Genomic DNA, 57,671 nt, shown 5'->3' on the forward strand with positions numbered 1-57,671 from the left:
AAGAAAAACCCCCCAGGCACCACCCCCCCCCCCCCCCCCCCCCCCCCCCCCCCCTCCTCCCCCCCCCGCCCCGGACTTCGACCTCTCCCGGTCGAGCTGATGAAGAGGTCAACTCCGTGGACACACACATCGAAGACACCAGCACCTCGGTCGCGGTGCTCTCGCTGACCGGCATCTCGAAGTCGTACTCCGGCGTCGCGGCGCTCGCCGACGTCTCGCTCGACGTGCGCGCCGGCGAGGTGCACGCCCTCCTGGGCGAGAACGGCGCGGGCAAGTCGACGCTCATGAACGTCGCCACCGGCACCGTGCAGCCCGACCGCGGCTCGATCACGGTGGGCGGCGAGTCGATCGACTCGCTGAGCCCCGCGCTCGCGGCCCGCCTCGGCATCGCCATCGTGCACCAGCACCCGGCGGTGCTCCCCGACATGACCATCCTCGAGAACCTGCGTCTCGCGCTCCCCGCCTCCGTGTTCGAGGGCAAGGGATCGACCGAGGAGTACGCGACCTCGCTCATCCGCCAGTCCGGCCTGACCGCGCACGTCGGCGACCGCGTCGAGACGCTCACCGTGGCGCAGAAGCACCTGCTCGAGATCACCAAGGCGCTCGCGCTCGAGCCCAAGGTGCTCGTGCTCGACGAGCCCACAGCACCCCTCGGCCAGGACTCCGTCGACCTGCTCTTCGCCCGCGTGCGCGAGGCCGTGGCCCAGGGCACCGCCGTGGTGTACATCACCCACCGCATGGCCGAGGTGCGCCAGCTCGCCGACCGGGTCACCGTGCTGCGCGACGGCCGCCTCCGCGGTGTGGCGCGCGTCGACGAGGTCACCGACGACGAGCTGCTGACCATGATCATCGGCCGTCAGATGGAGTCGACCTTCCCGCCCAAGCACGTGGCGAGCGACTCCGACGAGGTCAACCTCGTGCTCGACGGCCTCTCCGGCGAGGACTTCGTGGATGTCTCCGCCGCCGTCAAGCGCGGCGAGATCCTCGGCATCGCCGGTGTCGTGGGCAACGGCCAGAGCGAGCTCCTGCGCGCCATCGCCGGCCTCGACTCGTTCACCGGCCGGGTGGTCGTGGCCGACCGCAGCCTGAGCTCGTCGCAGCTGCTCGAGAAGGCCGCCTACATGCCGGCCGACCGGCACACCGAGGGCCTCATGATGTCGCTCTCGGTGCGCGAGAACGCGGCCGTCTCCGCCCTCAAGCGCTTCAAGAAGGGGTTCCTGCTCAGCTCGAAGCAGGAGGTCGACACCGTCGGCACCACCCTCGACTCCCTCGCGGTCAAGGCCGCGTCGCTCGACTCCGTGGTCTCCTCCCTCTCCGGCGGCAACCAGCAGAAGGTCGTCATGGCGAGGGCGCTGCTCTCCGAGCCCTCGATCGTGATCGCCGATGAGCCCACGCAGGGTGTCGACGTGGGCGCCCGGCTCGAGATCTACAAGATCCTGCGCGATGTCTCGGCCGCCGGCATCCCGGTGATCGTGGCCTCCTCCGACGCCAAGGAGCTCGAGGGCCTGTGCGACCAGGTGGTCGTGATGAGCCGCGGAAACGCCGTCGGCACCCTCGTGGGCGAGGACATCACCGAGACGAGGATCGTGCAGTCGGCGGTCACCTCGACCGCGCACACCGCCAACGTGCAGCTCGCCTCCGACCGGGTCGTGCGCTCCACGCCGCTCCGCCGGTTCATCCAGGGCGACTACGCACCCTCGGTGCTGCTCGTCGCTGTGATCGCCCTGCTCGGCGCGTTCATCTTCGCGCAGAACGCGCGGTACCTCTCGGACTTCAACATCTTCTCCGTGCTCATGCTCGTGAGCGCGCTCGGCTTCATCGCCCTCGGGCAGACCATCTCGCTGCTGATCGGAGGGATCGACCTCTCCGTGGGCCCCTTGGCGGGATTCCTGGTGGTGATCGCCTCGTTCTTCGTGAACGACGACAAGCCGTTCGGGGTGATGGGCCTCGGCATCCTGCTGATGTTCGCGGCCGCGATAGCCACGGGGCTCGTGAACGGATCGCTCATCCGCTTCGGCAAGTTCACCGCGATCGCCGCGACACTCACGCTGTACATCGCGCTGCAGGGGCTCAGCTTCCTGCTGCGCGACTCGCCCGACGGCTACATCGCCGGATCGTTCACGGCGCTCGTGACGACCAGGGTGGGGCCGGTGCCGCTCATCTTCGTGGTGCTCGTGGTGTTCACGGTGCTGCTCGAGCTGCTGCTGCGCAAGCGCAAGTGGGGCTGGCGCCTGCGGGCCACGGGCTCAGACGAGGAGGCGGCGCGTCGCGTGGGCGTGAACATCGACCGCACGGTCGTGTTCGCCTACATGGCCACTTCGGCGCTCGCCTTCTGCGGAGCCATCGTGCTCATGACGCAGATCGGTGTGGGCGACCCCGCCCAGGGCGTGAGCTACACGCTCTCGAGCATCACCGCCGTGGTGCTCGGCGGCACCTCGCTGCTCGGCGGTCGGGGCACCTTCGTGGGCAGCCTGCTCGGCTCGGTGCTCATCATCCAGGTGCTCAACGCCACCACGTTCCTCGGGCTGTCGCAGATGTGGCAGTACATCTTCCAGGGCGTGCTCATCCTCGCCGCCGCGGTCTTCTACTCGATGGCCCGCCGGCGCCGGAGGGTGCTCGTCTGACCCCGCCGCGATCCGGGCCCGCGAGGCGCTAGGGTCGGTGGTCGACGCCCATGGGGGCGTCGGGGTCGTGGGTCGGCGCCCGGTGGGTGACGCCGGGCCGCGGTGGAGAGGAGCGCGGTGAGCGAGATCCTCGACGACATGGACTCCCGGCCGGGGAGCGCCACGTCGCTCCTCCGCACGGTGGTGGGTGTCTCGCTGCGCGAGATCGGCGGCTGGATCGCGGTCGCCGACCTGCTCGTGCTCATGGAGGCGCTCGGGGTGCCCGCCCCCCGTGCCCGCACGGCACTCGCCCGGGTCAAGAAGAAGTCGCTGCTCGTGGCCGAGACCCGGGGCAGGGTGGCCGGATACGCGCTCGTGCCCGAGGCGGTCGCCATGCTGCAGCGGGGCGACCGGCGCATCCAGCACCCGCGCACCATGGGCCCCGACAGTCGCTGGTGCCTCATCTCGTTCTCGATCCCCGAGGAGAGTCGGCACCTGAGGCACCAGCTGCGCCGTCGGCTGCACTGGATCGGCTGCGGCACGGTGTCGCCCGCGCTGTGGATCTGCCCGGCGTACCTCGAGGGCGAGGTCGAGGAAATCCTCGACGACCTCGGGCTGCGCGAGCACTCGACCGTCTTCATCGCGGAACGACCGAGGGTGGCCGGCGACCTGCGCGAGGCGGTCGCATCGTGGTGGGACCTCGACGCGCTGCGGGCCGAGCACGAGGAGTTCCTCAGCCGGCACGCCGCCGACGGAGCGGTGCCGGAGACGGCGGAGGTGTCGCCGCGCGAGGCCTTCGCGACGTACATCCGGAGCGTGGACACGTGGCGCATCATCCCGTACATCGATCCCGGCCTGCCCGCGTCGCTGCTTCCCGACGACTGGCCGGGCGAGCGGAGCAACGCGCTCCTGCTCCGCATCCGCACGCGGTTCGGCGGCCAGGCCGCGGAATTCGTGCGGGAGGTCACGGGAGCCTCAGACCTGGGATCTATGTCGAAAGACTGACGCTCGTTGCGTTCGCGAGATAGGGTGGGCGCGTGGACAACGACACGACAGCGGAGACCAACACCCGCCCCCTCGAAGACGGCATCGTCACCGACCTGCGGGAGAAGATGAGCTACGGCTCGTACCTCGGGCTCGACACCCTGCTGAGCGCCCAGAACCCGCTGAGCACGCCCGAGCACCACGACGAGCTGCTGTTCATCATCCAGCACCAGACCACCGAGCTCTGGCTCAAGCTCGTGCTCCACGAGCTCAGCGCGGCCCGCAGGCTCATCGCGGCGGACGACCTGGCCTCGGCGCTCAAGAAGATCGCCAGGGTCAAGCACATCCAGAAGACCATGACGGAGCAGTGGTCGGTGCTCGCCACCCTCACGCCCAGCGAGTACGCGCAGTTCCGCGACGCGCTCGCGAACAGCTCGGGCTTCCAGTCGTACCAGTACCGCGCGGTCGAGTTCGCACTCGGCAACAAGAACGCGAAGATGCTGCAGGTGTTCGACGGCGAACCGCAGGCCCGCGCCCTGCTCGAGGAGCTGCTGCACACGCCGAGCGTCTACGACGAGTTCCTGCGCTACCTCGCGAGGCACGGGTTCGCTGTGCCCGCCTCGCTGCTCGAGCGCGACGTGACCGTGGCGCACACCATGACCCCCGAGCTGCTGCCCGTGTTCATCGAGATCTACGACAACGCCCAGGAGCACTGGGCCGTCTACGAGGCGTGCGAGGAGTTCGTGGACCTCGAGGAGAACTTCCAGCTCTGGCGCTTCCGGCACCTCCGCACGGTGCAGCGCACCATCGGCATGAAGGTCGGCACCGGCGGGTCGAGCGGCGTGGACTTCCTGCGGCGCGCGCTCGACCTCACCTTCTTCCCCGAACTGTTCGCCGTGCGCACCGAGATCGGACGCTGAGATGACCACCATTCCCGACACCGTCCCGTCTGCCTCGGTGCCCAGCGCCGCGGAGCTCGACGCGCGCGATCCGCTCCGCGGGTACCGCGATCGTTTCCTGGGCGCCGATGACCCCGCGGTCTCGGCCTACCTCGACGGCAACTCGCTCGGCCGCCCCACCAAGAACCTGCCGCAGAAGTTCACGGAGTTCGTGACGGAGCAGTGGGGTGCCCGTCTCATCCGGGGCTGGGACGAGACGTGGCTGCAGCTGCCCCTGCAGCTCGGCGACAGGATCGGCCGCGAGACCCTCGGGGCCGCCCCCGGTCAGACCGTGGTCGCCGACTCCACGACCGTGTCGCTCTACAAGCTCATCCGCACGGCGCTGCACGCCCGGCCGGGGCGCAGCGAGATCGTGATCGATCGGGGCAACTTCCCCACCGATCGCTTCGTGGTGGAGGGGATCGCGGAGGAGACGGGGGCCGTCATCCGCTGGATCGAGACGGATGCTGGCGCGGGAGTGACCGTGCAGGATGCGGCCGCCGTGGTGGGGGAGGACACGGCCGTGGTGGTGCTGAGCCACATCGCCTACCGGTCGGGGTACATCGCCGACATCGAAGGGCTGACCGCCCTGGCCCACGAGCGTGGGGCGCTCGTGCTGTGGGACCTCTGCCACTCGGTGGGCTCGGTGCCCATCGAGCTCGACGCGTGGGGGGTCGACCTCGCGACCGGGTGCACCTACAAGTACCTCAACGGCGGCCCGGGGTCTCCCGCGTTCGTGTACGCAAACGCGGCGCTGCTCGAGGATGCTCGGCAGCCGATCTGGGGCTGGATGGGGGACCACGACCCCTTCGCCATGGCGGGGGGGTATCGGCCCGCCACAGGCATCCGCCGGTTCATGAGCGGCACACCTCCGATCATGGGCATGATCGCGATGCAGGAGATGCTCGACCTCATCGCCGAGGTGGGCATCGAGGCCATCCGGGAGAAGTCGCTCGCGCTCACCGACTTCGCGATCGCGCTGCACGACGAGCGGCTCGCGCCTCTCGGGGTCACGCTGTCGTCGCCGCGACGGCGGGAGGTGCGGGGCAGTCACGTCACGCTCGACCATCCTCGTTTCGCGGGGATCATGGATGAGCTGTGGGCGAACGGCGTGCTGCCCGACTTCCGGGCGCCGTCGGGCATCCGGCTGGGGCTCTCGCCGCTCTCGACGAGCTTCGCGGAGGTGGAGGTCGTGATCGAGGCCGTCCGCGGGATCCTCGAGCGTGACGGCGACTGAGACGGGTCCCTCCGCAGCCGGCGGGCCGTCACCCGACCACACGGAGCGGTACGGACCCGACGCCCTCCACCTGGTCGACCTCTTCGCCGCTCGCGGAGACGATGATCGCGATGGAGCGGCCCGGGGCGGTGCGGCGACTGGTGGAGCGGACGGCGGTGAGGCCGGGCGCGGGCTCGTCATCCTGCTGCATGGGGGGTTCTGGCGGCGGCGGTGGGATCGCACGCATCTGTACCCGATGGCGGCGGCGCTCGCCGCTGAGGGGTGGACGGTGGCCCTGCCCGAGTACCGGCGTGTGGGGGATCCCGGTGGCGGGTGGCCCGGTACCGGTGACGATGTGCTGCGGCTGCTCGAGGCCGTGCCGCCGCTCGTGCGGGCTCGCTGGGGTGCGGCGGTGGCCGAGCGGATCGTGCTCGTCGGGCACTCCGCGGGCGGGCACCTCGCGCTGTGGAGCCAGACGCAGGAGGCGACGGTGCACGGGGTGGTCTCGCTCGCGGGAGTGCTCGACCTCGACGCCGCCCACCGCGCCCGCCTGAGCGACGGCGCCGTGGCGGAGCTGCTCGGCGGGGCGGGGGCGCCCGGCGGATCGGCGTCGGACCGTGATGCGGAGTCGTCAGGCGGGGCGGGGGCGGCCGGGTTCGCCGCGTCGCTCGAGGCGGTGGATACGATGCGGCTACCTGTGCCCGAGGGGCCCGCGATCACGCTCGTGCATGGCGCCCTCGACGACGAGGTGCCCGTGTCGTACAGCCGCGCCTACGCGGCGCGCGATGAGCGCATCCGACTAGCCGAGATCGCGGATGCCGGGCACTACGAGGTCATAGACCCCACCAGCCGCGCGTGGCCGACCGTGCTCGCAGCGCTCGACCACCACCGCTGAGGCTCGGCGTCAGAAGCGGAGGAGGATCTTGCCTGCGCGGCCGGGCTCGGCGCTCGCGGCCGCCGCCTCGCGGGCGTTCTCGGCGTCGAAGATCGCCTCCACGGGCAGCGCGACCTCACCGGAGCCGATGCGCTGCAGGAGCTCGCCGAACAGGGCGCGGCGCTTCTCCGGCTCCATGTCCCGGCTCACGCGGCTGCCCCAGAAGCCCTTCACGGTGGCCTGCTTGAAGATCAGGTCGCCCGACGAGAGCTCGAGGCCGCCCGACCCCATCGCCCCGAACGACACGAGCGTTCCACCCTCACCGAGCAGCGAGAGCAGATCGCCCGCGGCCGATCCGCCCACCGAGTCCACCGCGGCCTTCGGGCTCGCCCCGGCCAGCACGGTCGCCGCCTGCTCGCGCCACTCCGGGCTCTCGGTCGACACCACGTCGCCGATGCCCTGCGCCGAGAGCTCCTGCACGGCGGCGTCGCGCCGCACGAGACCGAGCACACGCACCCCTCGGGTGGCCGCGAACTGCGCCACGAGCCGGCCGACCGCTCCGTTCGCGGTGTTCTGCACGATCCAGTCGCCCGACTGCACGTCGAGGTAGTCGAGCAGGCTCAGGGCGCTGAACGGCATCGAGATGAGCTGGGCCGCGGTCTCGTCGCTCACGCCATCGGGCACCGGCACGAGCCCGGCGGCCTTGGCCACCACGAACTCGCTCCACGCGCCGAATGTGCCGCCCGTCGTGACCCGCTGGCCGAGCTGCAGCACCTCCACACCCTCGCCGAGCGCGTCGACGACACCCACGGCCTCGGTGCCCGTGGCGGCCGGCAGCTCGGGCTTGAAGCCGTAGGTGCCGCGGATGGTCCACAGGTCGTGGTTGTGGATCGTGGCGAGGGTCACGCGGAGACGCACCTCGCCGACGCCGGGCTCGGGCAGCGGGCGATCGACGAGCTCGAGCACGTCGGTGGCCTCGCCGAAGGTGGAGTGGATGAGTGCGCGCATGGGGAGCTCCTTCAGCTGGATGCGGTGGATGGGGAGGGGAGAAGACTGAGGGGTCAGGGGCGGTTCAGTTCGCGCTCTTCGCGAGCGACGCGAGTTCGGAGCGTGACGCTGCGCCCGCCTTGCGCAGCAGGTTGGAGACGTGGAACTTGACCGTGTTCTCGCTGATGGCGAGCTGCTCGGCGATCGCCCGGTTGCGGGCGCCGGTGGCCACGAGCCGCAGCACGTCGCGTTCGCGGGCACTCAGCGGCACGCTGTCCTCGAGCAGCTCGGGGGCGGCGGGAGGATCGAGCGGCAGGCGGATGGCGAGATCCGTTCCCCAGCCGACGGTCGAGGAGACCCTGAGCTCGCCGTCGAGAGCGGCGACCCGCTCGGCGATCGGCCGCAGCGAGTCGTCGTGCGCCGTGAGCTCACCCTTGCCGTCGTCGCGGATGTCGATGAGCAGGTTGAGGCCGTCGCAGTCCCACTGGATGCGCACCCTGCTGGTGTCGCCGTGATCCACGAACGCCAGCACGGCGCTCCGCACGATGGCGCGCGCCGCGTGCGCGACGTCGCCGGGCAGCGCACGGCCCGTGGTGGGGGGCTCCACGAACTGCACGTCGAGGTCGCCGTGCCGCACGAGCGGCCTCAAGTCGGTGCGCAGCCGCGCGAACGCACCCACGACGGGCTCGAGCATGCTGGCCCGCTGCTCGTCGCTCGCCATCCGCAGCCCCACGAGGGCGCTCGCCGCGATGTCGATGGCCATCGTGCGGGCGGCCTTGTCGTCGATGCGCTTCGACCGCAGCACGGCGAGCACGGACTCGAGGGTCACGGCGTGCCGATCCGTCTGCTCCGCCAGCACCGCGGCGGCCTGCGCCGCGAGCCGCCGGGAGGCGGGGGAGGGCAGCTCGGCCAGGGCCGCCGCAGCGGGCGTGGACGCGACGGGAGAGGGCATGAGGACACTATACGCCCCACCCAGCCCATCCTTTCGAGTAGGTGCAACGCCCCGAAGGGAGGGCGGCACGAGGCGGCGACCGCGCGCAGGCTGGGGACATGACCGACGAATCCACGACCACCGACCGCATGAGCCCTGCTCACATGAGCCCTGGGCACGCCCTCGTGCTGGTGCGCCGCGAACTCGACGAGCTCATCGATGGGGTGCTCGCCGCCGACCTCGATCCGGCAGGCGAGCAGCGAGGTGCCCTCGAGGCCGTCACCGAGCTCATCGCCGGAGCCGACCGCGTGTTCGTGCTCGGCGCGGGCCGCTCGGGCCTCGCCCTCGGCATGACCGCGATGCGCCTCATGCACCTCGGGCTCGACGTGCACGTGGTGGGCGAGGTGACCGCGCCGGCCATCCGCCAGGGCGACGTGCTGCTCACGGCGAGCGGATCGGGCACCACGGCCGGCATCGTGCGCGCCGCCGAGACCGCCGCGAAGGCCGGTGCCGGCATCGCGGCCTTCACCACCGCGCAGGGGTCGCCGCTCGCCGAGCTCGCCACCGCGCTCGTGGTGGTGCCCGCCGCCGACAAGCTCGATCGCTCGGGCACCGCCTCCGACCAGTACGCGGGCAGTCTCTTCGAACAGCTCGTGGTGGTGCTCGGCGACGCGATCTTCCACGCCCTGTGGCAGCGCTCCGGCCAGACCGCCGACGAGCTCTGGCCCCACCACGCGAATCTCGAATGACCCTCCCCGACCCGCTCCACACCATCCCCACCACCCCAGTAAGGAATCCCTCATGAAGCTGCAGTTCGCCATGGACACCCTCACCACCGAAGCCGCCCTCGAGCTGGCCGCCGCCGCGGCTCCGCACGTCGACATCCTCGAGCTCGGCACCCCGCTCATCAAGAGCGCAGGCCTCTCGGCCGTGACGGCCATCAAGGAGGCCCACCCCGACAAGATCGTCTTCGCCGACCTCAAGACGATGGATGCAGGTGAGCTCGAGGCCGACATGACCTTCGCCGCCGGTGCCGACCTCGTGACCGTGCTCGGTTCGGCCGGCGACAGCACCATCGTGGGCGCCGTCAAGGCCGCGAAGAAGCACGGCAAGGGTGTGGTGGTCGACCTCATCGGCGTGGCAGACAAGGCCGCACGGGCCAAGGAGGTCGTGGCCCTCGGCGCGGAGTTCGTGGAGATGCACGCCGGTCTCGACGAGCAGGCCGAGGACGGCTTCACCTTCTCCACCCTGCTCGACGACGGCAAGGCCTCCGGCGTGCCGTTCTCCGTGGCGGGCGGCATCAACGCCTCCACGATCGCCTCGGTGCAGCAGGCCGGCGCCCAGGTCGCCGTGGCCGGCAGCGCCATCTACAGCGCTCCCGATGTCGGAGCCGCCGCCGCCGAGCTGCGCGCCGCGATCGTCTGACCCGCTCCCTCCCGGCGAGCGTAGGCTGACGGCATGGCACAGGAATTCAGTCACGACGAAGGCCAGCACCGCTACTCGCTGCGCATCGACGGTGCGCTCGCGAGCGCGGTGGGCTACGTGGTGAACGAGAACCACATCTCGTTCACGCACACGTTCACCGATCCGAAGCAGCGGGGCAAGGGCCTCGCCGGCGAGATCGTGCAGTTCGCGGTCGACGACGTGGAGGCCAACACGCCCTACCGTGTGGTGCCGATGTGCTGGTACGTCGGCAAGTGGTTCGACGAGCATCCCGAGCGCTCCGGGCTGCTCTCGCGCTGAGTGGCGGCGGTCGCAGTGCGACGGCTATGCTTCTGCGTGGGGAGGGCTTCGGCCCTCTCCACCACTTTTTAACGGGCGGGTTCGCCGGATAGCGTTGAGCCATGAGCTCCGCACCCGAGTACGACCTCCGCACCTTCCCCGCCGCTCTCGCCGAGGGGAGCGCGGATGCGGCCACGCGCGAGTGGCTCCAGGCGGAGTCGCGCGGGTTCCACGAGCCGCGGATGACCGCCGAGCTCGTGGACAGGGCCGCCGCCGAGATCGCCGCGGATGGGCGCAGGCTCACGGGTGCCTACCCTCGAGGGGCCGCCGACGAGCTGCCCGTCGCCACCTTCGCGGCCTACGAGAAGACCCTCAACGTCGGGGGAGCGGAACCGCTGCCCGCGCATCTCATCGCGGGCGTGACCGTGCGCCCGACCCACCGCCGCCGGGGCCTCCTGCGCCGCATGATGACCGCAGACCTGCAGGCCGCTCGTGACGCCGGTCTCGCGATCGCCGCTCTCACGGTCTCCGAGGCCACCATCTACCGCCGCTTCGGGTTCGGTGCCGCGTACTGGGTGCACGAGGTCTCGGTGACGACGGGGCCGCGGTTCCAGCTCACCGTGCGACCGGCCGGGCGAGGCGAGCTCATCGAGGCGGCGGAGCTCGTGCACCTCGCACCTGGCGTGTTCGCCGCCTTCCACGCCCGCACGCCGGGGTCGGTCGACCGCCAGCAGCAGTACGTGAACCGCAGCGCCGGTCTCTCGGGGCCGACAGGGGGAGACGACGCCACGGTGCGCGCCGCGGTGCACCTCGACGAAGGCGGTGCGGTCGACGGCTACGTCTCGTACCGCGTGCACGAGGGGAAGACCTCCACCGAGCTCGAGCTGATCGACCTCGTGGCGGCGGGCGACGACGCCTACCTCGGGCTGTGGGAGCTGCTCGGATCCATGGACCTCGTCGACAGCGTGCGGTTCCACTCGGCCCCGGCAGACGACCCCCTGCGCTGGGCGCTCGCCGACTGGCGAGCACTCCGCACGACCGCGCAGAGCGACCAGCTGTGGATCCGCATCCTCGACGTGCCCCGCGCCTTCGAAGCGCGCGGCTATCGCCAGGAGGCCTCAGGCGAGATCGTGCTCGAGGTCGCGGACGAGCTCGGCCACGCGGCCGGCCGCTACCGGCTGCAGGTGTCGGATGGTGGGGCGACGGTCACTCCCGCGGGCGATGCGCCTGCCGACCTCGAGCTCGAGGCGTGGGCTCTCGGCTCCGTCTACCTCGGAGCGGTGCAGCCCACCGTGCTCGCGGCGGCCGGCCAGCTCCGGGAGCGCAGCGACGGGGCGGCCTCGCGGCTCGGTGCGCTCCTCGCGCCGGTGCGCCCGGTCTACGGCATCACGCACTTCTGATCGCAGGCCCGCCCTCAGGGGGCTGGGCCGTCCGCGATGGCGCGCGCCGAGCGGAGGAAGGCGTCGCGCACCGACGCCGGGCCGTCGAGGTAGCCGCCGATGAGGGCGCCGTCCCGCAGCAGGTACAGCCCTTTCGCGATCTCGGCCGCCTGCGCGTCGGTGAGCTCGGGCCGCCGGGCGAGCAGCGCCTCCTGCAGAACGGAGCGGAACCACGAGCGGTGGCGGTCCACGATCCGCCGCACCTCGCTCGAGGCATCCGGATACTCGACGGCGGCATTGATGAACGGGCAGCCGCGCGTGTGCCGGGAGGCGAGGTCGTCGGCGATGAGCACGACCAGGTCGTCGAGCGGATCGCCGCCGCTCGCGGGGGCGGCCCCGGGGGCGGACGCTGTGGCGGACTCGACGGCGAGGCGGATGCGAGTGTCCTCGAGCTCGAGGCACGCGGCCACGAGCGCCTCCTTGCCCGCGAAGTGGCGGTACATCGTGGCGCGGGGCACTCCGGCCTCGGTGAGCACACGATCGAGGCCCACTCGCGTGATGCCCTCGTGGTAGAACAGCTCCGCGGCCGTCTCGAGCAGACGCTCTCGGGCCGCGGAGGGGCGCACGCCCTGCGCTCGCCTCTCGCCGCTCGTGGTCATCGGCTCAGCTTAATGGAACAGTCGTTCTCCTTTAGCTGCTCGGACTATCAAACAGGTGTCGAAGAAGATAGGGTCGCCCCGTGAGCAGAGCGCGCAACGCCCAGAGGTCCCTGTCCCTGATCGCCGGACTGGCCCTCGCCGCCGGCCTCCTCACGGGAACCGGTGCGGGCGTCGCCGCGGCCGCCGAGACGCCCCCGCCCCCGCCAACGCCCACGGCCTCGCCCTCGCCCTCGCCGGCCCAGGATGCGCCGTTGGTCGACGAGGCGTATCCGCTCGCGGCCGCCAGCTACTACAGCTTCCGCGCAGACGACATCATCAGCGACGCCAACATGTACAACGGCGGCGCCATGAACACCGAAGCCGTGCAGAGCTTCCTCGAAGCAGAGGTGCCCGGCTGCGGCAACGCCAACTGCCTGCGCGCCTACCGGGTGTCGACCCCGACCCTCGGCGCGGATTCGTTCTGCTCCTCGTACTCCGGCCGATCCGAATCGGCCGCCTCGATCATCTCCCGGGTCGGGATCGCGTGCGGCGTCAGCCAGAAGGCGCTCCTCACCCTCATCGAGAAGGAGTCGAACCTCGTGACGTCGAGCGCGCCCACCGCGGGCCGGCTGGCCGCCGCCACGGGCTACGACTGCCGCGACGACGGCACTCCGTGCGACCCCGCTACGAGCGGTTTCTTCAACCAGGTCTACAACGCGGCGCGCCAGCTCAAGAGCGACTACCTGAACCCGCGGCTGCCCATCGGCTCACCCACCCCGGTGCTCTACAATCCCGACACCTCGTGCGGATCCGCCCCGCTCACCATCAGGACGAAGGCCACGGCCGCCCTGTACAAGTACACGCCGTACCAGCCCAACCGAGCGGCCCTCGACGGCGGGGATGACGGCTGCTCCTCGTTCGGCAACCTGAACTTCTGGGTCATCTACACCGACTGGTTCGGGTACCCGCACATCGACGTCGACCGCATCCAGGGCGCCGACCGCTACGAGGTGGCGGCCTCCATCGCCCGCGAGGCCTACCCTGGCGGAACCTCCACTCTCTTCGTGGCCACCGGTGTGGGGTACGCCGATGCGCTCTCGGCCGGCCCCGCCGCGGTCAAGCTCGGCGCACCGCTGCTGCTCACGACTCCGACCACCCTCCCCGAGGCCGCCCGCGGCGTGCTCTCCGACATGACGAACATCACGCGCATCGTGGTGGTGGGCGGGCCCAACTCCGTCTCGGAGGGCGTGCTCGCCGAGCTGCGGTTCTACCGGCCCGCCGCCACGGTCGAGCGCTGGGGCGGGGCCGACCGCTACGCCGTCTCGCGCACGGTCGCGGCGAGGGCCTTCGGCTCGGGCACCCAGGGGGTGTACGTCGCCACGGGCGCCAATTTCCCCGACGCACTCAGCGCTTCAGGCGCCGGCGGCTACCTCGGTCGGCCCGTGGTGCTCGTGAACGGCGCGGCCACATCCGTGGACTCGGCCACGGCCACCCTGCTCACGCAGACCCTCAAGGCGACCTCGGTGACCATCGCCGGTGGCCCCAACTCGGTCACACCGTCACTCCAGTCGTCACTGAGCGGCCTCCGCACGAACGGCTCGGCGCTGAGCGTGCGCAGGCTCTCCGGAGCCGACCGCTTCTCGGCCTCGCTCGCCATCAACCTCGACGCCTACGACTTCGACAGCACCGGCGTGCGGCGCGAGCGGGTCTTCGTGGCGACGGGACTCAACTTCCCCGACGCCCTCGCGGGCTCGGCGCTCGCCGGAGCGAAGGGCTCCCCGCTCGTCGTGGTGCAGCAGAACTGCGTCTCGCAGGACTTCAAGCTGAGCCTTCAGCGCTTCCGCGCCGAACGCGTGACCCTGCTCGGTGGACCGAACTCGCTCGGCTCAGGCGTGCAGAACCTCACGGCCTGCTGACGCACCCACGGAGTCGCCGGTGAAGTACGGCGCGATGAGCTCGAGCGAGCGGATGCGCGCGGGCGCATCCGACATGTCGTCGTTCTCGCGGGCCCCGCCCACGGGCGACACCATGACCTCGTCGACACCGTGCTCCGCCGTGATCGAGCGGATGCGGTCGGCCACCTCGTCTGCCGTGCCGATGAGCCACCGGCGGGCCTGGTCGCGCACCGACTCCTGCTCCATCGCCCCGAGCTCCGTGGCGGCCGCCATCTCGACGGTGAGCTGCGGGGTGAGCGCACCCCCCGTGCGGATTCGCGCCATCTGGATGAGCTGCGGCAGGGCGAGCGCCTCGGCCTCGGCCGCGGTGTCGGCCACCGAGATGTTGGCGGTCACGAGCGTCTTGGGTGCAGCGAGGGCCTCGGAGGGCTGGAACCGGCTGCGGTAGAGCTCGAGCGCGCGCTCGATGCCGGGCTGGCCGAAGTGGTTGGCGAACACGTAGGCCATGCCGAGCTTGGCCGCGAGGGCCGCTGAGAAGTCGCTCGATCCGAGCAGCCACATCTCGGGCGCCGTCGTGATCGTGGGCGTGGCCTTGAGCTCGTAGGAGCGGCCGCGGATGTTGAGGCCCACTCCGGGCTGGTCGTCGGCGCCGAACGGCTCGGAGGTGCTCGCACGGTCGGAGCCGAGAAGGGCGGCCACGGTCTCGACGTCGGTGGGGAACGTCTCGCTGGGGTCGCCATCGGTGGTGGTGCGGGGGCCGCGGAGCATGTACGAGGTCACCGGATCCGAACCGGGTGCGCGGCCGAGCCCCAGGTCGATGCGGCCGGGGTGCATGGCCTCGAGCAGCGCGAACTGCTCGGCGATCGAGAGGGGAGCGTGGTTCGGCAGCATCACGCCGCCCGATCCGAGTCGGATGCGCGACGTCTGCGCCGCGAAGTGCGCGATGAGCGTGGAGGGCGACGTGGAGGCCACGGCCGGCATATTGTGGTGCTCCGCGAGCCAGTAGCGCGTGAAGCCGAGGCGTTCGGCGGCGCGCACGAGCGCGAGGCTCGCCGCGACCGCCTCTCCGGAGCTCTGCCGGGAGCGGACGGGGATGAGGTCGAGCACGGAGAGGTTCGTCATGTCCTCGTTCTCAGCGAGAGAGGGGCGCGGATTATTCCATCCGGAACCGTCTCGGCACGCCGGTTCGCGAAACTCGCCTGTTCCTACCCGGAATTCCGGGGGGCGACACGTACTGTGGCGGTGTGTGGCGCGCCGATAAGAAACGAGAAGCAGACGAGAACCCGTCTGCCGTCGACCCTGTGGAGTCGGCCTGGGGGCGGAACGGTCAGGCAGCCGGAGGCGGCCAGGTCGGTCAGGTCTACAGCACCGAGAGCCTCGTCGAACCCACCCGCGACGAGTGGCGATCCGAGATCGCCTCGATCGGCGGCCCTTCACCGCTGGCCTCGTTCGACGATTCGCCCCGCTCGCGCATCGAGCTGAGCACCACCCACCCCGGCGGCCTCGCCCAGTTCATCACCGGCAACTCCACCCTGCTCTCGAGCCTCATCCGCGACGAGCTCGCCCTGCGCAACGCCCGCATCGCCGCGGGCGCCATCACCGACAAGGGTGTGGAGCTGCGCTCCGTGCGCGGCATCGACTCCGTGCACCTCGCCATCGGCCTCGCCGAGTGGCGCGGAGCGGCCGGCCCCGATGGCGTGGAGCAGACGTTCCGCGCTCCCGTGCTCCTCCGCCCCATCTCGGTGCGCCGCTACGGCCGCGACTTCGAGCTCAAGCTGCGCGGCGCGCCCTTCGTGAACCCGGTCCTCGCCCGCTTGCTGCAGCAGCAGTTCCAGATCACCCTCGACAGCGAATCGCTCATCGCCCTCGCCGTCTCGAACGGTGTCTTCAAGCCGCAGCCCGTGATCGACAGGCTGCGCAGCCTCACCTCGCACCTCGCCTGGTTCCAGGTGCACCCACGACTCGTGGTCTCCTCGTTCGCCGACGTGGCGAGCGACATGATCGCCGACAGCGGCGACCTCACGCATCCGGTGCTCGACGCCCTCGCAGGCAACCTCACCTCGCGCCGCGGCGTGCAGGACGGCTACCACCCCGTGGAGCCCTCGCCGCAGGACCATCGCGCCCCCTCCACCGACACGCTCCTGCTCGACGCCGACGGCGAGCAGGAGAACGTGATCGCGCAGATCGCGGGCGGCAACTCCCTCGTGGTCAAGACCCTCCCCGGCACGGGCGGCACCCAGACCATCGTCAACGCCATCGGCGCCCTCGTGGCCCAGAACAAGCGTGTGCTCGTGGTGAGCCCCCGTCGCCTGAGCCTCGGCGGCATCAGCCGTCGGCTCGCGGATGTGGGGCTGCCCGGCGTGGCCGTCTCACCGCGCACCCTGCGTCGAGACCTCATCCAGTCCATCGGCCGCAACGAGAAGGCGGCCCAGCCGCGCGTGGCCGATGTCGACGAGGCACTCGTGCGACTGCGCAACGTGCTGCTCGACTACCGCACCTCGATGTCGCGCGTCGATCCGCTGCTCAAGGTCTCCGTGCTCGACGCCCTGCGCGAGCTCGCGCGCCTCGCCCTGCTGCCGCACCCGCCGGCCACGACCGCGAGGCTCGACCGCTCGGCCCTCGAGTCGCTCTCCTCCGGCCGCATGAAGGCCGCCAAGACGCTCAGCCGCGCCGCCGAGCTCGGCCAGTTCCGGTACGGGCCCGACGACTCACCCTGGTACGGCGCCCAGTTCTCCTCGGGCGACGACGCCCACCGCGCCCACTCGCTCGCGAAGCGGCTCAACAACTCCGACCTGCCGAAGCTGCTCACGGGCGCCTACGACCTCATCGGGCAGACCCGCATGCGGCCGTTCACCTCGCTCACCGAGCTCGGCACCTACCTGCGCCTGCTCGCCGACCTGCGCGAGACGCTCGACAAGTTCCTGCCCGTGGTCTTCGACCGCTCGCTCACCGACCTGATCGCCGCCACCTCGCCCCGCCGCGACGCCCCGCAGATGTCGTCGACCTCCCGTCGTCGGCTCAAGTCGCTGGCCAAGGAGTACGTGCGACCCGGTGTGCACATCGGCGACATCAACGAGTCGCTCCGCCGCATCCAGCAGCAGCGCACCCTCTGGTACCGCTTCGCCGCCGCCGGCATCCCGCCGGAGATCCCCGTGGGCATCAACGAGGTGCAGATGGCGTTCCAGCGCGTCACAGAGGATCTCGCTCAGCTCGACCTGCCGCTCGGCACCGTGGGCACCTCCAAGCAGCTCGGCTCGCTGCCGATCGATCAGCTCATCGGCATGATCGAGGGCCTCGCCGCCGAGTCCGAGGTGCTGGCCAACCTGCAGGAGCGCACCGAGCTTCTCGACTCGCTGCGCGAGCACGCGCTCGATCCGCTGCTCGTGGACCTCTCGAACCGGCACGTGCCCGAGTCCGCCGTGCCCGACGAGCTTGAGCTCGCGTGGTGGCAGTCGGTGCTCGAGCTCATGCTCGCCAACGACCGCGCCCTGCTCGGTGCCAACACGGGAGTGCTCGACCGCCTCGAGGGCGACTTCCGGCTCGTGGACGAGGCGCACGCCTCCATGAACGGTCAGCTGCTCGCGTGGCAGCTCGCCGAGACGTGGAGCGTCGGCATCCTCGACCACCCCATGGAGGCCACCGAGCTCAAGCAGCTGCTGCGCGGCGACGGCATCTCGTCGTTCTCGCTGCACCAGGCGGCCCCCCACCTCGGCAAGGTGCTCGCACCGGTCTGGCTCGCCTCTCCCTACGAGGTGCCGCAGATCACGGATGCGATCACGTTCGACACCGTCATCCTCGTCGACGCCGGGGCCACGACCCTCGCCGAGAACGTGGGCGCTATCCGCAGGGCCCGCCAGGTGGTGGCGTTCGGCGACCCCGTGACGCAGACGCCCTCGCACTTCGAGGTCGCCATCCGCCCCGTCGACGACCAGCGTGCCCGCTCGCGGGAGGACGCCGCCCTCGTCGACGAGCTGCACACCGACTCCGCTCTCGCGCGCCTCGCCGACCTCGTGCCCACGCTCTCGCTCACACGCAGCTACCGGGCCGGCGGCGAAGACCTCGCCGAGCTCGTCAACCACCGCTTCTACGGCGGCAAGATCGACTCGCTGCCCTGGGCGGGCACCTTCCTCGGCCACGGCAGCCTCGCGCTGCACTACGTGGAGGGTCGAGGCGGCATGCCCGACTCCGAGACGGGCGCTGTCGAGTCGGTCGACGCCGAGGTCGACGAGGTCGTCTCGCTCGTGCTCGACCACGCCATCAACTACCCGCGCGAATCGCTCATGGTCATCACGGCCTCGCCCAAGCACGCCGTGCGGGTGCAGCAGGCCGTGCTCGCGGCCTTCGCGAAGCGCAGCGACCTCGCCGACTTCGTGCTCAAGGAGCGCGCCGAGCCGTTCATGGTGGCCACGCTCGAGCAGTCGGTGGCGCAGAGCCGTGACCGCGTGATCTTCTCGGTGGGCTACGGCAAGACCGCGCACGGCCGGGTGCTCACGAACTTCGGCGGGCTCGCTCGCCCCGGTGGTGAGCGACTGCTCGCCGTCGGTATGACGAGGGCGCGTCGCTCGATGGACATCGTGAGCTGCTTCACGCCCGCCGACATCGACGAGGACCGCATGAACTTCGGGGTCGTCGCGCTGCAGCAGATCCTGCAGGAGGCCGAGTCCGGCCCCACGCCCGACACCTTCTCGTCGCCCGGCGACGCCCTGCTCATCGACCTCGCCCGCCGCCTCGGCGCCCGCGGGCTCGACGTGGCGTTCGAGCACCGCGGCAAGCTCACGCTCGTGGCCTCGCACGACGGTCGTGCGATCGCCATCGAGACGGATGCCGTGGTGCACTCCACGTCGCTCCGCGAGTCGCTGCGCCTGCGCCCCGACATGCTGCGCCGCCTCGGCTGGCACTACCTGCGGGTGCACTCCTTCGAGCTCTTCACGAACCCGGAGGCCGTGGCCGCGCGCATCGCGAACGTGCTCGGCGTGCGGGAGCTCGCGCTCGTCGAGACGCAGCCGATCTCGTTCTAGGATCTCCCGCGTGACCGTCAAGAAGACCGGACGGCGCCGGGTCTCGACCGATCCCGCGCCCGGAAGCGACCCCACCCCTCAGGCCGTGCCCGACGGTGCGCCCGTGCGTGCCACGGAGGACACCGACGAGTCGTGGGGAGACCGCCCGCCGCCCTCGGCCGCGGGCCCCAACGACGACCGCCTCAAACGAGACGTGCCGCCCCACTGGTGAGCTAGTGCTTGGGGATGTGGCCCGTCGAGGGGGGCTCGCCCGCTGCGGTGGCGCGCTCCTGGGCGAGCAGGTCGCGGATCTGGATGAGCAGCTCCGTCTCGGTGGGCGGCAGCTCTTCGTTCTGCTCCTGCAGCGACTCGGCCGGCGTCTTCTTGAGCGCGAACGCGGCCTTCTTGAGGTGGTTGATGGGCAGCACGAACACGAAGTAGACCACGATGGCCACGAGCAGGAACTGGATCAGCGCGCCGAGCACAGACCCGAAGCGGATGTCGGAGCCGTTCAGGGTCCAGACCGCCACGTTCTCGAGGTCGCTGGCCTTGAAGATCGAGGCGATCAGCGGATTGAAGATGTTGTTCACGATGGCGTTCACGACGCCCGTGAAGGCCGCTCCGATGACGACCGCGACGGCCAGGTCGATGACGTTGCCGCGGAGGATGAACTCCTTGAATCCTTGGATCATGCCGACAAGCCTAGGTGGTCGGCTTCGCGGCGGGCGCAGCCGGGGCCGAGGGCGTGGCGGGGGAGCTCGACGACGATCCGGAGTCCGACGACGCCGATGAGGAAGACGACGAGGACGAGGAGGAGGACGACGAGTCCGACTGCTTCGGCCGGGAGTCGTTGCGGTAGAACCCCGATCCGTTGAAGGTCACGCCCACGGGGCTGAAGACCTTGCGCAGCTTGCCGCCGCACACGGGGCACTCGGTGAGCGTGTCGTCGGTGAAGGCCTGCTGGATGTCGAAGGCGTTGTCGCACTCGGTGCAGCGGTAGGAGTAGGTGGGCACGTGGGTCTCCGGGGACTAGAGGTGGAGCGGTGCGCGGCTCAGGAGAACCGGATGATCTGCGTGGGCGTCACGGCCCCGTCGACCGGGGCGTCGTGCACTTCGCGCGGCACCTGGTCAAGGATCTCATCATCGAACACCACCGCGAACACGGGAGGGCAGTTCTCCATGGAGCCGAGCGTGCGATCGAAGTAGCCGCGCCCCCAGCCCATGCGCGTTCCGCGCCTGTCGACCGCCGACGCGGGGATGACGATGAGGTCGGCGTCGTTGATGGCGATGGGGCCGAGGATGCCGCCCACCGGCTCGGGCAGACCGTAGAGGCCCTCCGTCTCGGTCTCGCCGTCGCCCTCCGCCCAGTCGAGCAGGCCGTCCTGGCGTGCGATCGGCAGCAGCACGCGTCGACCGTCGGCGAGGGCCCAGTTGAGGAACGCCCGGGTGTCGGGCTCGAACGAGGTGGAGAGGTAGGCCGAGATGGTGCGGGCGTTCGTCTCGGTCGCGAGCGCGATGAGGTTGGCGGCGAATCCGGCGTTGGCCGTGTCGACCACGTGGGCGGGCCGGGTGCGCCGACGCTCGCGCAGTTCGGCGCGCAGGGCACGCTTGTCGTTCGACTCATCGGTAGCCATGCCAGCAGGATACGCTGGGTTCATCATGGGGACTCAACTTACCAAAGCCGTTATTCCTGCTGCCGGACTCGGCACGCGCTTCCTTCCAGCGACGAAGGCGATGCCGAAGGAGATGCTGCCGGTCGTCGACAAGCCGGCCATCCAGTACGTGGTGGAGGAGGCCGTCGACGCGGGTCTCAACGACGTTCTCGTGGTGACCGGCCGCAACAAGGCCGCCATCGAGAACCACTTCGACCGCGTGTACGAGCTCGAGTCGACCCTGCAGCAGAAGGGCAAGGGCGACATGCTGCGTGTCGTCAACGAGTCGACGGCCCTCGCCGAGATGCACTACGTGCGTCAGGGCGATCCGCTCGGCCTCGGCCACGCCGTGCTGCGCGCCCGCATGCACGTGGGCCACGAGCCCTTCGCCGTCCTTCTCGGCGACGACATCATCGATGCCCGCGACCCACTGCTCAAGCGCATGCTCGAGGTGCAGCAGTCCCGCACCGCCACGGTCATCGCCCTCATGGAGGTCGACCCCTCCATGACCCACCTCTACGGTGTCGCCTCGGTGGAGGCCACCGACGAGGCCGACGTGGTGAAGGTCACGGGCCTCATCGAGAAGCCCGACACCGGCACCGCCCCCTCCAACCTGGCCGTGATCGGCCGCTACGTGCTCATGCCCGAGGTGTTCGACGTGCTCGAGAACACGCCCCCAGGCAAGGGCAACGAGATCCAGCTGACGGATGCGCTGCTCACCCTCGCGGGCGACGATTCGATCGCGGGCGGCGTCTACGGCGTGGTCTTCGGCGGCCGCCGCTACGACACCGGCGACAAGCTCGACTACATCAAGGCCATCGTGCAGCTGGCGAGCGACCGTCAGGACCTCGGGCCCGACCTCCGCCCGTGGCTGCAGGAGTTCGTCAAGGGCCTCTAGGCTCCTCACCCATGTTCGTGCCCACTCTCGTCGAGGGGCCGGTGACGGCCCGGCCCATCCGCGTGCGCGATGCCAAGCCGCTCGAGCGCGAGCTCATCGAGAACCGGTTGTGGCTCCGCAAGTGGGAGGCGACCAACCCGCAAGGTCCGATGTCGTTCGACACCCGCGCGAGCATCCGGTCGCTGCAGGCGAACGCGCGCGCCGGCTTCGGGCTGCCGTTCGTGCTCGAGTACGACGGCGAGCTCGCCGGTCAGCTCAACGTCTCGTCGATCAGCTACGGATCCGTGGCCTCCGCCTCGATCGGCTACTGGGTCTCGGAGCGCTTCGCGGGCAAGAACATCACGCCCACCGGTGTGGCGCTCGCCTCCGACTACTGCTTCTACTCGGTGGGCCTCCACCGCATCGAGATCTGCATCCGGCCCGAGAACGCGCCGAGCCTGCGGGTGGTCGAGAAGCTCGGCTTCCGCTACGAGGGGCTGCGCCGGCGGTACATCCACATCAACGGCGACTGGCGCGACCACTTCTGCTTCGGACTCGTGCGCGAGGAGCTGCCGGTGGGTGTGCTGCGGCGCTGGCAGGAGGGCGGGGTGCCGGTCGGCGACGGCGCGGTGCCCGAGAGCGAACGCCTCGCCGCGGGTCGACCGCTGCCGGTCCAGCCGCGCTGAACCGCGCCCCGCTGGGCGCTCGCTGAGGGGCTGTCGGGAATGCATCCGACACGCGCCCCTCATGCGGGGGCGGCGTGCTCGAGCGCCCCTACCGTAGAGCCATGACAACGGACTGGCTGAGCGGTGGCTTCATCATCGCCCTCGCGGCGGTCCTGTGGCTCGTGTACCTCCTCCCCTCGTGGTTCCGCAGCCGGCAGTACCTCGCCACGGAGCGCAATGCCGTGCGCCTGCAGCAGACGCTGCGCATCCTCGCCGAGACGGCCGAGCTGCCGCAGGAGGTGCGCATCGAGGCCAACGCCCGTGCCATCGCCGAGCAGGAGCGCATCCTCAAGCACCGCGCCGCCGAGCGCGAGACCAGAGTCGTGCCCGCCGCGGTGCGCACCGCCGACCGGCTCCGCCGTTCGCGCGCCGGAACCTCGGTGGTGCTGCTGCTCTCGGTGGCCGTGGCCGTGCTGGGCGGCATGCAGGCCGTCTACACGGGTGCCTGGATCATCCTCATCGGTGGTGTGATCGCCTCGGTCGTGAGCGTCGCCGTGCTCGTGCAGTTGGCGAAGGCGGGGCGCCGGCTCAAGCTGCCGCGCCCGGTGGCACCTGCCGCTCCGGCGTTCGTGGACCACTCGGTGGGGTCGTTCGAGGACACGTCTTCCGCTGCGCACGCGCAGCTCGAGGTCGTCGACGACGAGACCGATTCGGTCGACGTCGAGTCGGCGGCATCCGACGGCTGGGTGCCCGTGCTCGTGCCGCGCCCGCTGTACCTCGCTCGGGCGGCCGCGCCACTCGGGCTCGACGACGAGGTGGCCGTCTCGCACGCCGAGTCGTTGCGGGTAGCTGCGGCCGAGGCGGAGGCCACGCTGCGTGAGCGGCTCGACGCCGAGCGCGCGGCGGCGGCCGAGCTGCCGACGATCGCCGCCCCCGCCCCCGCCCCCGCGTCCGTTCCGGTCGCTGCGCCTGCGGGCCCGCCGTCGCGATTCGCGCGCATGGGAATCGTGGAGGGCGACACCGACGCGCACCTCGACCTCGACTCGATCCTCGCCCGCCGTCGCGCCGGCTGAGACCGCCCGCCCGCATCCGTGCCCGCGTGACCATGACTGTCACCTCGACCGTCTCCGCTCGACCGTGACCACTCGGCCGACGATGCATGCCGGAGCGGCGATGGGCCTTCGACCTAGGATGACAGCATGAGCGACGCCGGAGTCACCCCCCGCCCCACACCGGGCGCTGCCGCCACCCGATCGACGTCCCGCACCGAGCCCGGGGGAGCGCGCGGTTCGTCGTCGATCGACATCTCGAAGCGCGACCTCACGCTCGACCTCGCCCGCGTGTTCTGCGTGCTGCTCGTCGTGGTCATCCACCTGCTCATGGTGGGAGTCGGCTTCGGCGCCGACGGCCAGGTGGAGGTCTCGCGCCCGCTCGAGAGCCAGTGGTGGTTCGCGCCTGTGACCTGGGCGGGCCAGATCATGCCGCTGTTCTTCGTGGTGGGCGGCTTCGCCTCCATCACGGCGTGGAGGAGCCTCACCAGGCGCGGTGGAACGGCCTCCGACTACGTGCGCAACCGCGTGCTGCGTCTCGCCCAGCCGGCGCTGCCGCTGTTCCTCTTCTACGTCGTCGTGATCGGCGGCGCTCGACTCTTCGGCATCGAGCCGCAGCTCGTGGATCTCGCCGTGGAGGGCGCGGCCTCGCCGCTGTGGTTCCTCGCGGCCTACACGCTGTGCCAGGCGCTCGTGCCGCTCATGGTCTCGTGGCACCGGCGTGCGCCGAAAGCCACCCTCCTGGTGCTGCTGGCGGGGGCTGTGCTCGTGGATGCGCTCCGCTACTCCACCGGCATCGACACCATCGGGCTCGCCAACCTCTTCTTCGTGTGGCTGCTCGTGCAGCAGATCGGCTTCTGGTACGCCGACGGCTGGTTCGCGGCCCGTCGCTGGTGGGTGCTCGCGGGCATCGCGGTGCTCGCCTACGCCTCGCTCGTGCCCATGACGGTGTGGGGACCGTACTCCGACGACATGCTCACCAACCTCAACCCGCCCACCGTGCCGCTCATCGCGCTCGCGATCGCCCAGGCGTGCATCCTCAAGCTGCTGCGCCCGGCGCTCGCGCGTCTCATGAACACGCACGCCGCGCGGGCGGTCGTGTTCCTCGTGGGCACGAGGCTCATGACCATCTACCTGTGGCACCTGCCGGTCATCCTCATCCTCTCCGGCCTGGCGCTGCTCGTGCCCTACGCGAGCCCCGAGCCCGCGAGCCTCGGCTGGTGGTGGACGCGGCCGATCATGTTCCTCCTCGTGATGGCCGGGGTGTTCGGGCTGTCGTTCCTCGTGGGGCGCTGGGAGGCACCGCGCGAGATCGAGGTGACGCCGCCGCCAGCGGTCGTGGCGGTGGCCACGGTGCTCGCGTTCCTGCCGCCGTTCGCGGTGATGGAGTACTTCATGGACCTGCCGATCGCGATCGCCGGGAGCGCGCTGCTCGGGATCTCGATCCTGCTGCTGGGGCGGTGGAAGACCCGCACGGCGATCGGGTCGCCGCCGCATTCGCGTTCCTCCACGGTTTCGTCGTAAACTGATCCGGTTGTCGCGCAAGCGTCAGCGGGGCTATGGCGCAGTTGGTAGCGCGTCTCGTTCGCAATGAGAAGGTCAGGGGTTCGAATCCCCTTAGCTCCACACTGAAAGGCCCGGTCAGAATTCGTTTCTGAACCGGGCCTCAGTGGTTTCCGGGCCGCGTGGCGCCGACGTGTGGGGAGGCTGGGCGAATCTACGTGGTTGTCGGAGGTGCTTTCAGCCAGGCGAGGAGAGCGTCGTGGCTCATGGGCTTCGCGATGTGGTAGCCCTGGGCGCGGTCGCTCCCGACGCGGCGGGCGTTCTGGAGGTGACGGATCGTCTCGATGCCCTCGACCACGACCTCGAGTCCGACCGCATGAGCGAGCTCGACGATCCCTCGGAGCACCGCTTCGCCGGCCGGGCTGTCGTTGTAGACGAAGGCCTGGTCGATCTTGAGCTCGGTGATCGGAAGGTCGCTCAGCTGCAAGAGAGCGGTGCTACCGGTACCGAAATCGTCGAGGGACACCTTCATCCCCAGGTTCCGGATCTCCTGCAATTGCCGGTTGATCTGGTGGGCATCGGTGATCAGCAACGACTCCGTCATCTCGATGGTGATCCGTTCGGCGGGAACACCGCTCCGGGACATCGCTGCGAGGAGAGAATCGATGAAGTCTCGCTGCATGAGCTGGATGACGGAGGCGTTGACCGAGACGTCGACCGGCGTTCCACCGTTCGCTGCCGCTCGGCCGAGTGCGAGGGCCTGGCGCAGGATCTCGGCACCGATCTCGTGAACCATCCCGTTCTTCTCCGCGATGGGAATGAACTCGGCTGCGGGGACATTCCCGAGAGGCGGGTGATGCCACCTGGCGAGCGCTTCGACGCCATCGATCGTGCCGGTGGACAGCGAGAGCAGAGGCTGGAAGGAGGCAGTGATCTCCCCGCGGGCAACGGCTCCTCGCAGTGCGGAGTCGATGGCCAGTTCGGTGGGGCGGAGCACACGATCGGGAGTGCCCGTTCGCTGGGCCTTGTCCCGGTACATCGCAGCGTCCGCCGTCGCGGTCAGCGTCTTGCTCTGCCTCCGGATGGCGAGGGTGGGATCCACGGAGCTGCTGACCGCGATTCCCACGGAGACCGAGACGAACACGTCCTGCCCGCTGATCGTGAGGGGCTTCTCCAGCTGCTTGCGGATCCGACCGGTGACGTCCTCCGCCAGCTCGGCCGCGTGGCGATCGGAAAGCACGACGACGAACTCGTCACCGCCCACTCGGGCCACGAAGTCCACCTCCCGGGCCGACGCCACCAGAACGCCGGCGACATGGCGGAGGACCTCGTCTCCGGCGTGATGACCGAGAGTGTCGTTGGTGCGCTTGAACCGGTCGATGTCGAGGTAGAGGACCGCAACGGTCTCGGAGGTCGCGGCAACGGTCTCGAGGCTCTGCTGGAGGCTCTGTTCGAACATGTTCCGATCGGGGAGCTCGGTGAGGGTGTCGTGGGTACCGTTCCAGATCGCTTTGTCCAGGAGCGCTGCGTTCTCCAGCGCGACGCCCGCGAGGTTGCTCAGGCCTTCGAGGCGCTCTTCGATCGGATTCTCCTCGCTGGAAGGTTCCCTGTCGACCCAGTAGGCGAACAGGAAGCCGCGCAGCTCGCCGTGGGAGGACACGGGCACTGCAGCGAAGGCGGCGACCTCGTATTCGTCCAGCAGCGCCCGCATCTGAGGTGACGAGTTGCTGCCGATGACCAGAGGTTGGCCCGAGGAGGCGAGGAAACCGATCTCGGGCAGATCGGCCGCCGACACGGCGAACGAGGTGACCTTGTCGGCGAGATGTGCCGGCCACCCGGATTGAGCGGTCACTCGTATCCACTCGGCCGAGGGGTCCCACAGGGCGACCGCAGATCGCTCGGCCGCGCTGACGAAGAGGATGCCCTCGGCGATGGCCGCGATGACATCGTCCATGCGCGAGTAGGTGCTGAGCAGATGGGCCACCTGCAAGAGGAGTTCAGACGTCTCCGCTTCGCGTTTCACGCGGCTGAGTTGGACCTGAAAGTCCTCGCGCAGGCCGACCAGCTCGGAACTGTCTCTCTGCACGCTGACGAAGTGGGTGATGTCACCGGCGGCATCACGGAGTGGGGTGACCGTCAGGTCGTTCCAGAACGTGCTTCCATCCTTCCGGTAGTTCAGGAGCACGCCACGGAACGTGGCACCGTCGACCAGGGCCGTTCGGATCTCGGCCACGGTGACGGGATCGGTGTCCTGACCCTGGAGGAACCGACAGTTGCGCCCCAGCATCTCGACCTCGGTGTAGCCGGTCAGATCCTGTACGGCTTCGTTCGCGAAGAGGATGGTCTGGGAGATGTCGGTGATGATCACGCCTACGGAATTCTCGGTCAGGGCGCTCGCGAGGACATCGTGCGACAACTCGCTCAACCGGGACCCGGTCGCCGGAGTGATTCGGTCCCGCCCGCTCTCGGACGTACCCTCCGCCGTTCGTGCCGAATCCAGCTCGTCATGTGGCATGACCAAGAATCCCCCGATTTACCATCGAGGTCGGAGTGCTCCGACCTCCGATGAGCCTCGCAGGGAGGCTGGTGTCATCGTATCGGCGCTGACCCCGGGAGTGGGCTCCGCGTGCGGGGGAGTCGCCGGTTCCTCCTGGTGGGGGAACCGGCAACCCGTCCACCGTTCGCTAGATGAACTGCTGGTTGGCGCCTCCCGAGCAGGTGTTGATGGTGAGCTGTGTTCCGTTGGCCCACGTCGTCCCCGGCGCTGTGAGGCACAGTCCGCTCGGCGGGTTGAGGATGGTCCCGTTCGCCTGCGGCACCCACTGCTGGCCGCCTACTCCGTTGCAGTTGAACAGGATCACCGTGGCTCCTGGGGCAGTGCTGTTCCCTGCCACGTCAAGGCACCGGGTCATCGTCTCCAGCGTGTTGGTCGGAGTCAGAGTCCAGTGCTGGTCGGCGGCGTGGTTGATGCACGACCAGAGCTGGACCTTGGGCCCTGACCAGTTGCCGTAGGTGTCATCGCCCACGGTGTCCATGCACTTCCCGCCAGGAGCGGAGATCATGCGACCGCCTGAGACCTTGAACGACTGGGAGGCCGCCCCGCTGCACGCTTGGATGATGAGCACGGTCCCGTTCGTCCCAGTGGTCGGGTCGGTGAGGCACAGGCCCGACTGCGGGTTCTTGAGAGAACCGTTCGCCTGCTGCACCCACTTCTGCCCGCCCACGCCGTTGCAGTCGTACAGCTGAACCTGGCTGCCCGCGGCGGTGCTGTTGCCGACCACATCGAGGCAGCGGCCCAACGTCGTCAGGGATCCGTTGGACGTGGACCACCAGCTCTGGTCGTTGGCCTCGCGCAGGCAATCGGAGGTGACCACGCGAGTTCCGTTGCCGCCGTTGTTCGCACCGGTGACATCGACGCAGTTGCCGCCGGGCGCGTTGATGGGCGTCTCATCGAAGAGCAGGCCCGGAGTGACGATGAACCGCTGGCTCGCGGCCCCCGTGCAGGGCTGGATCTCCAATCGGGTGCCATTCGAGGTCTGTGCGCTGCGGCTGGTCAGACACATCCCCGACTGCGGGTTCTTGATGGTCCCGTCGCTCTGCGTCAACCACTGCTGGCCGCCGAGTCCGTTGCAGTCCCACAGTTGGATCGGCGAACCCGCTGTCGTCGTGTTGCCGGTGATCTCCAAGCACCGACCCATCGTCTTCAACGTGTTCGGATACTCGTTCACACCCGACGTGAGATACACCGTCGGGGTCGTCCGGATGTGCAGCCACTTCTGATCGACAGCGTCGTGGAGGCAGTCCCACAGTTGCACTGCAGCTCCGCCGACGCCGTTGTCGTCACCGTTGACGTCGATGCACTTGCCCGCGGGGCCGGTGATGCCGACGCCCGGCCCTCCGCCGGAGGTTCCTGAGTAGGTCACGGACGCGATGTCGGTCTGCAGCGTCGAGATGGTCGCGTTCGACGCGTATCCGGAGGTGATGGCCCCCTCGAAGAAGGAGCCGGGCGCGGCGTTGCTGTTGTCTCCACCCGCACCGAGGGTGATGCCGCCCTCCTGTTTCATCGGCGCGTAGCCCGCAGGCAACGGTCCTTGGAACAGCGACGCCAGCGACCCTGAGGTGGCGTTGCCACCGTCGAGAGCGAAGCTCGTCTGGCCGTCGTTGCGCAGCACCCCGGTCACGAAGGGACTCGTCTGGCTGACGCTGGACGGGTTGCCCGGTCCGTTGCTCATGAAGACGCCGTTCTCGAGATCCGCTTGAATCCACGGGCCTTTTCCCGAGCACGGCGGCTGGCCGCAGAACGTCGACATGATCAACGTGTCCATGTGTCCGGCGCCGGTGTTGGTCGATGTCGCCTCGACGTTCCCGAAATCGAAGCAGCACGCATTCGTGGCCATCGTTCCGCTCGCCACCCAGTACATCGACTCGGGTTGACCGTTGACCGCCAGCCCCGCGCCGTTCGCGCGTCGGTAGCCGACGCGGGGTTCGACCTGGATTCCGTAGACGGCGTTTCCGGCGACCGTGATCGGCAGCGCATCAGCTCGGGCACCGATCGCGCTGGAGCCGGCTTCGCCGACCGGTGCGATCGACAGGTGGTTCGCTTGTGCGGACTGGTCGTACACCTGAACGATCGTGCACACCGTGTTCTGACAGAACGTGTCCTGCGACGCCGCGTTGGCGTACTTCGAACTGAGGAGCCCCACGTCGGTACCCGTTCCGTCCGAGGCCCGCGTCACGCGGTAGAGCGGGCCCGTATAGGACGCTCTCAGCGCCCGAACCGTCGAATAGGCCGCGACGCACGGAGTTCCCCCGGACGCGAAGACATCGCAGGGGAGTCCCGGCGATGCGGCGATGGCCTGCTCCATCGTTGCAGCACGCGTCTGCGTCTGCGTCTGCGTCTGGATGTCGGGCGCGGTAGGCACCACGTCGGTCGCTGCCGCCGCGGTGGTGGCGGGAACACCCCCGACGATCAGGAATGCGACGGTGAGCACGCCGATCCACCACGAGCGGGGCCTTCCCGCGGCCTCTGCGAACGGGCGACGGCCTGGGGGGCCGCCTCTGCGGCGACGTGTCGAGCCCCTCGGGACGGACATGAATCCACTATTCGTCATTGAATACTTCTCCCTGTGTTGTGTCGGTTGTTCCGTCGGTCAGAGGGAGGGTCCCTGGGCCGGGCCGCCGACCCAGGGACCCTCCGGCTTGAAGGAGATGCGGTGCACGTGCATCATGCGTGCGTCGTGGTGCGCATCCCAGGCGTGGAAGACGATGACGTCGTCGCCGTCGGGCGTGGTGGCCAACGAGTTGTGTCCGGGCCCGATCAGCCCGTCATCGTTCGTCGTGAGCAACGGGACTGTCGAGCGGGGGGCGTGTGACCAGGGGCCGGTGGGGTGGTCGGCGACCGCCCAGGAGACCGCATAGCCGTCGCCGGTCCACGCACCTCCGGAATAGGTCATCCAGTAGCGCCCGGCGCGGTGGATGACCGTGGGGCCTTCGAGCGTGTGCCAGTCGAAGGTGCTGGTGTAGAGGGCGCGGGCTCGCTCGAAGATCTGCCAGTCCGCGTTCGGTTCGAGCACAGTGAGAGGAACTCCTGCGGTCGCCGTCATCGTGGCCAGGCGAACGACGGCGAGGTGCGTGCCCGGGCGGGGATGCGTCAGGACATCGCGGGCGAAGAACAGGTACCACGACCCGTCGTCGTCTCGGAAGGGGTGGGCGTCGATTGCGAAGAGCTCGTCCGGTGTGAGATCGACGCCCTGATCCACGAAGGGACCGAGCGGGTCGTCGGCGCGCGCGACACGCACATGGTGCCCCATGATCCCGTGCCCGACCGAGTAGTACAGCCACCAGGCGTCGTCCGACTCCACCACTTCGGGCGCCCAGTACTCGTCGCCGAATGAGGCGGGCAGGCGAGGAAGTACCGGGCCGCGGGATCGCCACTGCAGCAGGTCGTCGGAGGTGAGTGCTTCGAAGACGGCCTCTCCCGTGGCGGGTGGGCGGCCCGTGCCGTAGGCGACATAGGAGCCATCGGAGAGCCGCAGCACGTACGGGTCGGCGTAGTACTCGTCGTAGACGGGGGTGCTCACGACAGCTCCCGGAAGAGTGCGGCGGCCGGTGTGGGTACGCGAGCGAGCTCGCCATCCGCGCGTTCCTCCAGCCTGACGACACCCATCCGTCGTAGGAACGGTGTCTTTCCCTCGGACGGATCACCGAGCGATCGTGCGGGCCCGACAGTGGTGGTGCCGTCTGCGGCGACCGACTCGATCACGAACTCCTCGACGTTGGCGCCGCCGGCAGCCCAGGACCAGTCCACGAAGTCGAACATCGGCCACCAGGTGTACCCGCGGATGTCGCACCGTTCGCGCAGCTCCTCCACGGCCACGGCGGAATCCTGGAGCCAGCGGACCCGTACCGCGTCGTCGCCCTCGATGCTGGTCTCCGTGATGATCAGCGGGAGTCCGTACCGGGCCGCGAACCCCTCCAGGGCCTCGCTCAGTCCATCCGTCCACTTGTCGTAGGAGATCTGTGCGTGCTCCCCGTCGATGAGCTCGAGGCGGCGGGGCGTCAGGTCGGGGTAGTAATTCACTCCCACGAAGTCCGGTGCGGCCGGGTGAGCACGCAACCATTCCAGGTCCTCCCGGCGTGCACCGTGCTGCAGCAGCCATGCCCGCGACGGGTGCTGCTCGTCGACCAGACCGAGCAGGAGATCGGTCGGCAACCAGCCGATATCGCGCAGAAGTGCTGCGTGCTGAGCGAGTTCCGGATCGTCGGTGTGCATGACGGTGGATGCTTCCACGTGCACGATCAGGGCATCCGGATTCACCTCGCGGATCGCTGCCGTCGTCTTCGCCATGCCGATCACGATGGGCACGGCGACGGCGACCCAGCCCTCCCACCCCGACAGTCGCGGTGGCCACACACCTCGGAGACCGCAGAACGATGCGGTGGTGACGGGCTCGTTCAGCGGGGTGAAGTGCGACACCCGCGAGCGGTACCTCGCAGCGAACGCACCTGCGAACTCCGCGATCGCATCCGGATAACCCGGATCGGCGAAAGCACCGGGGAGCCATCGAGGCGTGCCGTAGTGGACCAGGTCGGCGACGATGGTCAGCCCCAGGTCATCGACGGCGAACGGGATGATCCGGTCGAGCTCGCTCCAGTCGAACACGCCGGGCGCGACATGCACGAGCGGCCAGCTCACCCCGTACCGGATCGCGGTCGCACCCAGCTCGCGAGCGAGCGACAGGTCGTCACGCCAGGCCGTGGTGTGTCCGGTGAGCGCATGTTCGTCGAGCGGCTCCTCCGACGACGACACCGGATACACGCAGGTGTCTTCGATGCCCAGGAGCCAGGTGAAGCCGCCGCGGGCGAACGGCTCGTGGGGAGGTCTCATTTCAGTCCTGTCGTCGCGATGCCCGCCACGAAGTACTTCTGCGCGAGGAAGAAGGCCAGCGCGAGGGGAAGAAGGGAGATCGTCGCCCCGGCGAGAAGCACCGCGTGATCGGTGACGTGCTGCCCGCCGAAGAGGGTGAGGCCCGCGGGGAGGGTGCGCATCTCGGTGGAACTCGTGACGATCAGGGGCCAGAGCAGGTCGTTCCAGAGGTTCATGAAGTGCAGCACCGCCAGCGTCGCCAACGCGGGCTTGGCCAGCGGCAGGATGATGGTCCAGTAGATGCGGAGGTGACCTGCCCCGTCGATGCGCGCCGCTTCGTCGAGTTCCCGGGGGATGGAGATGAAGAACTGCCGCAGCATGAAGATTCCGAAAGCGCTGGTCGCACGCGGAATGATCAGGCCCTGGTAGGTGTCGAGCCATCCGAAGTGGAACAGTTCGATGAACACCGGAATCAACGTCACCTGGAAGGGGACCATCAAGGTGGCGATGACGAGCCAGAACAGCACGGTCGATCCGCGGAACTGGATTCGTGCCAGCGCGTAGGCGCACATCGAGTCGAACAGCAGACACAGCAGCGTCGTGACCCCGGCGAAGATGAAGCTGTTGAGCAGCAGCCGGAGGAACGGGAGCTCCTGCCAGATGCTGATGTAGCCGTCGAGGGTCCAGGTGCTCGGAAGGAGCCGCTCCGGTGCGGCGAACAGGTCGGCCTCGCTGCGGAACGAGCCGCCGATCATCCAGATGAACGGGATGAGGGCTGCGACGACACCGATGCCAAGCAGAACCCACTTGAGAGAGAGTCGGAACTTAGTCGACATCCTGGTACCTGAACAATCTGAGCTGGAACGCCGACAGGAGCATGATGATGACGAACAGCACCCAGGCGATCGCCGAGGCGTAGCCGAGGTCGAAGTTGGTGAAGCCCTCGCGGTACATCATCGTCACGAGCGTGTCGGTCGCGAACAGCGGCCCGCCGTTGGTCATGACGTAGACGAGGTCGAAGACCTGAAGGGAGTTGATCGTGAGGATCATGGTCACGAACAGGAGGGTCGGACGGATGCTGGGCAGGGTGACATGCCAGTTCAGCTGTCGTGCGTTCGCACCGTCCAGCCGAGCCGCCTCGTAGAGGGAATCCGGCACACCCTTGATCCCGGCGAGCAGGATGACCATCGCGTAGCCGACGGTCTTCCAGACGCTGACGAAGATCACCGTCGGCAAGGCCAACGACGGATCCTGCAGGAACTCGACCGGATCCCCGCCGAAGAGCTGGATGACACCCCCGACGAATCCGATGCGGGCGTCGAGGAGAAAGCGCCAGACCAGTCCGATCGTCGCCAGAGCGACGATCGTCGGGAAGAAGAAGACAGATCGAACGACGCGGTTGAACCAGGTCTCACGGACGAGGGCGTTGGCCGCCCAATAGCCGATCGCGATCTGCAGGACGACGCTGACCAGAGAGAAGACCAGGGTCACCCGCAGCGCGTTCCAGAACAGTTCGTCGCCGAGGAGCCTCTGATAGTTGCCGAGCCCGAGCCAGATCTGGCTCTCGGCACCGATACGCCAATTGTGCAGGCTGTACCAGAGCGACTGCGTGATCGGGTAGACGATGAAGACGAGAAGGATGATCAGGCTCGGTGCCGCGAACAGCCATCCGGGAAGCCCTCGGAATCGGGGCTTGATCGAGTCCCTCCGGCCACCAGTGCGAGCAGCCCTGGTGGCCGGAGGGGTGGGTCGTGTCGTCACTAGCCCGAGCACCCCGTGATCGCATCGATCTTCGCCGTGGCCGATGCCGCCGCCTCGGCGACATCCTCACCCCGCGTGATCTCGCCGATGAACGGCACATACGCCTCTGCGTCGATCTGTGTGGCACCCTCGACACCCTCGAGATACAGCCGAGCCGAAGGCAGGGCGGCCGCGAAAGCCGCCACGACCTCATCGGAGGCGAGCTCTGGATCCTCGGCGAGATCCGTGCGCACGGGCGGGAAACCGCTTGCGAGGGCGAATTGGCGCTGGGCATCCTGGCCCGTCCACCACTCCAGGAACTCCTGCGCTTCGGCCGGGTGCTCCGTGCGCGCGGACACGGCCATGGGCACGGTCGATGCCAGCGTCACCGGGCCGTCGACACCCACGGGAACCGGAGCGACACCGAAGTCGATGCCGGCATCGGCGTACCCCGCTGCCGCCCACGGACCATTGAGCTGCATCGCTGCCTTGCCGGCGCTGAACAGGGAATCCGACTCCGCCCCTGTCAGCCCGACGGGCGCGGCGCCTGCCTCGACGAGATCGACCCAGCTCTGCAGACCGGCCACGTTCTCGGCGCTGTCCAGCACAGAGCAGCCGTCGTCGTCGACGATGTCGCCGCCCTCGAGCCATTGCAGGATGGGCCACATCTGAATGGTCTCGTGGTCTGCCAGCGAGAGGCCCACAGCGCCGTCGCTCGTCAGCGCTCGAGCGTTCTCCTTGAAGTCCTCGACCGTGCTCGGTGGCTGCTCGATGCCGGCAGCCGAGAAGAGCGACTTGTTGTAGTACAGCTGGAGGGTGGCGACGTTCGCGGGAACGGCGTAGAGCGCGTCATCCACGGTGAACGCCTCGACCGCCGCCGGCGCGAGCAGGCTCGTGTCGCCGACGTCGTCGAGCGCCAGCAGTGAACCGGTATCGAGATACTTCGACACCACATTCGGATCGAAGCTCGGCGTGGCGAGGTCGGGCCCTTGACCGGTCGCCCAGGCTGAGGGCAGCTTCTGGGCGATCGTGTCCCAGGGCTGCACCTCCATGGTGACCTGGATGTCCTCGTGGGTGTCGTTGAACGACGCCACGAGGTCCTCGTAGGCTCCTCGGTCTCCGCCGGTGAACCCGCTCCAGAACGTCAGTTCGACAGGGCCGTTCGATTCGGGTGCAGCGCCGCTGCACCCTGCCAGAGCGACAGCCGCAACCGCTGCGACCGCCACTGCAGACGTGATTCTTCTCATCAGAAAACTCTCCTTCGGGCTCTATGAGATGGTGTTGTTCAGGTGGATGAGAGACGGCCCTCTCGGTGGTGCGCCTAGCAGCCGCACGACTCGCGCGCCACGAGTTCGACGGGCAGCGTGACGTGAGCGTCACCTTGCCCGACCGACTCGCCGGACACGAGATCGAACAACCTTTCGGTCGCAAGACGTGCCATGCGTTCCGCCGGCACGTGCATCGTGCTGATCGACGGGGTCGTGACGCGGCTGAGGCCGAAGTCGTCGAACCCGATGATCGAGATATCTGTCGGAACGCCGAAACCGCGTTCCCGAAGGCGAGTCATGGCGCCGAACGCCGACTCGTCGTTGGCGGCGAACACTCCGTCGATTCCCTCGACGTGCTCGACCGCGCTCGCGCCGCGCGATTCGCTGTAGTCACCGTCGAGCACCTGCCCGGTGGCACCGTGCGCTTCGACTGCGGCGACGAATCCGTCTCGGCGATCGATCGCGCTCTGGTGGTCGAGAGGTCCACTGACGTGCACGAGAGCTCGGCGCCCGTGAACCTGGATGAGATGCGAGGTCGCTTCGAACGCAGCAGCCCGATCGTCGACACCGATGCTGATCGAGTCAGGAAGGTACGGGAAGTTCCCGAGCAGCACCAGAGGGAGACCGCTCAGAACGAGGCGCTCGATGTTGTCATCGGTCACGGCGGCGCTGGTGACGATCGCCCCGTCGACCCGCCCGGAGCGCATGACCCTCTCGTAGGCGGCCATCCCGTGGGATTCATCCGGGTTCGTCGAGATCATGACCTGTGCGTCGCTGTTGTTCGCCACGGCCGTGACTCCTGTCAGCACGTGCATGAAGTAGGCGTGGCCGAAGACGTGCTGGCTGGTGTTGGGAACGATGAGCGCGATGGCATCGGCCTTCTGTGCACGAAGCGCTCGCCCCGCGGAGTTGGGGACGTAGCCGAGCTGATCGGCGATCGTCGTCACTCGCGACTTCGTCTCCGGGCCGATCCGCGGGTGGTCCCTCAGTGCCATCGAAACGGCGCTGACGGAGATCCCGGCTTCTCGCGCGATGTCACGAAGCGTCACCCCGACTGCACTCGCTGAGGATGCCACCATGTCTCCTTCGACAGTTCTTCTCTTCATGCTGCAACGTTAGAGCAGACTCCCGTCAGATCTCGCTGACCTTCGGAAGAGCACCCCTGCGGGGACTGCTGTAACGTTTGAGCATCACCATAGCAGGTGCGCGATCCAGCAGTCAACGACCATCCGGCGTCACGTTCGGACCTCGTATCGGATTCGATTCACCCGACGGTTCGACGGCGGGTTCACGACGCCGTGGTGACGTGCTGGAGGCGTGTCGTTCCGTTTGCCGAGACCACGACCACCGAGGCGACGGGATGCGTGGTGGTGCTGGTGAGTCGTATCGTCACGGCGCCTTCGTGGACGCGGTCGACGTCGGATGCGATCCGTCGCGCGAGATCACCGAGCTCAGCGAGCGAGGCGTCGTGGGCATCGGGGGCCTCTGAGTCCGATGCCCCGGTGTCGTCCAGCAGGGCCATCTCCACTCCGCGCAGCCGGGCGGATCGCACACTCGAGATGAGGGGTTCGACGTGCAGCCGTTGGCCCCGGATGCGGTCGCGCAGGTCGCCCTCCAAGGCGCGATACGACGCCTGGGCCTCGGGAGTCGGCGGGGCTCCGGAGGCGATCGCAGCGAGGGCCTCGGCGACCGACCCGCTGAATCGCCTCATCTGCACGGCGTGTTCGGCGGCTGCCGCGTGAGCTGCCGCGACCTCCGCGGCGCGCGACGTCTCCAGCTGGTGCAGGAGCGCCAGCGAACGAGTGATCCGCGCCAAGCCGACGGCGAACAGGGTGCCGGCGAGGAGGGCCACGGCCTCGTGCGATACCATCAGCAGCCCCGGAATCGGACCGCCACCGCCCTGCAGCTTCCACCCGACGGTGGCCGCGGCCATCAACCCGAAACCGGCCCACGCTCCGCCGATGCGTCCCCGCACGGCGAGGGCCAGCAGGATCAGCGTGCCGGCGAGGATGTGCCACGTCGTGTAGCCGGCGCCGACGCGGGGGTCGAGCTCGAGCGGCAGCAGAATGCTCGACGCGGTCGTCGCTCCGATGATGGCGATGGTCTTGGCGAGTGGGAGCGGAGACGGCCCACGGGAGACCACCGTGAAGGCCGCTGCGACCGTCAGTGCGAGCGAGACCCAGCCCGTCCATCCGCGCATGGGTGCACCGCCGGCGGTGGCTGCGAGAACGGCGATCGTGACCAGGTAGATGCCCAGCAGAGTGTACGAACCGGCCCCGGGGATGCCCAGCAGCGCGGCGACGCCGGTCGGGCTCGTCGCGCTGGCTCGGCGCATCGACTCGGCCCGGCGCATCGACCTAGCCCGGCGCATCGGCACTCCACTCGAGCACGACACTCGCGCCGGCGCCCGGCCGCGACGAGATCCGCGCACTCCCGCCGGGAACGGCTGCCATGCGTTGCCGCACGCTCAGCCGGATGCCGAGGCGATCGTTCGACAGGGTGTCGGGGTCGAAGCCCACACCGTCGTCGAGCACTCCGATGTGGAGGGCCTTCTCGCGGACATCGACCACGACCATTCGCGAGGCGGATCCACCGGCGTGCGTCACAGAGTTGCGGAGCGCTTCTGCCACCGCATCGACGATCGTGTCGGCGACAGCGGCGGGTACGGTCAGCTCGCCCGCGACCGATGACGTGAACTCCGCGTAGGGATCGAGCTCCGTCGTGACGGACTGTACGCGCCAGACCAGGTCGATCGGCGTGAGGGCCGGGGATGTCGCTCCGGGCACCTGGCTTCGGAGGCGGTCTATCTGCGCCAGCCCTCGCTGGGCTTGGGCGGCGACCCGCGTGCGATCTCCGCCCGTCGCCCGCGCCGCCAGGAGGAGGGTCGCGAGCACCGTGTCGTGGATCAGCGCATCGGCGCGGCTCTGCTCTCGCGCTCGCGCGAGCTCCTGCGCCGATTCGACGGACTCGGTGCGCAGGGCGGCCGCTGCGGCGACGAGCGATCGTGCCGCTCGCAGAGTGGCGAGGGTGAGCCCCACGAAGACGGACTGCAGCAGGAGGGCCACGAGCGCGTCCTGCAGAGCCACGTCGACCACGGACCCGGGGAAGGCGAGCATCCGATCTCCGGCGACCAGAACCGCGAGCGCGGCCGAATAGGCCCAGGCCGCTGCTCCCGGCAGCACCAGTGCAGCGGTCGCCGCGGCCAGCGGTGTGATCCCGAGGATCCAGGGTGCACCGACCTCCGCGGGGAGGGAGCCGCTGAGCAGCGACGGTTCCAGGGTGAGCATCACCACCGGGAACCCGGCAGTCGCACTCACCAGCCCGATGCGGACTGCCTTCTCCGAGCCGATGAGAGCGGCCACGGCTGTCGCGATCGGCAGGCCGAACACGATCACCACGGCGCCGACCACCCACAGAGGGCTCTCGTAGTCGGCCTGTGAGGTGATCGGCCCCCACACCACCCCCGTGAAGGCGGAGGCTGCGACACCGAGACAGAGCACCATGAACCGTCGGAAGCGCTGCTCGGTCACACCCGGCGATGGCGGAGAGCGGCGCATCACGCCTGGGGAGCCGGAAGCAACCCGTCTTCGACGGCCCGCTTGTAGAGGTCGATCTTCGTGTGCGCGGGTCGCCCGGCCGACGTGTACTTCGCACGGATGCGCCGCACGTAGTCGTCGACGGTCGCGGTCGCGATGCCCAGTTCGCCCGCCACCGTGTGCGACTTCAGGCCGTCGGCGAAGAGCTGGAGCACCTTCGCCTCCTGGGGGCTCAAGCCGGCATCCTGCACCCGTGGGTCGGAGTGGATCGCCGCGGCGAGGTCGGCCGACATGATCGCGGCCCCCGTGCGCACCGCTGCAACCGCCTCCACCAGGGCGCTCACGGGTGCGGACTTGCGCACGAGTCCGAGGATGTCGCTCGTGGCAGCGAGCCTGTTGAGGTGCGCATGCTCGCCTGAGCTGTAGGCGATGACCTTGATGCCGCGCGCTGAGAGCCGCTTCGCGTTGCTGACCGGCGAGGAACCGTCGGCGAGGCGGAGGTCGAGAATGACGACGTCGATGGTGATCGCCTGAGCCAGGAGGTCGTCCACAGTCGCTGCCGACGCCGCGATGTCGACGGTCTCGTCTGTGCGGAACGCCTCGCGGAGGCCGAGCACGACCGACTCGTGGTCGTCGACCACTCCGATGCGGATTGTGTGTGGTTGCTCGAGCAATTCGCCCCCCCTGGGTGATCCGAGTGTAGGGCACCCAGGAGTCGGAGCGTGGCCGCGCCCCCTGTTCGCGTGCCGACGAATCCAAGGGCTGCCGCGAGCGCATCCGCACTCCTACTGTGGGCATCCCGGCAACCCGCACATCGGAGGAGAGTCATGGCATCTGGTGGGCTTGCACGTCGACGGCGTGGACAGCTGGGCGGGGGAGAACGGGGGATGGCGGTCGCCGTGACCGCCCTGGTCCTCGCTCTCGCAGGGTGCAGCACGACACCGGCACCTGCACCGCAAGAGGACCAAGCGCCGACGGAGACCGAGGTCGAGTACACACCGACGCCGACCCCGACACCCGACGCCCCTCCCACGAGCAGTGCGACCATCTCGTCGACGGCGACGCTCGTGGGGGTCGGGCCGCGGGTGGTCGTTCTGAGTGACCTGGCCTCGGGGTCGAGCGTCTTCTCTCTCTACGGACCGGGGACCACCACCGGGGGCACCATCGACCTGGCCAGTCAATGGGATCAGTCGGAGATCGAGGGGCAGTGGACGGCGGTTCAGTCCGACCCCGACGGCAGCCGGGCGCTCGCCCTGGTCACGCTGGAGAAGACCCCGAACGAAGGCCTGAACGCGGGGGGCAAGCAGCTCGTGATCAGGAGCTACGACATCGACGGCACTCCGCTGGCCGAATCCGCCGTGCCTGTGCGCGCGAACTTCTCGCAGAACTCCCTCAACCACGTGGGCCTCCTCGGCGACACGCTCGTCTTGCTCGACAACGGGCTGCAGGAGGCGCTCATCGGGTCGCACAGCAACGCGGACGCGGTGAACGTCGAGACGGGAGAACTCCTCTGGAGTGCGACCTGCGGAGATGGATACGCCAGCACGACACCGCTCTACTCCGGCCCGGGGAGGGTGGCTGTCGGCTGCGACTACAACGGCATCCTTGGTCTCGACCTCGCGACCGGCCAGACCGTGTGGTCGGCGACCGGCGGCGGCACCCAGAGCTTCGCGTTCGATTCCTCGGCCCCCGGCGTGCTGAACGCCAGCGAGTACGCCGGGTCTGCGGATGTGACGATCGATCTCCTGAGCGGCGTCACGCTCGATGCGAACTCATGGCAGCCTGTCATCGGGGATCCCGTGAGTGGGCTGCACGCCATGGGTACGGGCACGCTCTCCGTGTACGACCCGACGCAGCAGACCACCGTGCTCTCCATCGATTCTGCCACCATCAGCCAACTGGGCGACTTCATGCCTCTCAGCGCTTTCGATGGGCGCCTGACCTTCCTGGCCTCCGACGGGCTGAATGTCGCCTCCTTGACGACGGGAGCGCCCGATCCGGCGTCTCCGGCCAAGTCGGCCACCAAGCAGGGGTATGCGAACGTGGTCGCCGATGCAGGCAGCGGCTGGGTTCTCCTCGGCTCCATCTCCGCAGGCTGGGACCCAGGCAGCTGGGTGAACACGGCGCCCCTGAGCCTGTCCGAGGTGATCTGGGCGGTGGATCCCGACGGCGCACTCACCTGGGACGACCTGCCGAGCATCTCCTCCTCGACCGGTCAGTGACCCCTCGGACGGTGCCGCGTCGGCCACCGCAACGAGATCGACCTGGGGCGGAAACGCCCAGGAAACGCACGGGGAGCAGACTGGCGATCCGCCCGTTGTTCCGGCGGTCCGCCTCCGTTCTCCGTGAAAGGGAACCGCGTTGCCCCCTCGACCCTCCTCCCGCCGTTCGTTCTCCCGCACCGCCGCCGCGACCGCCCTGTGCGCCGGTGCGCTCGTGGCCTCCAGCGCCTTCGTTCCCGCCGCGTTCGCCGCACCGACCGCCTCGACCGCCGCACCCGATGTGGTCGATCTCGGCATCACCGACGTGCTCGCCCTGCTCGAATCCGGTGAGTCCACCTCCGTGGCGCTCACGCAGGAGTACCTCGACCGCATCGCCGCCTACGACGACCCGTACGGCGACCAGCCCGGGCTCGCCGCGGTCATCCTGGCGAACCCCGACGCCCTCGCGACCGCGGCGACGCTCGACGCCGAGCGCGCGGCCGGCGAGCTCCGCGGCCCGCTGCACGGCGTGCCCATCCTCGTGAAGGACAACTACGCGACCTTCGACATGCCCACCACGGCCGGCAGCGCCTCGCTCAGCACCTACCAGACGAAGGTCGACTCGACCGCCGTGCAGCGCCTGCGCGACGCGGGGGCCATCATCCTGGCGAAGACGAACATGTCGGAGTTCGCCTGGCACGGCACCTACACGCTGAGCTCCGAGCGCGGCCGCACGAACAACGCCTACAACCAGGCGAACAGCGCGAGCGGCTCGAGCGGCGGAACCGGTGCCGCCGTGGCCGCGAGCTTCGGGCCCGCCGGCCTCGGCACCGACTCCCGCGGCTCCATCGTGGGCCCTAGCGCGCACGAGAGCCTCGTGGGCTACCGCCCCACGATGGGACTCACGAGTGTGGCCGGCATCGTGCCGCTCAGCATCCGCCAGGACGTCTCCGGGCCCATGACGAAGACGGTGACGGATGCCGCCCTCCTCATGGAGGTGCTCGCCGGGTACGACCCCGCCGATCCGCTCACCGAGATCGCCGACGAGCAGTCGACCGACGAGTACGTGGAAGGGCTCAGCGACACCGCCCTCGAGGGCAAGCGCATCGGCTACGTGCAGTACGACTACACCGCCGAGGAGCAGGCGCGCCCCGGATTCGCCGAGCAGATCGCCCTGTTCGACCAGGCGGTCGCCGACCTCGAGGCCCAGGGGGCCGAGATCGTGCCGGTGCCCGACTTCACGCACGAGTTCGTCTCGAGCACGCTCAAGAGCGGCGGCTGGACCGACATGCGCTCGAGCATCAACACCTTCTTCGCCACCACGGAGGCGACCTGGCCCGAGGGCCTCGCGTCGCTCACCGAGCCCGCGGATGAGCTGACCTTCGAAGACGTGATCGCCGATGGCGGATCCTCGCTCACGCAGGGCGACATCGACTACTTCATGGCCGGCGAGGACATCCCGAACCCCACCTACGACGCCGCCGTGGCGGAGCAGGACGCGGGCAAGGCCGCCATGGACCAGTACTTCGTGGACCGCGACCTCGACGCTCTCGCCATGCCGACGAGCGCCGGGTCGGCGACGCCCGACTGGGCGGGCACGACGTTCTGCGATGTGGGAGCGAACACCGGCATCCCGACCGTCTCGCTGCCGGCCGGCTTCACCTCCACGGGTGAGGCCGCGGGCCTCGAGCTCGCGGCGCCCCGCAGCCAGGACGCCGAGCTGCTGGCGATGTCGTACGACTACGAGCAGGCCACCCTGCACCGTGTCGCGCCGACGAGCACGCCCGAGCTGGCGCACGCGCTGCCGGTGGAACCGACGCCCACGCCGTCGCCCACCTCGACCCCTGCACCCGCCGGCAGCGGTGAGGCCTCGACCCTCGCAGCCACCGGATCCGCCGCCGGCACCACCGGCGGCCTGGCCGGGCTGCTCCTGCTCGTCGCCGGAGCCGGTACGGTCGTGTGGGGCTTCACCCGCAGGCGCTCCCTCCCGCGAGCGCACTGAGTGATGGCCGGGCGGTCCGCCCGCCCGGCCACCACCGCCCCTGTCGTCATCCCCGCCCTGTCGCCATCGTCGGAGGGCGGGGCGAGGGGTGGAACGGCGGGGTCAGAGGAGCTCCACGAGGTCTCGGAAGTCGTCGAGGCGCGGGTCGGCGGGGGAGAGCTCGGTGATGAGCAGCGAAGCGCGCGAGAGCTCGAACGACGCGGCCGTGGACTGCTGCTGCAGCTTGGAGGAATCGATGCACAGCACGAGCTCTTTCGACACTCGAAAGAAGGCACGTTTCATCTGGGCCTCGGCGAGCGACACCTCGGTGGTGCCGAAATCGGAGTCGATGGCGCTCGCCGAGGCGAAGAAGCGCTGGTAGCGCAGTGACTCGGCGGCCTGCACCGCGAGCGGACCGACGAAGGTGTCGGTGGTCTCCTCGGTCTCACCTCCGATGAGGATGGGTGTGACGCCCTCGGCGTTCTTCACGACCGCGTAGATGGGGTAGGAGTTCGTGGTGACCGTGAGGCCCGACCGCGGGCCGAGGCGCTCGGCCAGAGTGCCCACCGTAGTGGAGGCGTCGAACGCGATCGAGCCGAACCGAGGCACGAGCGCCAGCGCTTTCTCGGCGATGATCTCCTTGGCGCGGGAGTGCTCCGACTGGCGTTCGTCGAACGGTCGGGGTCCGATCACCGAGATGGCGCCGCCGCGCACCCGGCGCAGCAGGCCGTCGCCCTCGAGATCGGCGAGGTCGCGCCGGATCGTCATGACGGAGACGTCGAGAGCTGCCGCGGCCTCGCTCAGCCGCACGATGTTGTCTCGTTCGAGGATGGCCAGCAGCTGCTCCCGCCGCCGCCCCGATTCGGTGGGAATCGCCATTGTCGCCTCCGTTATCTCGCTGTGATTTTGATGTTACATCAAGGTCCACTTGTAACAAATGCGCCGTTTTACCCGCGTGATCATTGAGGTCGGATATGTCTCCTCACAATTCGTTGACACACGCAAAAGCCCGGTGTTACATTCCAGGGGTGGTTCATTGAACCCATGACCGGCAGCGTTGCCACGCCTCTGCGGCGACGCCCGAAACAACGAAGGGTGTCGAAGATGACCTCCGAGGCTTACGAGAACGTCGTCTCCCAGACGAGCGCGTTCGATCGTGCACTGGATGCCGGGAACGGCGTCGTGCGGTTCGCTCCTGCGTGGGTTCCGAGGGCGTTCTGCACTCCCGGCCGCCGCATCCGGTTGCACCCCGATGACTACTTCCCCTTCGAGCAGACCCGAGGCGGAATCGACGAGCGCTGGCTCGCGAGCACGATCCGTGCCGACAACGGCCCGCTCACGGGCGCACACGAAGGGCTGAGCCTCGTGGTCGACCCCGCCGGGGGCCTTCTTCCCTTCGACGAATTCGTGGAGCACCACAAGGCCGACGTGATCGGCGACCGCCTCTGGGACCGCTTCGGCGGCTGGACCATGTACTCCAAGTTCTACGACAACCTGCAGCCCCTGCCCTTCCACGTGCACCATTCCGACGAGAAGGCCGCACTCGTCGAGAAGGTGGGAAAGCCCGAGGCGTACTACTACTCGCCGCACATGAACAACTACCTCGGCGACCAGGCGATCTCCTTCCTCGGCCTCCAGCCGAACACCACCCGCGCGCAGCTCAAGGAGCGCCTCGAGAGATTCATCGAGGGCGGTGACAACCGCATCACCGACTTCTCGCTCGGTTACCGCACCCAGCTCGGCACGGGCTGGGACATCCCCGCCGGCGTGCTGCACGCCCCCGCGAGCATCTGCACCTACGAGCCGCAAGCAGCGAGCGACGTGTTCTGCATGTGCGAGTCGTGGAGCAACAACCGCGAGGTGCCCGCCGAGCTCCTCTGGAAAGACGTTCCGCACGAGCACCACGGCGACTTCGAGTTCCTGCTCGACCTGCTCGACTGGGAGAAGAACGTCGACGTCGACTTCGTGCCCAACCGATTCATGCGCCCCTACGCCACTGAGGCTTCGGCCGCCGACGGGGGCGCCGAGTACGTGGAGAACTGGATCGTCTTCCGCTCCGATGCCTTCAGCGCGAAGGAGCTCACGGTTCGGCCCGGCCGCACCGTGACCGTCACCGACCAGGATGCCTACGGAGCCATCGTGGTGCAGGGTGTCGGATCCTTCGGCGGTCACGACACCCAGGCCGCCACCGTCATCCGCTTCGGCCAGCTGAGCCAGGACGAGTTCTTCGTCTCGGCCCCTGCCGCGCGCGCCGGCGTCACGATCACCAACCGCAGCAGCACCGACGACCTGGTGGTGCTCAAGCACTTCGGCCCCGGCAACGTGGAGCTCGGTTCCGTTGAGTGAGCGGCAGGGCGAGGTGTTCGGCGCCGCGGTGGAGGAGGCCCTGCTGCGTGTGGGGTCGCTCGGTCAGGTGGCCCGGGTCGACCGCTTCGTCGACGACGACGGACCCTCCCGCGGCGCTCGGCGACTGCGGGTGGTCAACGGCGGTGGCCTCGAGTTCGACGTGCACCCCGACCGCGGCCTCGACATCGGCGCCGCGTCGTTCAAGGGCCTCCCGCTCGCCTGGATCTCCTCGACCGGCTTCACGCGCCCCGACGCCTACCGGCCCGACGGCCGCGGCTGGCTGCGCTCCTTCGGGGGCGGTCTCGTGACCACCTGCGGGCTCGACAGCTTCGGCCCGCCGGCCGACGACGTCGACGGCGTGGTGGGCATGCACGGTCCGATCGGCAACATCTCCGCCACCCTGATCGAGGTGAGCGCGACGCCCGAGCTCGTCACGGTCACAGGCGAGGTGCGGCAGGCCTCCGTGTTCCACGAGAACCTGGTGCTCCGCCGAACCATCCGTTCGACAGTGGGCTCCTCGTCGTTCACGATCGACGACACCGTCACGAACGAGGCCGAGACCGTCAGTCCGCACATGGTCCTGTACCACGTGAACCTCGGCTGGCCGCTGCTCGACACCGGTGCCGTCATCGACATCCCCGCGGCGAGCGTGGAACCACGCGATCCGGATGCGGCGGGCGGCTTCGACGATCGAGCGGCGATCGGCGAACCCACCATCGGTTTCCGCGAGCAGGTCTACGTGCACCGGGCAGGCGACGACCGGGTCGCGCACGTCACCAACGAGTCGCGCGGGCTCCGATTCACGCTCCGCCACTCCGAGACCCTGCCCGCGATCTTCCAGTGGAAGCTCACGGCGACGAAGCACTTCGTGCTCGGGCTCGAACCCGCGAACACCCCGGAGATCAACGGCCGCGCCGCCGCACGCGAGCACGGCATCCTTCCGCAACTCGAACCCGGTGAGAGCCGGAGCTACTCGATTGAGATTGAGGTGAACGAGATATGACCGACACGCCACTGCTGGAGCTGGCCGGGGTGAGCAAGTCGTTCGGCGCCGTCGCCGCCCTGGTGCGCGCCGATCTGACCCTGCATGCCGGCAGCATCCACGCGCTCGTGGGCGAGAACGGTGCGGGCAAGTCCACGCTCGTGAAGATCATCGGAGGGCTCTACCAGCGCGACGGCGGTGACTACCGGCTCGAGGGCAGGAGCGTCGACTTCCACAGCACGACGGATGCGAAGGACGCCGGCATCGCGGTGATCTACCAGGAGCCCACCCTCTTCCCCGACTTCAGCGTCGCGGAGAACATCTTCGTGGGTCGCCAGCCCTACACCCGCTTCGGAACCCTCGACCGCGCGAAGATGCGGCGCGAGACCCGCGAGCTCACCCAGCGCCTGGGTGTGCCGATCGACCCCGACCGGGAGGCCCGCGGCCTCTCGATCGCCGACCAGCAGGTGGTCGAGATCGCCAAGTCGATCTCGGTCGGCGCGAAGGTCATCATCATGGACGAACCGACCGCGGCCCTCTCGGGTGTCGAGGTCGAGCGGCTGATGGGCATCGCCCGGCAGCTCCGAGACGAGGGCAAGGGCCTCATCTTCATCTCGCACCGCTTCGACGAGGTGTTCTCGCTCTGCGACACCATCACCGTGATGCGAGATGGCGCCTACATCGCCACGAACATCACCTCCGAGACCAGTGAGGATGCGATCATCCGGCAGATGGTCGGCCGGAGCGTCGAGAACCTCTTCCCCAAGCAGGAGACGGTGATCGGCGACGCCGTGCTCGAGGTGAACGGCCTCACGAGTGTCGGGGTGTTCTCAGACGTGAGCTTCACCGTTCGCTCGGGTGAGATCGTCTGCTTCGCCGGGCTCGTGGGGGCAGGCCGCAGCGAGATCGCCCGTGCGGTGTTCGGTGTCGATCCCTACGACTCGGGCTCGGTGCGGATCGGCGGTGCGGCCGTGCCCCCCAAGAACCCCGCGGCCGCGATGAGGCTCGGCATGGGCTTCGTGCCCGAAGACCGACGCAAGCAGGGCCTGGCGATGGATGCGAGCGTGCAGACCAACATCACCCTCGCCATCCGGGAGCGGTTGGCCCGGTTCGGTTTCATCACCTCCTCGCTGGAGGCGCCTGCCGCCGAGACCTGGGCCTCGCGCCTGCAGGTGAAGACGCATTCGCTCGACACCGAGGCCTCGATGCTCTCGGGCGGCAACCAGCAGAAGGTCGTGCTCGGCAAGTGGCTCGCCACGAAACCCTCGATCCTGATCGTCGACGAACCCACCCGCGGCATCGACGTGGGCACGAAGTCGGAGGTGCACCGCTTGCTCTCCGAGCTCGCCGGCACCGGCGTGGCCGTGCTGATGATCTCGTCGGAACTGCCCGAGGTGCTCGGCATGGCCGACCGCGTGCTGGTGGTGCGGGAGGGGCGGATCACCGCCGAACTCAGCCGCGACGAGGCGACTCCGGAGACCGTGATGTACGCGGCGACCCATGAAGCGGAGGCCGCGGCATGAGCGTGACGCACACCGTTCCCCCCGTCGAGGCGGGCCGCACCGGATTCCAGAAGCTCATCAGGGCCCGCGAGTTCGGGCTCGCGGTGCTCATCATCGCGCTGATCGCCACGACGGTCTCGGTGCAGCCCACCTTCGTGTTCAGCGATGGCGGCTGGCGAGAGCTGCTCCGGCAGCCGACCATTCTCATCCTGATCGCGCTCGGCGAGGCGATCGTCATCATCACCCGCAACATCGACCTGTCGATCGGCTCGATCCTCTGCCTGTCGACCTACACCGCCGGGTGGCTGTTCGCGAACGTCGAGGGCATCCCGATCGTGCTGGTCGTCATGATCGGTGTGGCGCTCGGCGCCTTCCTCGGCTTGATCAACGGCCTGCTGGTCGCGTTCTTGAAGGTGCCGTCTCTCGTGATCACGCTGGGCACGCTCTACGCCTACCGTGGCATCGCGATCCTGTGGATCGGGCCGCACTTCATCCGCTCCAGCTGGCTGCCCCCGGAGTTCAGGGCCCTCGGCACGATGCAGTGGGCATCGATCCCGGTGCTGCTCATCCTCGTGCTCCTCGTGGTGCTGATCGTGGGCTGGTTCATGACCAGTCGACGCGCGGGTCGCGATCTCTACGCGCTCGGCTCGAACGCCGAGGCGGCGAGGCTGTTCGGTCTCCGCGACCGCCGGCTGACGCTGACCGCCTTCGTGACGAGCGGTGCGCTCGCCGGTCTCGGCGGTCTCGTCTACCTCTCCATCTACGCCACCGGAGACGCCAAGGTGGGCACGGGCTACGAGCTCGAGGCCATCGCCGCCGCCGTGGTGGGCGGTGTGGCCATCGTGGGCGGCTCCGGCACCATCTGGGGGGTCGCCCTCGGCGCCTTCTTCCTCGCCACCATCAGCAGCGCACTGCCGGTGCTCGGGGTGCCCAGCCTGTGGCAGCAGTCCATCGTGGGCATCTTCATCGTCGGAGCGATCCTGCTCGACCGCGCGCTCTTCCTGAGCAGAGCCCGGCGTGCCAAGCGAAAGGGGAGTGCGTCATGAGCGAGGCCATGCTCGCGGCCGAACCACGCCAGTACCGTCGTCACGACAAGCCGCTCTGGCGCCGTGGACTGATGCGCACCGAGTCGGTGATCATGCTCGCCATCGTGCTGCTGCTCGTGATCGCCACCTTCACGGTGCCGTTCTTCGCCCAGCCGTACACCTACCAGACGATGATCCTCAACTCGGCTCCCGTGCTGCTGATGCTGCTCCCCGTGACGCTCATCATCATCACGGGTGACATCGACCTCTCCGTGGGCAGCGTTCTCGGCTTCTCCAGTGCCATCTTCGGACTGGCGTTCCAGGCCGGCATCCCCATCGGCATCGCTGCGGTCATCGGCGTTGTCGCCGGGGGCCTGGTCGGTGTTCTGAACGGGGTGCTGGTGACGATCGTGGGGCTGCCGAGCCTGGCGGTGACGATCGGAACGCTCGCGCTGTTCCGCGGGATCGCCGTGGGACTGCTCGGCACCACCTCGGTCACCAACTTCCCCACCGACGTCACCCGATCGGTGACCGCACCGCTCGGTGGGCTCCCGGTGCCGGTGATCACTCTGGCCATCCTGATCCTGGCGATCCTCTTCGGCGTGCTGCTGCACTTCACACCCTTCGGACGCGGTGTGTTCGCCATCGGGCTGAGTCCCGAGACGGCCGCCTTCTCCGGGGTGCGGGTCAACCGCACCCGGCTGACGCTGTTCATCCTGAGCGGTCTCGTGGCGGGCGCCACGGGGGTCTACTTCACGCTGCAGTACAGCAACGCGATCGGCACCAACGGGCTCGGCTTCGAGCTGCAGGTCGTGACCGCGATCGTGCTGGGCGGCGTCTCCATCTGGGGCGGCCGCGGCACCATCCTCGGCGCCCTCGCCGGCGGTGTGCTGATCGCGGCGCTCAACAAGACCCTGCAGCTCGCGGGCATCGGCTCCGACACCATCAGCATCGTCACCGGTGCTGCCCTCATCTTCTCCGTCGTCGTGGCGAGTGTGGCGGGATTCATCTCCCGCCGGCGACGGACGAAGGCCACCGCGATCGTCGCGGTCGGCACCTGACCACCCGCTCCAGCAACAGTCCCTGCTCACAATCACTGCACGGAAGGCAGAACAATGAGGTTCACACCCCGCGGGCTCTCCCGCAAGAATCTGGCCGTCACCACGGCCGCCCTGGCCGCTACGGTCCTCCTGCTCACCGGCTGCGCCGGCGGAACCGGCACGCCCGGCTCCACCGACGGTGCCGCGGCCGGCGGCGGAGGCGATGCCAGTGTCACCTTCATTCCGAAGAGCCTCGGCAACAAGTACTTCGAGGCGTCCGACAAGGGAGCCGCTGAGGGTGCCGAGGAACTCGGTATGGCATTCAAGGAGGAGGGCCCCACGGCCACCGGCTCCGCCGACCAGGTGCCGTTCATCCAGACCGCCATCCAGACCGGCCAGAAGGCGATCGCTATCGCTGCGAACGACCCCACCGCGGTCTGCAACGACCTCGAGCAGGCCCGCAGCCAGGGTGTGAAGGTCGTCGCCTACGACACCGACACCGACTGCCGCGATGTCTTCGTCAACCAGGCGACCGTCGACGGCATCGCCGAGGGCCTCGTCAAGCTCACCGCCGACCACCTGGGGGAGGAGGGCGGAACGATCGCCATCCTCTCGGGCGGCGCGAACGCGGCCAACCTCAACGCGTGGGTCGACGCCATCCAGGCCCTGATCAAGAAGGACCACCCGAACATCACCGTGGCCAAGGTCGCCTACGGTGACGACGTCGACGAGAAGGCCTACCAGGAGGCCCAGGGCCTCATGCAGTCCATCCCGGACCTCAAGGCCATCATCGCCCCCGACACCGTGTCGGTGAAGGAAGCGGCGCACTACCTCGCCGACACCCCCGAGTACCAGGGCAAGGTGTGGGTCACCGGTCTCGGCCTCCCCAGCGAGATGGCGGAGTACGTGGAGAGCGGCATCGTCGAGGAGTTCGGTCTGTGGAACCCCGAAGACCTCGGCTACCTCGCGTCGTACGCTGCTGACGCGCTGATCACCGGCACCATCACCGGTGAAGAAGGAGACACCTTCGAGGCCGGGAAGCTCGGCGAGTACACCGTGGGCGAGGGCGGCGAGATCGTGCTCGGACCGATGTTCGTGTTCAACAAGGAGAACGTCGGCGACTTCACGTTCTGATCCCGAACGGTCCGATCGAGAACGCCACATCGGGGGTCGACGCCGTTCGCGGCGCGGCCCCCGACCGCCGAGCAGAGGAGGTGAGAGGGATGGCGACCATCAAGGACGTCGCACGCCACGCCGGCGTGTCGGCCGGCACGGTGAGCAACGTGCTGAACCGGCCGGGCTACGTCGCCTCCGAGACGCGCGAGCGTGTGCGCACCGCCATCGCCGACCTCGGCTTCACCCCCACGGAGCAGGCCCGCAGATTCCGGAGCGGTCGTGGGCGCACCCTCGGTCTCGCTCTCGCGGATCTCGGCAACCCGTTCTTCGTGGATGTCGCGCTCGGGGCCGAGGCGGAGGCCAACGCACTCGGAGTGGGCGTCGTGATCATCCACAACGGTGAAGACGCCACGAGGGAACAGCACAATCTCGACGTGCTCGTGCAGCAACGCGTGCACGGCATCATGATCACCCCCGTGCACGACGACGAGCCGAGGCTCGACCGACTCGACGGTCGGGGAATACCCCTCGTCTACATCGACCGGGTGTCGGATGACTCCCCGCGCTGCTGGGTGAAGACCGACGATCTGGCCGGCGGTCGGCTCGCGGGAGAGCACCTCGTGGGCCTCGGACATCGTCGTCTGGCCTTCGTGGGGAGCCTCGGCGGCACCGCGCAGGTCGACCACCGCTTCGAGGGCTTCGTCGCCGCGGTGGGCGCAGCGGCCGGGAGCACGGAGCGGTTGGCGACCGAGTCCTGGCAGATCGACGACGGGCGGCGAGCGGGAGCCGCGCTCGCCGCCCGTCCGCTCTCGGAGCTGCCGACGGCGGTGATGTGCACCAACGACCTGGTGGCCATCGGGCTGCTCATCGAGTTCGCTCAGCGCGGCATCCGGGTTCCTGACGACGTCTCGGTGGTGGGGTTCGACGACCTCTCCTGGGCGGCGACCTCGGTGGTGCCGCTCACCACCGTGCGGCAGCCGCGGGCCGAACTGGGGCGCCGTGCGGTGCGGATGCTGCTCGACGAGATCGACAGGGGCGAGGCGCACGAGCACCATCGGGAACTGCTCGAACCCGAGTTCGTGGTGCGCTCGTCCACGGCGGCGCCGCGCACTTCGCCCGGGCTTGAACCCGCACCCGCCCCCGTCCTTACTTCCGACCCGACTTCTGGAGGACCACGATGACGACGACCTGGCAGCCCGAGCTCACGAGCGACGAGCTCGTCGCACTCGCGCGCTCCCTGGGCGACCCCGTCAAGGACCTCGTCATCCTCGCGGAGGGCAACACCTCGCAGCGGCTCGGTGACGGCCGCATCGCGGTGAAAGCATCGGGGGCCTACATGGCGGCCACCACGCGCGACGACTTCGTGGTGACCGAGGTCGATCCGCTGATCGCGCTGCTGGAGGATGACCGTGCGACGCAGGAGGATGTGACTTCGCTGCTCGATGCGGGTGTGCACGAGGGGGTGCGCCGCCGAGGATCGATCGAGACCCTGGTGCACGCGGCCGTGCAGTCGGTGCGACCGACGGCGTTCGTGGCGCACACGCATCCGACCCCCGTGGTGGGGTTGCTGGCGAGCGTGCACGCGGCGACCGCCTTCGACGAGTGGGTGTACTCCGACGAGGCGGTCGTGATCGGCACCCCTCTCTTCGTGCCGTATGCCGCCCCCGGCATAGATCTCGGGAGGCTGTTCCTCGAGCGCCTCCGCGGGTACGTCGACGTGCACGATTCGCTGCCGTCCTGCGTTCTCCTCGGCAATCACGGCATGGTCGCGATCGCCGACAGCTGGCGCGCCGCTGAGGCGATCACTCTCATGACGGTCAAGGGCGCACGGGTGCGACTCGACGCGCTGTCGGTGGGGGGCGTGCAGGGGCTCGGCGACGACACTGTTTCGCACTACTTCGAGCGCACCGACTTCATCGAGCGCCGCAAGAACCTCTCGGGGGCGTGATGGCCGAGCTCAAGGCCGTGTTCCTCGACGTGGGAGGGCCGATCTACGACGACGAGAACTACGTCGCGGCGGTGCTCTCCGCACTCGACGAGGTGCGTGCCGCCGATGGACTCGGCCCTGCCGACCGAGCAGTCTTCCGTGTGCGATACGACGAGGTGCGCGCGGCTCAGGCGGGATCGCTCCGCGCTGTGCTCGCCGAGGAGTTCCTCGGCGATCGTGCCCGCCGAGGTGAGCTGCACGAGCGCACCCGGCGGCATTGGGTGCACCCGGCCGGCACCCTCCACCCCGACGTTCTGCCGTTCCTCCGCTCGCTCGGGGGCCAGGTGCGGGTCGGGGTGCTCGCCAATCAGGAGGAGGGCGTCATCCGAGCGCTCGAACGCGACGGGGTCGCACCGTACATCGACGTGTGGGGGGTGTCGGCGATCGTGGGCTTCGAGAAGCCCTCGCCAGAGCTCTTCGAGTGGTGCCTCGCGGAGGCGGGTGTGCGCGCGGCTGAGGCCGTGCACATCGGCAATCGGCTCGACACCGACGTTCGGCCGGCGGCCGCCCTCGGGCTCGCCACGGTCTGGGTGCTCCGCGGCGAGGCCGCTCCGATGCCGACAGCGGAGCAGCTCGCCGAACCGGATCTCGCCGTTCCGTCGCTCGACGGACTCGGCCCGCGCATCCTCTCGCTCGGGGAGGCGCGCGCGTGACCATCGTTCTGGGCATCGATCTCGCCACTGCCGAGGCGCGCGTGCTGGCCGTCGACGAGTCGACGGGCGCGGCCCTCGCCGAGCGCCGGGCGCCGCTGCCGCTGCGAGAGCGATCGCGCACGCAGCGCGCCGCCTATGGCGACGTCGCGATCGAGCTCATCGCGGCCGTGGTCGCGGCCCTCGGATCGCGATCTCTCGACGTGGGCGCGCTCTCGGTCACCGGCACCTCGGGCACGGTCGTGCCGGTCGATGCGGCCGGTGCGCCGGTGGGCGACGCCGTGCTCTACGACGACCCGCGGGGTGGCGACGAACTGCGGATGCTCACCGAAGCCGGTCTCGGCCGTCGACCCCGAGGGGCGCTGGCCCGGGCGGCCTGGATGAACGCCGCGGCCGGCCACGGCCCGGCATCACCCGCGCGCTTCGTCTTCACCCCCGACGTGGTGGGGGCCGCACTGGCCGGGACGCTGCTGCCCTCGGACACCTCGCACGCGCTGAAGAGCGGCATCGACCCGGTCGCCGCGCGGTGGGACGAGCAGGCGCTCGCGACGGTGGGGTTGCCGGCCGAGCGGATGCCCGCGTTGGTGGCGCCAGGGCGGGTCATCGGCGAGGTGGCGGCAGCGGTCGCCTCGCGACTCGGTCTCCCGCCGGGCGTGCAGATCGTCTCGGGGATGACGGATGGATCGACGGGGCAGATCGCCACCGGGGCCGTCGCTCTCGGCGACACCGTAGGAGTGCTCGGAACCACACTCGTGCTCAAGGCGGTCTCGGCGCACGACGTCGTCGACGAATCCGCGGGGATCTACTCCCACGTGGCCCCCGACGGATTATTCTGGCCCGGCGGGGCCTCGAACACCGGGGCCGGAGTGCTGCGCTCGGGAGCGACGGCCGACATCGATCCCGCCGAGCGCAGTGCGGCCGTCGCCGGCCGCGGGCCGTCGCCGATCGTCTCGTATCCGTTGGCGCGCCGCGGAGAGCGGTTCCCGATCGCCGATGCAGCGTTCGCGGGCTTCGACGTGCTGTTCGACGGTGCATCGGTTCCGGGGGACACGGCGCCGGACGACGCCGACGCACGGTTCCGGGCGGTGTACGAAGGGGTCGCGTTCGTCGAGCGACTCGGCCTTGAGCGCCTCGAGGCCCTCGGTGTCGATCGCCGACGCCACCATGTGGCGGGCGGGGCCGCGGCCAGCGAGGTCTGGAACCGCATCCGTGCCTCTGCACTCGGCCGCCCGGTGGTCGTCACCCCCGGCACCGGGAGCGCCCGTGGTGCAGCGGCACTCGCCGCCGCTGCACGCAGCGGCGAGCCGCTCGCGGCCGTCGCGGCGCGCTTCGCCGGGCCACGTCGCACGGTCGCCCCCGACCCCGCTCTGCTCGAACCCCTCGACGACCGCTATCGCGTCTTCCTCCGTGCGCTCGCCGAGCGCACGGCCGCCTTCGAACACCGACCCATCGACCTCTGAACCGAAAGGCCCCTCACCATGGTGCAGTTCAACGACATCGCGACCGACCTCGAGCGTCAGGCCATCGAGCTGCCGAGCTGGGCGTTCGGCAACTCGGGCACGCGCTTCAAGGTGTTCGGCACTCCGGGCACTCCTCGCACGCCCGAGGAGAAGATCGCGGATGCGGCGCAAGTGAACCTCTACTCGGGCCTCGCCCCCAAGGTGGCGATCCACATCCCCTGGGACGAGGTCGACGACTTCGCCGCTCTGCGCGCCTACGCGAACGATCTCGGTGTCGAGCTCGGCACGGTGAACTCGAACACGTTCCAGGACGACGCGTACAAGTTCGGGTCGCTGACCTCGAGCGACGCGGCCACCCGCCGGAAGGCCGTCGACCATCACCTCGAGTGCATCGACATCATGCACCGGACCGGATCGCAGGATCTCAAGATCTGGCTCGCCGACGGCACGAACTACCCGGGCCAGGGCGACATCCGCTCGCGTCAGGACTGGCTGCACGAGTCGCTGCAGCTGATCTACGACGGCTTGGGCGACGACCAGCGCCTGGTGCTCGAGTACAAGTTCTTCGAGCCGGCGTTCTACCACACCGACGTTCCCGACTGGGGAACGAGCTACGCCCACGTGAGCGCTCTCGGCCCGAAGGCACTGACCTGTCTCGACACCGGGCATCACGCACCCGGCACGAACATCGAGTTCATCGTGGCCCAGCTGCTCCGCCTGGGAAAACTCGGTTCGTTCGACTTCAACTCGCGCTTCTACGCCGACGACGACCTGATCGTGGGGGCGGCGGATCCGTTCCAGCTGTTCCGGATCCTGTTCGAGGTGGTGCGCGGCGGCGGCTACGACGTCGGATCGCCGGTGGCGTTCATGCTCGACCAGTGCCACAACGTCGAGGAGAAGATCGTGGGGCAGCTGCGCTCGGTGCTGAACGTGCAGGAGATGACGGCGCGCGCGTTGCTCGTCGACCGTCATGCCCTGCTCGCCGCACAGAACGAGAACGACGTGCTCGGCGCGAACGGGATCCTGATGGACGCGTTCTACACCGATGTGCGGCCGGCACTGGCGTCGTGGCGCGAGTCGCGAGGCCTGCCGGCCGACCCCATTGCCGCGTTCAAGGCCTCCGGTTACCAGGAGCGCATCGTCGCCGAGCGCGCCGGCGGCGTGCAGGCCGGCTGGGGAGCGTAGAGAACCGATGACGAAGGAGACCACCATGACCAACGCAGCTGCCGCCGACCTGATCGCCCGGTCGAACCGACTGGGTTCCGATCCCAAGAACACGAACTACGCCGGGGGCAACACCTCGGCCAAGGGTCTCGAGACCGATCCGGTCACGGGTGAGCCTGTCGAGTTGATGTGGGTCAAGGGGTCGGGAGGCGACCTCGGCACCCTCACCGAGGGAGGCCTCGCCGTGCTGCGGGTCGACCGCCTGCGGGCGCTGCAGAACGTGTACCCGGGCATCGACCGCGAAGACGAGATGGTCGCCGCGTTCGACCACACCCTGTTCGGCAAGGGAGGTGCGGCACCGTCGATCGACACGGCCATGCATGGACTCGTCGATGCCGCGCACGTCGATCACCTGCATCCCGATTCCGGCATCGCCATCGCGACGGCGGTCGATGGAGAGGCGCTCACCGAGACCGTCTTCGGCGACAAGGTGGTGTGGGTGCCGTGGCGCCGACCCGGCTTCCAGCTGGGGCTCGACATCGCCGCCATCAAGCGCGACAACCCCGCAGCGATCGGCTGCATCCTCGGCGGGCACGGGATCACCGCGTGGGGTGACACGAGCGAGGAGGCGGAGCGCAACTCGCTGTGGATCATCGACACGGCCGCCGCGTACATCGCCGAGCACGGCAGGGCCGATCCGTTCGGGCCTGCTCTCGACGGCTACGGGCCGCTCGACGAGGCGGAGCGCCGGGCGAAGGCGGCCGCGCTGGCGCCTGCCATCCGCGGCATCGCGTCGACCGACAAGGCGCAGGTCGGATCGTTCACCGACGCCGCGGTCGTGCTCGACTTCCTGGCGTCGGCCGAGCATCCGCGGCTCGCAGCTCTCGGCACGAGCTGCCCCGACCACTTCCTGCGCACCAAGGTGAAGCCGCTCGTGCTCGACCTCCCGGCCGACGCCTCCGTCGAGGAGTCGATCGCACGGCTGAAGGAGCTGCACGCGGCCTACCGTGAGGACTACCAGGCCTACTACGACCGCAACGCCTCGCCGGACTCGCCGCCGCTCCGGGGTGCCGATCCGGCGATCGTGCTCATCCCGGGCGTGGGGATGTTCAGCTACGGGGCCAACAAGCAGACCGCGCGAGTGGCGGGCGAGTTCTACATCAACGCCATCAACGTGATGCGCGGCGCAGAGGCGCTCTCGACCTACGCGCCGATCGACGAGGCCGAGAAGTTCCGCATCGAGTACTGGGCCCTCGAGGAGGCCAAGCTGCAGCGACTGCCGAAGCCCAAGTCGCACGCCGGGCGCATCGCGCTCGTGACCGGTGCGGCATCCGGTATCGGCAAGGCCATCGCCACGCGCCTCGCCGCCGAGGGCGCGTGCTTGGTGATCGCCGACC

At 69.2% G+C, this 57,671-nt stretch carries 49 protein-coding genes and 1 tRNA gene (1 of these 50 running past the window's edge); 31 read left to right on the forward strand and 19 right to left on the reverse strand.

Translation table 11 applies throughout. From position 1 onward, the window contains the following. The first annotated feature begins 116 nt into the window (after positions 1-116). The 5 genes from ACEXQC_RS12450 (at position 117) to ACEXQC_RS12470 (ending at position 6,636) form a co-directional block, all read left to right on the forward strand. Positions 117-2,624, forward strand: coding sequence for an ATP-binding cassette domain-containing protein (locus tag ACEXQC_RS12450; RefSeq protein WP_374822554.1), 2,508 nt, complete (start codon positions 117-119; stop codon positions 2,622-2,624). Between the two features lie 117 nt (positions 2,625-2,741). After that, positions 2,742-3,608, forward strand: coding sequence for a PaaX family transcriptional regulator (locus ACEXQC_RS12455; protein ID WP_374822557.1), 867 nt, complete (start codon positions 2,742-2,744; stop codon positions 3,606-3,608). A 107-nt stretch (positions 3,609-3,715) separates the two neighbouring features. Continuing rightward, positions 3,716-4,507, forward strand: coding sequence for a tryptophan 2,3-dioxygenase (gene kynA / locus ACEXQC_RS12460; protein ID WP_374823647.1), 792 nt, complete (start codon positions 3,716-3,718; stop codon positions 4,505-4,507). A gap of 1 nt (position 4,508) precedes the next feature. Further along, positions 4,509-5,762: a kynureninase gene (gene kynU / locus ACEXQC_RS12465; protein ID WP_374822560.1), complete on the forward strand. Its 1,254-nt coding sequence runs from the start codon at positions 4,509-4,511 to the stop codon at positions 5,760-5,762. Then, positions 5,749-6,636 (forward strand): alpha/beta hydrolase family protein, encoded by an 888-nt coding sequence (locus ACEXQC_RS12470; protein WP_374822563.1) that lies wholly within the window; start codon positions 5,749-5,751, stop codon positions 6,634-6,636. The genes kynU and ACEXQC_RS12470 overlap by 14 nt, the downstream gene beginning before the upstream one ends. 9 nt (positions 6,637-6,645) lie before the next feature. Here the strand turns inward: ACEXQC_RS12470 and ACEXQC_RS12475 are convergent, their stop codons facing one another. Together ACEXQC_RS12475 and ACEXQC_RS12480 are read right to left on the reverse strand one after the other, a co-directional pair. Next, complete coding sequence (locus tag ACEXQC_RS12475; protein ID WP_374822565.1) at positions 6,646-7,623, reverse strand: zinc-binding dehydrogenase; 978 nt, start codon at positions 7,621-7,623, stop codon at positions 6,646-6,648. A gap of 64 nt (positions 7,624-7,687) precedes the next feature. Beyond that, positions 7,688-8,554 (reverse strand): LuxR C-terminal-related transcriptional regulator, encoded by an 867-nt coding sequence (locus ACEXQC_RS12480; protein WP_374822568.1) that lies wholly within the window; start codon positions 8,552-8,554, stop codon positions 7,688-7,690. Between the two features lie 98 nt (positions 8,555-8,652). Here ACEXQC_RS12480 and hxlB point away from each other — a divergent pair, with 98 nt between their 5' ends. The 4 genes from hxlB (at position 8,653) to ACEXQC_RS12500 (ending at position 11,655) form a co-directional block, all read left to right on the forward strand. Continuing rightward, entirely contained in the window at positions 8,653-9,282 is a 630-nt protein-coding gene (gene hxlB / locus ACEXQC_RS12485) for a 6-phospho-3-hexuloisomerase (RefSeq protein WP_374822571.1), read from the forward strand. A gap of 52 nt (positions 9,283-9,334) precedes the next feature. Then, on the forward strand, positions 9,335-9,958 hold the full coding sequence (gene hxlA / locus ACEXQC_RS12490) for a 3-hexulose-6-phosphate synthase (RefSeq protein WP_374822574.1): 624 nt from the start codon (positions 9,335-9,337) through the stop codon (positions 9,956-9,958). A gap of 33 nt (positions 9,959-9,991) precedes the next feature. After that, positions 9,992-10,276, forward strand: coding sequence for a GNAT family N-acetyltransferase (locus tag ACEXQC_RS12495; RefSeq protein WP_374822577.1), 285 nt, complete (start codon positions 9,992-9,994; stop codon positions 10,274-10,276). 101 nt (positions 10,277-10,377) lie between these two features. After that, positions 10,378-11,655 (forward strand): GNAT family N-acetyltransferase, encoded by a 1,278-nt coding sequence (locus tag ACEXQC_RS12500; RefSeq protein WP_374822580.1) that lies wholly within the window; start codon positions 10,378-10,380, stop codon positions 11,653-11,655. 14 nt (positions 11,656-11,669) lie between these two features. On the opposite strand, the gene ACEXQC_RS12505 is transcribed toward ACEXQC_RS12500, so the two are convergent. Further along, complete coding sequence (locus ACEXQC_RS12505; RefSeq protein ID WP_374822582.1) at positions 11,670-12,293, reverse strand: TetR/AcrR family transcriptional regulator; 624 nt, start codon at positions 12,291-12,293, stop codon at positions 11,670-11,672. Positions 12,294-12,373: 80 nt separating this feature from the next. Between ACEXQC_RS12505 and ACEXQC_RS12510 the strand changes: the two genes are divergently transcribed. Then, positions 12,374-14,188 carry a cell wall-binding repeat-containing protein gene (locus ACEXQC_RS12510; RefSeq protein WP_374822585.1) on the forward strand — a complete coding sequence of 605 codons (1,815 nt, stop codon included), beginning with the start codon at positions 12,374-12,376 and terminating at the stop codon, positions 14,186-14,188. Here ACEXQC_RS12510 and ACEXQC_RS12515 read toward each other — a convergent pair. Beyond that, entirely contained in the window at positions 14,159-15,289 is a 1,131-nt protein-coding gene (locus tag ACEXQC_RS12515) for an LLM class flavin-dependent oxidoreductase (RefSeq protein WP_374822588.1), read from the reverse strand. The genes ACEXQC_RS12510 and ACEXQC_RS12515 overlap by 30 nt on opposite strands. 122 nt (positions 15,290-15,411) lie before the next feature. On the opposite strand from ACEXQC_RS12515, the gene ACEXQC_RS12520 reads away from it, so the two are divergent. Both ACEXQC_RS12520 and ACEXQC_RS12525 read left to right on the forward strand, forming a co-directional pair. Then, positions 15,412-19,185, forward strand: a complete 3,774-nt coding sequence (locus ACEXQC_RS12520; RefSeq protein WP_374822591.1) for an AAA family ATPase — start codon at positions 15,412-15,414, stop codon at positions 19,183-19,185. 10 nt (positions 19,186-19,195) lie between these two features. Beyond that, complete coding sequence (locus ACEXQC_RS12525) at positions 19,196-19,396, forward strand: hypothetical protein (protein ID WP_374822594.1); 201 nt, start codon at positions 19,196-19,198, stop codon at positions 19,394-19,396. A 1-nt stretch (position 19,397) separates the two neighbouring features. Here the strand turns inward: ACEXQC_RS12525 and mscL are convergent, their stop codons facing one another. The 3 genes from mscL to ACEXQC_RS12540 are packed head-to-tail and all read right to left on the reverse strand — an operon-like array spanning position 19,398 to position 20,798. Then, positions 19,398-19,856, reverse strand: a complete 459-nt coding sequence (mscL, locus tag ACEXQC_RS12530) for a large conductance mechanosensitive channel protein MscL (protein WP_374822597.1) — start codon at positions 19,854-19,856, stop codon at positions 19,398-19,400. A gap of 10 nt (positions 19,857-19,866) precedes the next feature. Then, positions 19,867-20,178, reverse strand: a complete 312-nt coding sequence (locus ACEXQC_RS12535; protein WP_374822600.1) for an FmdB family zinc ribbon protein — start codon at positions 20,176-20,178, stop codon at positions 19,867-19,869. Positions 20,179-20,216: 38 nt separating this feature from the next. Continuing rightward, entirely contained in the window at positions 20,217-20,798 is a 582-nt protein-coding gene (locus ACEXQC_RS12540; RefSeq protein WP_374822603.1) for a 5-formyltetrahydrofolate cyclo-ligase, read from the reverse strand. A 25-nt stretch (positions 20,799-20,823) separates the two neighbouring features. Here ACEXQC_RS12540 and galU point away from each other — a divergent pair, with 25 nt between their 5' ends. The 5 genes from galU (at position 20,824) to ACEXQC_RS12565 (ending at position 25,033) form a co-directional block, all read left to right on the forward strand. Next, entirely contained in the window at positions 20,824-21,714 is an 891-nt protein-coding gene (gene galU, locus ACEXQC_RS12545) for a UTP--glucose-1-phosphate uridylyltransferase GalU (protein ID WP_374822606.1), read from the forward strand. 11 nt (positions 21,715-21,725) lie between these two features. Further along, entirely contained in the window at positions 21,726-22,379 is a 654-nt protein-coding gene (locus ACEXQC_RS12550) for a GNAT family N-acetyltransferase (protein ID WP_374822609.1), read from the forward strand. 101 nt (positions 22,380-22,480) lie between these two features. Beyond that, positions 22,481-23,431, forward strand: coding sequence for a hypothetical protein (locus ACEXQC_RS12555; RefSeq protein ID WP_374822611.1), 951 nt, complete (start codon positions 22,481-22,483; stop codon positions 23,429-23,431). A 126-nt stretch (positions 23,432-23,557) separates the two neighbouring features. Then, a complete protein-coding gene (locus tag ACEXQC_RS12560) occupies positions 23,558-24,931 on the forward strand; it encodes an acyltransferase family protein (RefSeq protein WP_374822614.1) in 1,374 nt (457 codons plus the stop codon). Positions 24,932-24,960: 29 nt separating this feature from the next. Continuing rightward, positions 24,961-25,033 (forward strand) — tRNA-Ala (locus ACEXQC_RS12565). 91 nt (positions 25,034-25,124) lie between these two features. Here the strand turns inward: ACEXQC_RS12565 and ACEXQC_RS12570 are convergent. The 11 genes from ACEXQC_RS12570 to ACEXQC_RS12620 all read right to left on the reverse strand — a co-directional run bounded on the left by ACEXQC_RS12570 (position 25,125) and on the right by ACEXQC_RS12620 (position 39,461). After that, positions 25,125-27,425 carry a sensor domain-containing protein gene (locus tag ACEXQC_RS12570; protein ID WP_374822617.1) on the reverse strand — a complete coding sequence of 767 codons (2,301 nt, stop codon included), beginning with the start codon at positions 27,423-27,425 and terminating at the stop codon, positions 25,125-25,127. A gap of 169 nt (positions 27,426-27,594) precedes the next feature. Further along, complete coding sequence (locus ACEXQC_RS12575; RefSeq protein WP_374822620.1) at positions 27,595-29,901, reverse strand: arabinofuranosidase catalytic domain-containing protein; 2,307 nt, start codon at positions 29,899-29,901, stop codon at positions 27,595-27,597. A gap of 159 nt (positions 29,902-30,060) precedes the next feature. Then, entirely contained in the window at positions 30,061-30,990 is a 930-nt protein-coding gene (locus ACEXQC_RS12580) for a glycoside hydrolase family 43 protein (protein ID WP_374822623.1), read from the reverse strand. Continuing rightward, on the reverse strand, positions 30,987-32,297 hold the full coding sequence (locus ACEXQC_RS12585; RefSeq protein ID WP_374822626.1) for a family 1 glycosylhydrolase: 1,311 nt from the start codon (positions 32,295-32,297) through the stop codon (positions 30,987-30,989). The genes ACEXQC_RS12580 and ACEXQC_RS12585 overlap by 4 nt, the downstream gene beginning before the upstream one ends. Beyond that, positions 32,294-33,112: a carbohydrate ABC transporter permease gene (locus ACEXQC_RS12590; protein ID WP_374822629.1), complete on the reverse strand. Its 819-nt coding sequence runs from the start codon at positions 33,110-33,112 to the stop codon at positions 32,294-32,296. Before ACEXQC_RS12590 ends, ACEXQC_RS12585 begins: the two co-directional genes overlap by 4 nt. Beyond that, on the reverse strand, positions 33,102-34,037 hold the full coding sequence (locus ACEXQC_RS12595) for a carbohydrate ABC transporter permease (protein ID WP_374822632.1): 936 nt from the start codon (positions 34,035-34,037) through the stop codon (positions 33,102-33,104). Before ACEXQC_RS12595 ends, ACEXQC_RS12590 begins: the two co-directional genes overlap by 11 nt. Beyond that, positions 34,037-35,263: an ABC transporter substrate-binding protein gene (locus tag ACEXQC_RS12600; RefSeq protein ID WP_374822634.1), complete on the reverse strand. Its 1,227-nt coding sequence runs from the start codon at positions 35,261-35,263 to the stop codon at positions 34,037-34,039. Before ACEXQC_RS12600 ends, ACEXQC_RS12595 begins: the two co-directional genes overlap by 1 nt. A gap of 74 nt (positions 35,264-35,337) precedes the next feature. Continuing rightward, positions 35,338-36,390, reverse strand: coding sequence for a LacI family DNA-binding transcriptional regulator (locus tag ACEXQC_RS12605; protein ID WP_374822637.1), 1,053 nt, complete (start codon positions 36,388-36,390; stop codon positions 35,338-35,340). Positions 36,391-36,572: 182 nt separating this feature from the next. Further along, positions 36,573-37,637 (reverse strand): DUF8320 family protein, encoded by a 1,065-nt coding sequence (locus ACEXQC_RS12610; RefSeq protein ID WP_374822640.1) that lies wholly within the window; start codon positions 37,635-37,637, stop codon positions 36,573-36,575. A gap of 4 nt (positions 37,638-37,641) precedes the next feature. Next, positions 37,642-38,787, reverse strand: a complete 1,146-nt coding sequence (locus ACEXQC_RS12615) for a sensor histidine kinase (RefSeq protein ID WP_374822643.1) — start codon at positions 38,785-38,787, stop codon at positions 37,642-37,644. Positions 38,788-38,840: 53 nt separating this feature from the next. Next, entirely contained in the window at positions 38,841-39,461 is a 621-nt protein-coding gene (locus ACEXQC_RS12620; protein WP_374822646.1) for a response regulator transcription factor, read from the reverse strand. A 258-nt stretch (positions 39,462-39,719) separates the two neighbouring features. On the opposite strand from ACEXQC_RS12620, the gene ACEXQC_RS12625 reads away from it, so the two are divergent. Beyond that, on the forward strand, positions 39,720-41,042 hold the full coding sequence (locus tag ACEXQC_RS12625; RefSeq protein WP_374822648.1) for a PQQ-binding-like beta-propeller repeat protein: 1,323 nt from the start codon (positions 39,720-39,722) through the stop codon (positions 41,040-41,042). 139 nt (positions 41,043-41,181) lie between these two features. Continuing rightward, positions 41,182-43,023: an amidase gene (locus tag ACEXQC_RS12630; RefSeq protein ID WP_374822651.1), complete on the forward strand. Its 1,842-nt coding sequence runs from the start codon at positions 41,182-41,184 to the stop codon at positions 43,021-43,023. 102 nt (positions 43,024-43,125) lie between these two features. Here the strand turns inward: ACEXQC_RS12630 and ACEXQC_RS12635 are convergent, their stop codons facing one another. After that, positions 43,126-43,881 carry a DeoR/GlpR family DNA-binding transcription regulator gene (locus ACEXQC_RS12635; RefSeq protein ID WP_374822653.1) on the reverse strand — a complete coding sequence of 252 codons (756 nt, stop codon included), beginning with the start codon at positions 43,879-43,881 and terminating at the stop codon, positions 43,126-43,128. Positions 43,882-44,106: 225 nt separating this feature from the next. On the opposite strand from ACEXQC_RS12635, the gene ACEXQC_RS12640 reads away from it, so the two are divergent. The 12 genes from ACEXQC_RS12640 to ACEXQC_RS12695 form a co-directional block, all read left to right on the forward strand. Beyond that, on the forward strand, positions 44,107-45,348 hold the full coding sequence (locus ACEXQC_RS12640) for a hypothetical protein (RefSeq protein ID WP_374822656.1): 1,242 nt from the start codon (positions 44,107-44,109) through the stop codon (positions 45,346-45,348). After that, positions 45,341-46,351 carry an aldose 1-epimerase family protein gene (locus ACEXQC_RS12645; protein WP_374822658.1) on the forward strand — a complete coding sequence of 337 codons (1,011 nt, stop codon included), beginning with the start codon at positions 45,341-45,343 and terminating at the stop codon, positions 46,349-46,351. The genes ACEXQC_RS12640 and ACEXQC_RS12645 overlap by 8 nt, the downstream gene beginning before the upstream one ends. Further along, positions 46,348-47,853 (forward strand): sugar ABC transporter ATP-binding protein, encoded by a 1,506-nt coding sequence (locus ACEXQC_RS12650; protein ID WP_374822661.1) that lies wholly within the window; start codon positions 46,348-46,350, stop codon positions 47,851-47,853. Before ACEXQC_RS12645 ends, ACEXQC_RS12650 begins: the two co-directional genes overlap by 4 nt. Next, positions 47,850-48,878, forward strand: coding sequence for an ABC transporter permease (locus ACEXQC_RS12655; RefSeq protein ID WP_374822664.1), 1,029 nt, complete (start codon positions 47,850-47,852; stop codon positions 48,876-48,878). The genes ACEXQC_RS12650 and ACEXQC_RS12655 overlap by 4 nt, the downstream gene beginning before the upstream one ends. Next, the gene (locus ACEXQC_RS12660; protein WP_374822667.1) at positions 48,875-49,918 is read left to right on the forward strand and encodes an ABC transporter permease; all 1,044 of its coding nucleotides are present in this window, start codon (positions 48,875-48,877) and stop codon (positions 49,916-49,918) included. The genes ACEXQC_RS12655 and ACEXQC_RS12660 overlap by 4 nt, the downstream gene beginning before the upstream one ends. Positions 49,919-49,972: 54 nt before the next feature. Further along, on the forward strand, positions 49,973-51,031 hold the full coding sequence (locus tag ACEXQC_RS12665; protein ID WP_374822670.1) for a rhamnose ABC transporter substrate-binding protein: 1,059 nt from the start codon (positions 49,973-49,975) through the stop codon (positions 51,029-51,031). An 89-nt stretch (positions 51,032-51,120) separates the two neighbouring features. Then, positions 51,121-52,194, forward strand: coding sequence for a LacI family DNA-binding transcriptional regulator (locus ACEXQC_RS12670; RefSeq protein WP_374822673.1), 1,074 nt, complete (start codon positions 51,121-51,123; stop codon positions 52,192-52,194). Further along, on the forward strand, positions 52,191-52,961 hold the full coding sequence (locus ACEXQC_RS12675) for a class II aldolase/adducin family protein (protein ID WP_374822676.1): 771 nt from the start codon (positions 52,191-52,193) through the stop codon (positions 52,959-52,961). Before ACEXQC_RS12670 ends, ACEXQC_RS12675 begins: the two co-directional genes overlap by 4 nt. Next, entirely contained in the window at positions 52,961-53,653 is a 693-nt protein-coding gene (locus ACEXQC_RS12680) for an HAD family hydrolase (RefSeq protein WP_374822679.1), read from the forward strand. Before ACEXQC_RS12675 ends, ACEXQC_RS12680 begins: the two co-directional genes overlap by 1 nt. Then, on the forward strand, positions 53,650-55,110 hold the full coding sequence (locus tag ACEXQC_RS12685) for an FGGY-family carbohydrate kinase (RefSeq protein WP_374822682.1): 1,461 nt from the start codon (positions 53,650-53,652) through the stop codon (positions 55,108-55,110). Before ACEXQC_RS12680 ends, ACEXQC_RS12685 begins: the two co-directional genes overlap by 4 nt. 18 nt (positions 55,111-55,128) lie before the next feature. Continuing rightward, a complete protein-coding gene (gene rhaI, locus ACEXQC_RS12690) occupies positions 55,129-56,295 on the forward strand; it encodes an L-rhamnose isomerase (protein ID WP_374822685.1) in 1,167 nt (388 codons plus the stop codon). Positions 56,296-56,320: 25 nt separating this feature from the next. Next, on the forward strand, positions 56,321-57,671 hold the 5' portion of the coding sequence (locus tag ACEXQC_RS12695; RefSeq protein WP_374822687.1) for a bifunctional aldolase/short-chain dehydrogenase. The gene runs 686 nt beyond the window's last position; only the first 1,351 of its 2,037 coding nucleotides appear in the window; it begins with the start codon at positions 56,321-56,323; the stop codon falls past the right edge of the window.

It is taken from the genome of Herbiconiux liukaitaii (assembly GCF_041927495.1).
In the GTDB taxonomy this organism is placed as follows: Bacteria; Actinomycetota; Actinomycetes; order Actinomycetales; family Microbacteriaceae; genus Herbiconiux; species Herbiconiux liukaitaii.

Bases quoted from the DNA above. Each gene is read 5' to 3' on its own strand.
- ACEXQC_RS12640 (WP_374822656.1), top strand. From the start codon at position 44,107: ATGACCTCCGAGGCTTACGAGAACGTCGTCTCCCAGACGAGCGCGTTC.
- rhaI (WP_374822685.1), top strand. From the start codon at position 55,129: ATGGTGCAGTTCAACGACATCGCGACCGACCTCGAGCGTCAGGCCATC.
- ACEXQC_RS12680 (WP_374822679.1), top strand. From the start codon at position 52,961: ATGGCCGAGCTCAAGGCCGTGTTCCTCGACGTGGGAGGGCCGATCTAC.
- ACEXQC_RS12500 (WP_374822580.1), top strand. From the start codon at position 10,378: ATGAGCTCCGCACCCGAGTACGACCTCCGCACCTTCCCCGCCGCTCTC.
- ACEXQC_RS12660 (WP_374822667.1), top strand. From the start codon at position 48,875: ATGAGCGAGGCCATGCTCGCGGCCGAACCACGCCAGTACCGTCGTCAC.
- ACEXQC_RS12515 (WP_374822588.1), bottom strand. From the start codon at position 15,289: ATGACGAACCTCTCCGTGCTCGACCTCATCCCCGTCCGCTCCCGGCAG.
- ACEXQC_RS12675 (WP_374822676.1), top strand. From the start codon at position 52,191: ATGACGACGACCTGGCAGCCCGAGCTCACGAGCGACGAGCTCGTCGCA.
- ACEXQC_RS12480 (WP_374822568.1), bottom strand. From the start codon at position 8,554: ATGCCCTCTCCCGTCGCGTCCACGCCCGCTGCGGCGGCCCTGGCCGAG.
- ACEXQC_RS12605 (WP_374822637.1), bottom strand. From the start codon at position 36,390: ATGAAGAGAAGAACTGTCGAAGGAGACATGGTGGCATCCTCAGCGAGT.
- ACEXQC_RS12495 (WP_374822577.1), top strand. From the start codon at position 9,992: ATGGCACAGGAATTCAGTCACGACGAAGGCCAGCACCGCTACTCGCTG.
- mscL (WP_374822597.1), bottom strand. From the start codon at position 19,856: ATGATCCAAGGATTCAAGGAGTTCATCCTCCGCGGCAACGTCATCGAC.
- ACEXQC_RS12600 (WP_374822634.1), bottom strand. From the start codon at position 35,263: ATGAGAAGAATCACGTCTGCAGTGGCGGTCGCAGCGGTTGCGGCTGTC.
- ACEXQC_RS12610 (WP_374822640.1), bottom strand. From the start codon at position 37,637: ATGCGCCGGGCCGAGTCGATGCGCCGAGCCAGCGCGACGAGCCCGACC.
- ACEXQC_RS12505 (WP_374822582.1), bottom strand. From the start codon at position 12,293: ATGACCACGAGCGGCGAGAGGCGAGCGCAGGGCGTGCGCCCCTCCGCG.
- ACEXQC_RS12655 (WP_374822664.1), top strand. From the start codon at position 47,850: ATGAGCGTGACGCACACCGTTCCCCCCGTCGAGGCGGGCCGCACCGGA.
- kynU (WP_374822560.1), top strand. From the start codon at position 4,509: ATGACCACCATTCCCGACACCGTCCCGTCTGCCTCGGTGCCCAGCGCC.
- ACEXQC_RS12650 (WP_374822661.1), top strand. From the start codon at position 46,348: ATGACCGACACGCCACTGCTGGAGCTGGCCGGGGTGAGCAAGTCGTTC.
- hxlB (WP_374822571.1), top strand. From the start codon at position 8,653: ATGACCGACGAATCCACGACCACCGACCGCATGAGCCCTGCTCACATG.
- ACEXQC_RS12590 (WP_374822629.1), bottom strand. From the start codon at position 33,112: ATGTCGACTAAGTTCCGACTCTCTCTCAAGTGGGTTCTGCTTGGCATC.
- galU (WP_374822606.1), top strand. From the start codon at position 20,824: ATGGGGACTCAACTTACCAAAGCCGTTATTCCTGCTGCCGGACTCGGC.
- ACEXQC_RS12570 (WP_374822617.1), bottom strand. From the start codon at position 27,425: ATGCCACATGACGAGCTGGATTCGGCACGAACGGCGGAGGGTACGTCC.
- hxlA (WP_374822574.1), top strand. From the start codon at position 9,335: ATGAAGCTGCAGTTCGCCATGGACACCCTCACCACCGAAGCCGCCCTC.
- ACEXQC_RS12665 (WP_374822670.1), top strand. From the start codon at position 49,973: ATGAGGTTCACACCCCGCGGGCTCTCCCGCAAGAATCTGGCCGTCACC.
- ACEXQC_RS12475 (WP_374822565.1), bottom strand. From the start codon at position 7,623: ATGCGCGCACTCATCCACTCCACCTTCGGCGAGGCCACCGACGTGCTC.
- ACEXQC_RS12635 (WP_374822653.1), bottom strand. From the start codon at position 43,881: ATGGCGATTCCCACCGAATCGGGGCGGCGGCGGGAGCAGCTGCTGGCC.
- ACEXQC_RS12615 (WP_374822643.1), bottom strand. From the start codon at position 38,787: ATGGTGCTCTGTCTCGGTGTCGCAGCCTCCGCCTTCACGGGGGTGGTG.
- ACEXQC_RS12670 (WP_374822673.1), top strand. From the start codon at position 51,121: ATGGCGACCATCAAGGACGTCGCACGCCACGCCGGCGTGTCGGCCGGC.
- ACEXQC_RS12540 (WP_374822603.1), bottom strand. From the start codon at position 20,798: ATGGCTACCGATGAGTCGAACGACAAGCGTGCCCTGCGCGCCGAACTG.
- ACEXQC_RS12550 (WP_374822609.1), top strand. From the start codon at position 21,726: ATGTTCGTGCCCACTCTCGTCGAGGGGCCGGTGACGGCCCGGCCCATC.
- kynA (WP_374823647.1), top strand. From the start codon at position 3,716: ATGAGCTACGGCTCGTACCTCGGGCTCGACACCCTGCTGAGCGCCCAG.
- ACEXQC_RS12555 (WP_374822611.1), top strand. From the start codon at position 22,481: ATGACAACGGACTGGCTGAGCGGTGGCTTCATCATCGCCCTCGCGGCG.
- ACEXQC_RS12585 (WP_374822626.1), bottom strand. From the start codon at position 32,297: ATGAGACCTCCCCACGAGCCGTTCGCCCGCGGCGGCTTCACCTGGCTC.
- ACEXQC_RS12560 (WP_374822614.1), top strand. From the start codon at position 23,558: ATGAGCGACGCCGGAGTCACCCCCCGCCCCACACCGGGCGCTGCCGCC.